This is a genomic window from Hungatella hominis, assembly GCF_014288005.1.
Taxonomy (GTDB): domain Bacteria; phylum Bacillota; class Clostridia; order Lachnospirales; family Lachnospiraceae; genus Hungatella; species Hungatella effluvii.
In genome coordinates this window covers 115,343-173,013 of the sequence record NZ_JACOPB010000007.1, presented here as the reverse complement: position 1 = coordinate 173,013, position 57,671 = coordinate 115,343, and the positions used below count along the sequence as shown (strand labels likewise).

Sequence of the window (57,671 nt, the reverse complement as noted above, 5' to 3'; positions counted from 1 at the left end):
ATAGAATATAGAGACGGTACGAGCGCGGTGATTGCGGTAGAATCAAAGGAATATGTTCCCTTTGGCAGCTACGATACAGAGCGGGATTATGTGGAATACCTGCTTCGGGAGAAAAAAGCCAGGGAGTATATTGCAGACAGGATCAGCGGGCTGGAAGTGAAAAGAGGGAAAGCCTGGGAGACAATTACCTATGAGGATATTGTAAAGTAAAAAACACAACAGATGAAAATGGAGCAGAATGTTGAAGAGGTTATTACAAAACAGAACAGTAAAATTTAAGATCATGGTATATAACATCTGCATTATTTGCGTCATCGGCATCATATTCAGTGTTACAAATTATATGACGGCGAACAAAAAAACCATCCAGCTGGCACAGAATTCCGTGGGCTACCACGTGGAAAGCATCTCCAGATACTATGAGGAGATCTACGAGCAGATGGTGAACCTGGTACTCAATTGTGCGGAGCGGGAGATGTTTGATTTAAGCTCCCTGGGACAGTTGAATACCGTAGAAGAAAAGCGTAAAGGGCTGGATTATGCAAAGCTGGCCGCCAATTTCTGTGCCGTTACAGGATATGGGGATTACATTACCAGGCTGTCCATATTTGATGACAGTGATGTTCACATTTCAGCCGGAACGGCCCTGAGCAGTGTCGATGACGGGAGAAGAATCCGGAATTCCCCCTGGTTTGACCGGGAACTGAAAAAGGATATGTACAGCTACAGACTGGATCTGGTGGAGTCCCCGTTTTACAAGGAAGTAGGGATGGCGATTCCCATTATCTGCAAGAATTCCGGGTACAAAGACAGTGACTGGTCCGCGCTGTTTTTGTCTCCCCGTCTCTATCTCGACCGTCTGAAGGAAGATGATAACGGAAATACAATGCTTGTGACCACGTATCGCGGAGAGCGGATTGCCACGCTGCGGGAGCCTGTGAACCTGCAGGAGGAGAGCGGCCATTTGATTGATTCGATCATAAGAAGAGAGGAGAGCCGCGGAATCGAGCGATACCGGATGAATGGGGAACCGTGTCTGGTGTCTTTTAACAAAGATTCCCAGAGCGGAGTTGTAGTGATTGAAATCATGGATATGGCGGTCCTGAAAAATGACAGCCTTATGCTTATGCAGACTGTCGGTCTGATCTTCTTTTCCTGTGTGCTTCTGGGAATTTCCATGTCATTTCTGTTTACCAACGCAGTAAGAAAGCCGATTGACCGGCTGGTAAACCATGTGGGCAGGATTGCAAAGGGGGATTTTAGTCAGGAGGAATCTTTAGAAAGCCAGGACGAAATCGGCCTCATCGGAAAGGCCGTGAACTCCATGAGTAGTCAGATCGAACAGCTGATGGACAAACGATTAGAGGATGAAAAAGAGAAGAGCAGTCTGGAAATCCGGATGCTGCAGGCGCAGATTAACCCGCACTTCCTCTACAATACCCTGGATTCGATCAAATGGATTGCCGTGATCCAGAAAAACAGCGGTATCGTAAAGGCGGTAACCGCGCTGTCAAAGCTGCTTAAGAATATGGCAAAGGGAGTGGACGAGCGCGTTACATTGAGAGAGGAACTGGATTTTGTCCGCGACTACGTAACCATCGAGAAATTAAAATATGTGGAAATGTTTGACCTGGAGATTGATATCCGGGAGGAGACGCTATACGATGCGCGAATCGTGAAGCTGACGCTGCAGCCGCTGGTGGAGAATGCGATTTTCAGCGGAATCGAACCGGGAGGAAAGAACGGAACCATTCAGATCTCCGCATATGAGAGGGATAAATATCTCTGCATTAATGTGCGGGACGATGGAATCGGGATCCCGGAAGAAAAGATACCGGAACTGCTGAACCATTCAGAAAAGTTAAAAGGCGACCAGATGAGCAGTATCGGGATGCCGAATGTGGACAGACGGCTGAAACTGATCTATGGGGAAGCGTATGGACTTTCTGTGGAGAGCCGGGAGGGAGAGTATACACAGATTACCGTCACAATTCCTCTGGAATATTAATAGGGAATACCAGTCTGGAAGGCATAAATTTAAGGGGGGAGAGCGCATATGTACCGGATTATGATTGTAGATGATGAACCGTTAATTCTGGCGGGTATAGCTTCACTTCTGAACTGGGAGGAATATCAGTGCCGGATCGTGGGAAAGGCATCAAACGGGCAGCAGGCTCTGGCCCTTCTGGATACGCTCCGGCCGGATATCGTGATTACGGACATCAAAATGCCGGCCATGGACGGAATCACCTTTATGAAGACAGCCATGAAAAACGGCTGTGCGGCAAGTTTCATTCTTCTTACGAATTTAGAAGAGTTTTCCCTGGCAAAAGAGGCGCTTCATCTGGGGGCGATCGACTATCTGGTAAAGCTGGAACTCAGTGAGGACAGCTTGATTCAGGCCCTGGAGTGTGCCATAGAGCGGTGTAACATGAATTACTGCATGACATACCTTGCGGAAGAATCGTTAACCGTAGACGAGCGGATTTTAAACTATTTCCGGCGGGTTCTCATCTATGACACGGACGTGGAGGCGGAGGACGAGCTTTCCGGCCTGATCCGGGAGCGGTATCCCAGGCCGGCGCTGATGCTGATTAATTTTAATTATGGATTCGAGGGATTTTCTGAGGCGTTTACGAGGGCAGACCAGAAAAAGGTCATGGGCTTCGCGGAAGATATTATAAATGGCATGGTAAAGGGATTCTTTGACAACAGCTGCGTTCTGCGGCGGGAGCAGAGCGGATTTGTCCTGGTGCTTTCGACGGAAGGAACCGATGATTTTAAGAAGAAAGCCGGCGTCATGAGCGTAAAATTCCGTCAGGTCATGAAGGATTACTTTGAAGTGCCCATATCCATTGCGGTGAGCCTGCCTGGAAACGGCGTGGATGAGATCCAGGATCTTCTGTATCAGGCGATGAGCGCCATGAATCTGACTTTTTACGACAATTCCGGCGGAGCGGTGTTCTACTCGGCTATGTGTGAGGATAACATAAGCCACAGCAGCAATTTCAACATTAATTTTCTGAAGAAGGACGTTACAGAGTCGATTCGACAGAATGACTGCGAAGCCTTTAAAACCATTATGAATCAGATGATCCAGCTATTTTCCGAGTGCAGGCCTTCCAGACAGCAGGCGGTGAACGCGTGCAATAATCTCTATTATTTTATCACCTCTCTGATTGAAAACTGGGGCGAACAGGACTTTCCTTATGCGGTGGACATTGTAGGCCAGTTAAACCGAATGGCCAACTTAAGTACGGTGCTCACCTGGCTTGAGGGCTTCCGGGACCAGGTGGTCAGGGTGCTGGAAGATCATCAGGAGGCGCGCAGGGATAAGCTGGTGGAACTGGCTCTTGAATACGTAAAGGAGCATTATCAGGAGAAGATTACGCTGAGCCAGGCAGCAGCAGCGCTGAATGTCAGCCAGGGGCATTTGAGCAGTACGTTTAAGAAGCAGATGGGGAAGAATTTCTCCGATTATGTGACGGAAATGAAGATAGAGAAGGCGAAAGAATTGATCGAATCGTACCAGTACATGATGTATGAGATCTCCGATATGCTGGGCTTTGATACACAGTATTACTTCAGCTCGGTTTTCAAGAAGATAACAGGGTATACGCCGAAGGAATACGAGAATCTGGTGGTAAAAAAATCACTTATGTAAGTTTTGGGGAGGAATTTTATGAAAATCAGCAGGATTGCGTCAGCCCTTTTTCTGTTGGCATTCGTGGCCGCAGGCGCCGTGGGATGCAGCCTTGGCAGAAACATGGAGGCTGACAGCGACATCGTTGCAGAGGGAAGAAGCGCGGCGGATGGAGTGAAGGAGGGACGTGTAAAAATAACGGTGTCTGTCTGGGATAACGCCAACTCTCCTCAGTTTCAGGCTATGGCGGATGCATTTATGGAGAAAAATCCGGACATCGATGTAGAACTGGTCGATATCCGGTCGGATGAATACAATAATAAGCTGACTGTACTGCTGGCGGGAAATGAATCTGACCCGGATGTGATTATGATCAAGGATGCGGACACACAGATATCTATGAGAGATAAGGGACAGATTCTCGATCTGACCAGCTATCTTGCCAGAGACGGCGTGGATTTAAGTATTTACAACGGAGCGGCGGAACAGCTTCAGATGGATGGAAAGCAGTATACGCTGCCGTTTCGCCAGGACTGGTATGTTCTGTTCTATAATAAAGACTTATTTGACGCGGCGGGGGTATCGTATCCTGGGGATGATATGACCTGGGAAGAGTATGAGAAACTGGCGGAAAAGATGACATTTATCAAAGATGGAGAGGCAGTCTACGGAACGCACCATCATACGTGGATGGCACTGGTCTCCAACTGGGCGGTGCAGGACGGGAGACATACGCTGATGAGCGGGGATTACTCTTTCTTAAAGCCGTATTATGAGCAGGCGATCAGAATGCAGAACGCTGGCGTCATACAGAACTATGCAAGTCTGAAAGTAAGCAATATCCACTACACCAGTGTATTTGAACAGCAGCAGTGCGCCATGGTTCCCATGGGAACCTGGTTTATCGCAACGCTGGTTCAGGACCGTAAAGCGGGGATCTTTGATTTTAACTGGGGAGTGGCGAGAATTCCGCATCCGGCGGGAACTCCGGCAGGAAGCACTGTTGGCTCGGTCACCCCGATCGCCGTTAATGCGAAATCCGATGTGCCGGACCAGGCATGGGAATTTGTCCGGTTTGCCACCAGCGAGGCGGGGGCCGAGGTTCTGGCCAATAACAGTGTATTCTCCGCCATCACTACCCCGGACGTGGTGAGCCGTCTGGCTTCCATCGAGGGATTTCCGGAAGACGGAAAGGCGGCACTTTCCGTGACGAATTTTGTGTTCGACCGTCCGGTAGATGCGAAGATGGCGGCGGTGCGCAAGGTAATTGAGGATGAGCACGACGCCATCATGATCGGGGAGGAAGACATTGATACCGGCATCGCCAACATGAATGAAAGGGCGGAGGAGGCCAGAAGCAGATAGCCCCGCCGCGGGAGTCCGGCTTGCCGGACTCTCTATTCCTCCCTTAAGGTACATCCCGGATCCAGGTCGGAGAGCCGGTTCACCCATGCGCCTTCCGGCTTCGGCACCCGGTATCCGACACGGAGAAGCGGATCACCGGTCCGTTCCATCCAGTTTTCCAGGCGCAGCCGCAGATCATCATATACGTCTTTGCAGTCATTGCTGTTCACCAGGTTCTTCCGCTCCAGCGGATCCAGGGCCAGGTCGAACAGCATCTCACGTTCATGGGTCTGACGCAGCAGTCCGGCATCTATCATGTCATCCTTGCTGGGCGAGGCGTCTATATTGGCCGGAACGTATCCGTTGTGGTAGTCAAAATACCGGATCAGCTTATAGCGGCTGGTGCGGATACAGCGCATGGGCTCATAGGCCGCGTGATAGGTGACTTCCGCAAATATCTCGCTGTTGATCTCCTGCTCCGGATCCGTAAACAGCCCGGCAAAGGAACGCCCCTGTAGGTAGTCCGGTTTTCTTATCTCAAGCATATCACAGATCGTGGGATAAACATCGATCTGGGAGATCAGAGAATCGCTGATCTTTCCCGCCGCCTGGTTTCCTGCGAATTTCATGATCAGCGTCACGCCGATCCCGGTATCGTAACAGTTGCATTTCATAAATGGAAATGCGATTCCATGGTCAGTCGTGAAGATGATAATGGTATCCTCTTCACGACCGGAGCGCTTCAGTGCATCCAGCACAACACCGACCGAATCATCGGCAATTTTTGCGGAATACATAAAGTCGGCCATGTCCTTCCGATTCTCTTTTGTGTCCGGTATGGTCATCGGAGGCTTCACGTAATCCGGATTCACAAAATCAGCGGGCGCCTCCGGATACCGCCGGTGAGTATTGATAAATCCCACGGACATAAAAAACGGTTTGTCTTCCTGATAATTCAGCAGATAGTCAGCCGCGCGAGTGCTGGCGGCGGTGTCTCTGCGGATAAACTCCGAGTGATGGCAGTCCTCGTCAAACCAGTAGTCATATCCCAGCATGGAAGGATTTGACGCCTCATGCTGAACACCGAACAGGCAGGTATGGTAGCCCTGATTTCGGAGGAAATTTGACAGATGCGTATCGTAGCAATCCATCTGAAATCCTCTCTGTGCCAGCCCCAGCATATTGGTGCTGTGAGGAGACTGTCCTGAGAGCAGTCCAACCCGGCTGGGAGAACAGGTGGGAGCGGCGCAGTAGGCCTGACGGAACAGCGTTCCTTCCTGCGCAAGCTTCATCAGATTCGGCGTTTTTACAGCTGTGCCGAACGGCTCTAAATAGCGGCCGCTGTCATGGGTATGTAAGTATAGAATGTTTTTTTTCACAGAATACTCCTTTCAAGTGCTTTTTCATCCTTTTTTCAGCCTTTGACGGCCCCTGCTGAGACCCCGCCTACAATATACTTCTGGCCAAACACAAAGATGATGAGGACCGGCAGGGCGGTCAGAGTGATGTCTGCACTCACCAGGTTCCAGCTCTGCTCAAACTGGCCGAAGAAATTGTATACAGCCAGTGTCATGGGCCATTTCCCTGAATTGTTCATAAAGTACAGCGGCATGGAGAAGTCATTCCAGATCGCCATGAAATTCAAGATTCCCACAGTGACGATGGTTGGTTTCATCAGCGGAAAGATGACGCTGGAAAACAGCCTCATGGGACCGGCTCCGTCGATGACAGCCGCCTCGTCTATCTCTCGTGGAAGCGTTTCCACGAAGCCGAACATAAGAAACAGCGCCAGCGGAATATTCATGGCCACATAGAGGAAGATAAGCCCGTACCGGGTGTTAATAAGCGCGGTGGCCTTCATGATCTTCATGAGCGCCACATTGTTTACCGGCATGGCGATTCCCAGCACAATGAGATAGTAAATAACCCGATGCAGCCGGCTGCGGTTCCGCGACAGCACATAGGAGGCCGCGGAGACAACAGCCAGAATCAGCAGTACGCTGAAGGCTGCATACAGGGCGCTGTTAAAGAAGGATGAAAGCAGTTTTCCACGTTCGATCACGGTGGTATAGTTCTCAAACATGAATTTTTCCGGCAGAGTCAGCGTCATCACCATGGATTCTTTCTGTGATTTGAAGGAATTTACCAGAACTACCAGCATGGGTACCAGGACAATCAGGCTGGCGGTCCATGCCGCCAGATTGGCCAGTACGGTACAGAGTCTCTTTTTCATTGTTCCACCTCCTTGTTGCCCACTGCTTTTAAGATGAAATAGGAAATCATCATGACAAATATAAAGAGAAGGCTGGAAAGCGTGGTGCCCATGGCGTAATTGCCCTTGGAAAATTCGCTGTATACCGCCGTGTTGATGACGCCTGTAGAATTGCCGGGGCCGCCGTTGGTCAGGCTGTAGATTAAGTCAAATACGCGAAAGCCATAGGTGATGTTTAATACGGTCACGCTGATAATTACATTTTTAAGGAGCGGAAGCGTCACATACCGGAATTTACTCCAGAAACCAGCGCCATCCAGCTCCGCCGCCTCGTAATAAGTAGAGGATATGGAATTCAGCCCGGCGATGACCACCATCATTACGTATCCCGTACCTTTCCAGGCATCAACGGCAAAAATAGATTTAAATGCAAAATTTAAGTCTCCCAGCCAGTTCTGGGCCAGAAAATCGAGCCCAATGGCTTTTAACGTGATATTGATAAAGCCGCGGCTGGGATGGAGTATGTTCTTAAATACCAGGCCGATGATCAGAAAGGACATGACCTGAGGAAGAAACACCAGCATCCGGTGCATGCTTTTCATCTTTACCATCCTGCTGGTGAGCAGGATGGCCAGGGCAATTCCGAGCGTGGTCTTGGTGATGGAGCTTATCGCAGTAAATACAAAGGTATTTTTGATAAACATCCCGTAATTCGTACCTCCCTCAAAAACCTTTAAGTAATTTTTCCAGCCTACGAAGTTTACTTCGCTGCTGTACGCGTTCCAGTCCGTAAAGGAATACCCGATTCCCATAATGCCCGGCAGAAAAAACAGACCGAGATAGAAGACGAGTGCGCCAAGGGTAAACCAGGTTGGATATAGTTTATTTGTCTTCATAGGCCCTCCGATTTATTCCCAGGCCGGGTCTTTCTGCAGTTCTGCCTGCTCTGCCCGTCTTCTGGAGATGCTTTCCATCACCTGATCCGATGTCATGGCTCCTGTATACATGGCTTCGATATCTTTTCCCGTATCCATAAACTGGGGATCAATATATTTTACGCCTACCTGCATGATGGTTCCTCTTTCCAGGGAATCGATATATTTGTTGAATTCATCCGGGTAAGAAGGTGTGATCTCCGGCCAGCAGAGTCCCATTTCCTCTGGATTGTTGTCCTGTCTGTACTGTAAATTCTCCGGTCTGGCGAGGAAACGGAAAAATTCCAGGGCATACTCGACGTTTTCGCTCTTCTTATTGATAAAGTAGGCGGCGCTGGAGGCATTGTTTGCCAGCACGTCATTGTCTCCGAACGGCATCAGGAAGATACCAATCTGATCCTTCATCTCCGGATACGCTTCTTCCACCTGTAAGGCAAAGCCGGGAGCCGCCAGATACATGGCCGCTTTTCCTGTTCCAATCTCGTCCTTTGCCGCGTCTACGGTATTGCTTAAGTAATCTTCACCGTAATATCCCAGGTCTGCAAATTCTTTCATCTGGTCTAAGATGGTTTTCATCATAGTCACGTCTTTGATGTCTTTTTCGTTTTTGTTTAACGCGTCGTATAAGCCGGGTTCCAGCTTTTCAAAGTAAGGTCCGCTGCCGTAGAGCGGTACGCACTGATGCCATGCGCTCTGCGTCGCTTCGTAAATCGGGATGGTTCCGGAATCCTGAATTTTCTGGCAGACTGTTTTAAACGCTTCGTAGGTGGCAGGAATCTCCAGCCCCAGATCGGCGAATATCTTTTTGTTATAATTATAGAAATTCAGCTTTGGCTCTGCAAAACGGATGGCATAGATTTTATCGTCATAGGATACGCACTCTTTCGCGTAATCTGCCATGCGGTCCACCCATTCCTCGCCGCTTAAATCCACGCAGGTCTCGTCCGGGCGGACACGGGAGTAAAGGCTTAGAGGATCGGCATCCACGCAGAAGATATCCGGTGCCTCTCCGGAGTCCAGTTTTACTTTTAAAAGGTCGCGCCACTGGGCGTCCGGAGATACCTGGAAGTCGATTTTGATACCGGTTTCCTCCTCGAACTGGCCCGCAAGATCCTGAAGGACTCCGCAGGATGGGATACCGGACTGATGGGTTCCAAATGATAGCGTCACGTTTTTATTTTTGCCGGAAGCGGCTGCTGTGCCGGCCGCCGATGATGTCTGGTCCGTACTCTTTTCCGCCGTATGACTGCCGCAGCCGGCCAGGCAGGATACCCCAAGGGCCATCGTTAACAGTAGTGCAATTTTTTTCTTCATAGCAATCCTCCATCTAATTTTTAAAAAGTTTTTTAGTAGCTTTTTACTATGTTCTATAGTACAATAACTAGAAATAAAACAACATGCACAAAATAGTTTTGCCCCTTGTACTTTTTTGACACCACAGGAGGAGTTATGAAACGTAAAGCACCGTCCCTGCAAAAATCGCTGCCGCGGTATTATTTCCTGGTAATCTTTGTGACCTTCACCGCAATGCTGACCGCATTTTATATTTATTATACAAAAAATTTAAGAGCCAGCGAATATCTGAATCTCCAGAATGTCTGCGATTCTGCCTGTTCCAATATGGAACAGGAGATCGAGAAGATGTCCACGGTGTCCCTAAACACGATCTATTCCAAAGACATTCTGCCCGGGATCCGGGGAATTCACGTGGATCAGCTGGGGACTCAGCAAACCTATACCCAGGTACAGGCCATCTATAATTCCATATCTGCCATGATCGGCCCGCAGCAGACGGTCGCCCAGATCAATCTCTATCATAAAAATGGTTTTTCCGTAGGTACCGGTTTTTATACGTACAACAAGAAGATCAATCTGGAGGAAAAAAGCTGGTACAGCGATGTATTGGCGGAAAACGGATACAAGATCATGAGCACTCCACAGCCAATCTCCCATTTCATACCGACAGCGGCGATTCCCTATGAACCATATTACATTTCCCTAACCAGACTTTATTTTGACGATGTCCATCAAATGGAGGGAGCGGTGGAGGTCTTGCAGAAATGTGACACCTTTTTCAGCTTTATCGACCGCCTTACCGCGGCAAACCCGTCTCTCAGCCTTCTGATTATGGACAGGAACGGGGAACTCATCTATCCTGTGGACGAGCGTGGAGAAGAGATGGCCCATTTAACCGCAGTACTGGCGGAAAAACAGGATATTCCCGCAGGCCGGACGGTTCATGTCAGAGATGAGAACGGAAGCAAGAATGCGTTGCATCGTCAGACTGTGAAAACTGTAGGATGGCAGATATACGTCTTCGAACCGGACAGCGTCATAACCAGGTCCCTGGCCGCACCGACATTTCTGTTCCTGGCTGTGCTGGTTGCCGGGCTTCTCCTCACCATGGCCGTCTGCTTCTCCATTTCCCGGAGAATCCTGCAGCCTGTGGGAGAACTGACGGAAACCTTTGAGACGCTGGTGCTGGATGATGTCTTTTCCCATACCATCGACACCGTCTCCCTGCCTCAGAGCCATTACGAGGAGATACAGACGCTGATCACTTCCTTCCGGGATATGTACAACAAGATGAACGCCTCCACCATGGAGATGCTGAAATCACAGGAAAATGAGATCCGTGCCAAGGAGATCGCCACCCAGTCCATGATGAAGCCTCATTTTCTCTATAATAATCTGGCCAATATCAGTGTTATGGCGGAGGAAAACATGAACCAGGAGATCATCACGCTGACGGAAAATCTCTGTGACTATCTGCGGTATACATCGACGGGAAGCGAGATCCGTGTGCCGGTCAGCGATGAGTTTTTGTATACACAGAAGTATTTAGCCTGTATGAACGTCCGGTACAGGGGGCGGCTGACCTGTGATTTTACCTTAGATGAGCGGATGGGGGAGATCCAGATTCCCAAGTTAAGTCTTCAGCCCATCATAGAGAATTCTCTGAAATATGCGTTCATGAAAAAGCCGCCATGGCACATAACTGTGCGGGGATATTTGGACGCAGCCGCGGGAAAGTGGCTGATCAGGATCACGGACAACGGTGTGGGCTTTACCGGGGAAGAACTTAGGAAACTGACTCACACCCTGGAATCCATTCGGGATTCCAAGGACATCACCCGCCTGAAAATAGGGGGAATGGGACTTCAAAATGTATATCTGCGGCTTCTGCTCCAGTACGGTCCGTCTGCCATCCTTACGGTAGAGAACGACCCGGAGGGAGGAGCCTGCATCACGATGGGAGGAAGCATTGCAAATGTCAGAAACAGCTAATAGAAAACAGTATGATGTAGTGGTCGCGGAGGACGAACTTCTTATTCTGGAAAATCTGGTGAAGAAAATTAATTCCATGTCCCTGCCGTTTTGTGTCAAAGGCGCTTTCGAGGATGGGGACAGTGCCCTGGAATTTATAAAAACCAACCATGTGGATCTGGTCATCACCGATATTAAGATGCCCTTTATGAACGGTTTGGAATTGTCGCGTGTCCTGCACGCCTCGTATCCGTCTATCAAAATTCTGATTATCAGCGGATACAACGAGTTTACCCTGGCCCAGGAGGCCATCGAATACCAGGTGAAGGGATTTCTTTTGAAGCCCATCAGACAGGAACAGTTAGAGCAGGCACTTACAAAGCTGCTCATTGAGCTGGACAGTGAAAATGATACGTTTCAGGCCAGTGTGCCGGAGCACTTAAAAACCATGGGGAAAGAGGAGATTGCGGGATGTGTGGAGAAGTATCTGAAAGAGAATTTCCAGAAACAGATTTCCATGGGAGATATCTCAGATAAGCTGGGATTTGCCCCGGATTATTTAAGCCATCTGTTTAAGAAATACCACGATGAGTCTCCGGTCCGGTATCTGACTGCCCTTCGCATCAATTATGCGAAACAGCTGCTGATACGCCAGCCGGATCTTGACGTGGCAGTGATCGGAGAGATGTCCGGTTACCCGGACCCGGTCTATTTCAGCAAGGTATTTAAGAAAAATACGGGGATGTGGCCGAGCCAGTACCGGGCAGAAGGGGGCTGCCAGAGATAGTACGCTCTGTCAGCCCCCGAGTTTTCAGGGATGTGGAATATCATTTTCCAGTTCCCATATATGTCGATCTCTTCGAAAGACGAGACAGGTAGCCACGCCCAGAATACCCAGCAGGCAAAACAGCGCCGCCGCTCCGGAGCCTTTTCCGGTTCCGAACATCACCGCCAGAAGGTTTCCTGGCTGCTGCGATGCCATAAGCGGTTCAAACACCTGGTCCACCAGCAGTCCGCCGAGTAAGTATCCCACCGGTATGGTGAAGAACTGCAGCGTATTGCGGGCGGAGTAGACGCGTCCCTGCATGGTCAGCGGGATCCGTGAACGGAACAGCACATCCATGTTCGCATTCATAAACGGAATGCAGATCCAGGCCAGAATAGCGCCTGCGCACCAGACCCAGGGCTGTCTGCCGAAGGCCAGAAAGAAGTTTTCCGTGCACATGGCGATCAGCAGGGAATTGCAGATAACCCGGACCCTGCTTTTGGGTGGATGGCAGAAAGAGACCAGCAGGCTTCCGGCCAGATTGGCCATGCCCGTGCAGGCGTTTACCATACCGAGTGCGATCCTGCTTCCTCCGTTTCTGGAAAGAATCATGGCGGGCAGTGCGGCGTTGTACATGGACGCGGTTAAGTTGATGGCCGCCAGAAACAGGATAAGATTCAGAATACCCTGGTTCCTTTTCAGGTATTTGAGGCCTTCTTTCGCGGAAGCCAGCACAGATTCTTCCCTGTTTCCGTCCGCCTCCGCCTGTGGGATCGTAATAAACCATGCCAGCGTAATGAATGCGGCGGAGAACGTGATCAGGTCGAAGACCAGCACTGCGTCGATTCCTGCAAAGGAAAATACCATGGTGGCCAGTACCGGTGTGAGAACCGTAACCAGTGAATTGGAAAAGGCTCTTAGACCGGATACGCGCTGGTACTGTTCCCGCGGAGTCAGAAGGCTGACCGCCACATCGGATGCGGGCTGCTGAAGCGTGTTCATCAGTCCGTTTAACGCGTTCAGTATGTACAGGTGCCACAGCGCCAGATTCTCCGTCTTCAGCAGGATGAGTATCAGCAGTGTGGTCGCCGCCGCGAAGCTGTCGCAGACCAGCATGGTGTGTTTCTTGTTCCATCGGTCGCTTAAGGCCCCCGCGAAGATGGAGAGAAGCACATAGGGGCATAGGAACAGATGGAGAGCAGCGCAGTGGTCAGCGCAGAACCCTTCTGCTGGTAGGACCAGACGACGAGCGCGTAACTGGTCATGGAACTGCCCAGTGCAGAAAATGACTGGGTCACCCACAGGATCAGGAAGGTGTGAAGCCCTTCGAAGAGAGTATGTAATTTTTTATTCATGACTTTGCTCCTTTCAGCGTATTTTAGGTTCTACGTTAAAATGCAAAGTCTGTCCGGACGAACCGATTGTTCATCTCCATGAAAGTACGTCCGTAATTCAGACTTTGCATGGAGCAGTATCAATACAGAGTTTCATAGCCCGCGCCTCCTTTCGTAACAGGATTATCCATGGCTATGGAGGCCATGTGCTGCTAATTTACCATATTACGAAGCAGGAAGCAAGGAAGATTCGTTAAAATGCTTCTTGACTGAAAATCATGTATGGAGTAGCCTGATAAATAGACGTAGTGGAAGAGGAAGGACCAGGAACAGAGGCAGGCCCGGCAGCAGAGGCACGCCCATCAGAAATGGAGGAAATGAGATGAGGAATACGGAAATCGATCATGGAAAAGTGTTTGACTGGGGCCGGGCACGGGAGTTCTTCCGCGGAACCTGTATCGGTACGGAGCGGATTTTACCGGTATCGACATCTCGGAGAATCAGATCGGGCAGGCGAAGAAACTGGCGGAAGAGAGAGGCATGAATATACAGTTCCAGTGTATTCCGGCTGAGAAAGCCGGATTTCCGGACGGCGCTTTCGATGTGGTGACCGCCTGTCAGTGCTTTTTCTACTTTAATCACGAAGAACTGGTCCTAAAATACAATCCGAAATGGACCGGTTGCAGGGAAAGACGGCATCCGATCGAAATTCCCGAAAATTATGAGGAGTATTTCACCATCGGTGAGCAGACGATGTTCGATGTGTCCGTTCCCTTTACGAGAGAGAGCTGGAATGGGAGAATCAGGGCCTGCCGGGGAATCGGCGCCTCCCTTACCCCTGAGGAGACAGAACGCTTCGATCAGGAACACAGAGAACTGCTGAACCGGATTGTGCCGCCGAAGTTTGAGGTGCTGCATTACGCGGCCATGGCGGTTCTGCATAAAAGATAAGAGATAAGAGAAAGAAGATTACATCAGGAAGACAGGGGAAGAGAGTATGACAGGCCGGGAGAAACAGTACTTATTTACAAACAGCGATTTGAAACGCCTGATAGCACCGCTCATTGTGGAGCAGATTCTGGCGGTAACCGTGGGCATGGTGGACACGATGATGGTGTCCAGCGCAGGCGAGGCGGCCACATCGGGCGTATCCCTGGTGGATATGATCAACAACCTGCTGATCAATGTGTTCGCAGCAGTTTCCACCGGCGGCGCGGTGGTGTCTTCACAGTTTCTGGGACAGAAAAACCGGAAACGGGCGTGTGAGGCGGCGGATCAACTGATGATGATCACGGGGCTTATCTCCATTGTGATCATGGTGGGGGCGATTTTGTTCCGGCACGGTCTTTTGAGGCTTTTGTATGGAGGGATTGCGGATGACGTGATGAACAACGCGCTGATCTATCTGATACTGTCGGCGCTTTCCTATCCGTTTCTGGCGATTTATAATTCCTGCGCGGCGCTGTTTCGCTCTATGGGAAATTCCAGGATTTCCATGCAGGCGTCCATCGTCATGAATATTATCAATGTGGCGGGAGATATTCTGTTTATATTCGGATTCCACTGGGGCGTGGCAGGTGCGGCGCTGGCTTCACTGATCAGCCGTATGACGGCGTGTGTCATTCTGGTTATCCGACTGCATAATACGGGGCTGGAGATTCATGTCAGCTTCGGACGGCTTCGCTGGAACAGCGGAATGATTGGAAAGATCCTTCATATCGGGATTCCGGGCGGAATCGAGAACAGCATCTTCCAGCTGGGACGCGTACTGGTCGTCAGCATCATCGCTCTGTTTGGCACGACACAGATCGCCGCCAACGCGGTCGCCAACAACCTGGATGGAATGGGAGTGCTTCCGGGACAGGCTATGAATCTGGCCATGATCACAGTGATCGGCCGTTGTGTGGGTGCTGGCGATTTTGAGCAGGCGGAATATTACACTAAGAAAATGATGAAGCTCACGTATCTCATCAGCGGACTCTGTTGCCTGGGCGTGATTCTCACCATGCCGCTCACCATGAAGCTGTACGGCCTTTCGGAGGAAACCCTTAAGCTGGCGGCAGCGCTGGTGCTGATCCATGATGGATGTGCCATCATTCTGTGGCCGGCGTCATTTACCCTGACGAATGTTCTGCGGGCGGCAAACGATGTCAAATTCCCCATGTGCATCTCCATCCTGTCCATGGTGATCGTGAGGCTGGGAGCCGGTTATTTGCTGGCCGTCGGCCTCGGGATGGGAGCCGTCGGCGTGTGGTGCGCCATGATCCTGGACTGGGGCGTTCGTGTGATCTGTTTTGTGGGACGGTACCGGAGCGGGAAATGGAAGACATTTTATCGGGCGGCGTAAGGAGAGAAATGGAAAATGAGAGATGGTACAAAGCAGACGGAGGAGATTGCGTTATGAATGCGTTTATTGAGAAAAAGGTCCATGAATTATACTGGGACTGCGATGTCAACTGTGCCAGGACCATGCTGATCTGCCTGGGCGAGCTGTTCGGAGTGACGTATGAGTCCCAGACGCTGAGCGCCGCCGTCGGCCTTCACGGTGCAGGCGGTTATCGGGCGCAGTGCGGCCTGGTGGAAGGCAGTCTCATGTTTGCCGGAGTTTATTTAAATGGGCTTGGCTGGGAGGAGGAGCGGATTGTTTCCGCCTGTTACCGGTTTGCGGAAGCATTTACCGACGCATTCGGATCCCTGACATGCTTCAATCTGCGTCCGGGCGGATTTTCACCAGATGATCCGCCTCACAGATGCGAAGAGCTGACCTGCCGGGCGGTGGAATTTACATATGAGTTTATGAAGGCGCTTTAGAGAGAAAAATGGGATAGTAAGTGAAATAGAAAAAAGGTTTCCGGAGTGACAGGCTCCGGAAACCTTTTTCGATATATGACGAGGCCCTAGTATTCAAACACATAAGAATCCATCGTCTGGCTGTTGTTGATCAGCGCGTCGCTGCTCAGCTTCTTCTGTCTCAGCGCCTTGTCACTCTTTAGGAGGGCGCTGTAGATGATATCCGTTACATAGAGATACATCAGATTATCGGAAAGCGCCGTGGTGTTATTTGCGATCAGCTTGTCCGATACGATGAATTTGTAATCCGCGATATCGCTCAGCTTCGGGGAATCTACACTCGTGATGGTCAGGTTCTTCCCGCCGCGGTCAATGGATGCGCTGGCCGCCTGATAGATATCCTTCATCATAATGCTGCGCGCAATGAAGATGGATAAGTCACCGGGCGAAGTATTGGTGACCTGGAGACTGATGCTTAAGGGATCGGTGTACTCTTTGGCACGAATACCTGCAAGCTCCAGCTTGTAACGAAATTCCCTGGCGGCGAATGTGGTGTTGGCCAGGGCGTATAAGTTTATATTTTTTGCATTTTTGATCATATCCGCGGCTTTAAATACCGTGCTTTCGTCCAGGAGGGCCGCCGTGTTATTTAACATGCTCCGATAGTCGGAGGTGACGGAGGCGATAAAGTTCCCGCCGGAGGAGGGCGTCTCCTGAACCATGTTATTGTAGAAGCTTTCCTGGGCCAATGCGATCTTTAATCCATTGAATCCTTTATATCCCAGCTTTTTGCAGAAACGGTTGATGCTGGCCTCTGAAGTGCCGGTTTCATCCGCCAGAGCGGTGATTGTCGTGGTAAGAATCTGTTCGGCGTGACCTATAACGTACTGGCTGATCACGTTCTCGCTCACAGTGAAGTTGGGCTGCATGGAGATGATTTTAGAAATAACGGTCGATACCATAAAATCCTCCTTTTTTCGTTATTACAGTATACCGTTCCCACTAAACTCGTGAGGGACCTCGTTAAGTGGTCAGGTATGACTCGCACTAAGCTCGAAAGGACCTCGCTAAGTGCTCATAGTATACCATATTTGCAAAATATTTGCAAATAATGATTGAGAATGAAAATATAAATCAAATATATTGACAGCTAATGAAAATGATGATAGTATAAAATCATAAAAATAATGGCGGAATCAATTATAAAATGACATAAATGCACAAAATACACCGGAGGTAAATGAAAAAAGTGATTTGTAATGGAAATCACTTTCAGAACTGCTGTTATGATTACAGGAAAGGAGAAAGTATGAAGGAGTTTGGCTATGACAAACAGTACGATGTGATTGTTGCAGGCGGAGGGGTCTCCGGCACTGTGGCTGCCATCGCGGCCGGCCGTCTGGGAGCGGATGTCCTGATTCTTGAAGAGGGCGCGTATCTGGGCGGGGCGCTGACCGGATGCGGCGTCGGACCCATGATGACGTTTCACGCAGGCGAGAAGCAGGTGATCCGCGGCATTATGGAGGAGATCGTAGAGCGGCTGAAAACCGACGGATATTCCCCAGGCCATATTTACGACACGATGCAGTACATCAGCTACCTGACACCATTCAACTCGGAAGGCCTCAAGGTGGTGCTCGATGAGATGACGGCGGAGGCAGGCTGCACGGTTCTGTTCCATACGTTTATCGGAGCCGCGGTATGCGGGGAGGGGAAGATCGAGTCCCTCACCGTGTGCAATAAGGACGGAATCCACAGCGTATCGGCCAGGGTATACATAGACGGAACCGGCGACGGCGATGTGGCCGCGTTTGCGGGGGCGCCCATGACAAAGGGAAGAGAATCCGACGGCGCTGCCCAGCCCATGACCATGAACATGAAGTATTTGAATGTGGACACGGAAGCGATCAAGCAGCATATCAGAACGCATATCGCCGATTTCTCCCGCCATCAGGGGAATGAGGAGCTTATGGACACCGTAAGCCGTTTTTCATTCTGCGGGTTCCAGGATGAATTCCGGGAGGCCCGGGAGAGAGGGGAACTGGAGATCCGGCGGGAGGATGTTCTCTGTTTCGAGACAGACCGTCCGGGTGAGTACATCGTGAACACCACAAGAATTATCGATCACGACGCCGTGAATGCGGCCAGCTTAAGCGACGCGGAGGTGACGGGAAGACGCCAGTGCAGACAGCTGGACCGGTTCCTTCGCAGACACGTTCCGGGCTTTCAGAATGCGGTTCTGGAATTTACTGGCCCCCGGGTGGGGGTGAGGGGATCCAGACAGCTTTCCGGTAAATATACTCTGACAGCGGAAGATATTCTGGAGAGGAGAACCTTTGACAGCGTCATCGCCCATTCCGCGTATCCCATCGACATTCACAATCCCAAGGGCGTGGGGACGGACAGCCGCTTCCTCTCGGAAAAGGGAACGTACTACAGCATTCCTTATGAGACGCTGTACTGCGAGGAGATTAAGAACTTACTGGCAGCAGGGCGGTGCATTTCCGCTTCCTTTGAGGCGCAGGCGGCTATTCGGACGACGCCGACAGCCGGAGCATTGGGACACGCGGCAGGAGTGGCGGCGGCCCTGGCTGCCAAAGGGGATGGAGACGTCTCCAAAGTCAGCAGAAATGAGCTGCAAAAACGATTGAGGGAACAGGGCGCATATCTGGATCTGTAAGAAAAGTAATGGAAAGTAAAATAACATGTTGAAAAAGTAATGAATGAGGAGGATTTTTCAGATGACAATTCAGGTTATTGGAATACTGGGGTTATTCGTTTTAATGGTAGTCTTGATGATGACAAGAAAGCTGCCGACTATTCTGGCTCTGCCGATCATGGCCGTAGGCATAGCACTGATTGCAGGAATTCCGTTTATGGGCGGGGAGTTCAGCATTGCAAAGGACGTTCTGGAAGCAGGCGCCATGCGTATGAGTACGGCGATTGCCGGACTGTTCTTCGGCGGTTTCTTCGGAAAGGTACTGAGCCGCGTGGGCATTACCAATACCATTATCCGGAAGGCAGCCGAGATGGCGGGAGATAAACCGCTTCCGATCGCATATGCATTTTTAATCGTAACTTCTGTTATTTTCGCGGCTTCCAACGGTCTGGGTATGTTCATCCTGGTTGGAACCATCATTGTTCCGATCATGATCAGCGCTGGCTTAAGCCCGCTGGTTGCAGGAACGATCCTGCTGCTGGGCAACGGCATCGGCGTTACATTTTCCGTTGGAACGCTGGGCGTTTACATTGATACTTTGGGACTTCCGCTGGAGACCGTTACACAGTATTCCTTCCTCTGCGCGGCTCCGCTGATCGTAGTAGCCGTCATCATGGTATACGTGATGGTGAAATCCGGCGGCAAGAAGAGAAAGGCATGGGCAATGCCGGCTTCCGATATAGGCGGTGATAAAAATGTCCGTTCGATCGCACTGATTTCCCCGCTGATCCCTGTTGTTCTCGTATTCGCATTTAAGCTTCCCTTAGTAGCCGCTATTTTAATCGGCATCGTGGCAACTCTGATTCTTGCAACACCGAAAAATGCCGTTCACGTCGTATCCAGCTCCTTCGTAGAAGGAATCCAGGAGACGGCAGGCGCCTGCGGCCTGATGATTGGTATCGGTATGGTTTTAAAAGCAGTTATGGCTCCTGAGGTCGCCGCTGTCTTAGAGCCGGTAATCAAAGCAATTATCCCGTCAAGCGCGATTATGTTTGTACTGGTATTCGGCCTTCTGTCCCCGTTAGCTATCTACCGCGGACCGTTAAACGTATGGGGACTCGGCTCCGGTATCGTGGCTCTGCTGGCTTCCTGCGGCATGAACCCGGTTGCAGCCATGGTTGCACTGAGACTGGACTCCAACGTTCAGGCAGTCTGTGATCCGACCAACTCACACAACGTATGGATCTCTGATTTTACGAAGACGGATGTCAATGATTATTTAAAGAAGACGATTCTTTGGATCGCAGTTTCCACACTTGCGGGCCTGATCGTTGCAAGCTTTATCGTATTATAATGCCCGCACCGTGCAGGCGTGTTCCGGCATACGCCTGCACATCTGCAGCGCTGTACCAGGGCGTGCTTTTGAGGAAGAGGAGAGTTTGACAATTATGAGTAAGAAAGTAAGGATAGGAATTGATGTGGGAGGAACCTTCACGGACGCGGTCGTCATCGACAGCAGTACGTATGAAGTGATTGCGAAGAAGAAGATTCCGACCACCCATGAGGAAGGCGTGGCGGCAGGCGTAGTGGCGCTCATCAGCCAGCTGATGGAGGAGCTTGGAATCGCACCGGAGGATGTGGTTTTTATCGCTCATGGCACGACCCAGGCTACCAACGCGCTGCTGGAGGGAGACGTAGCAAATGTTGGCATCATCGGCATGGGAACCGGCATGGACTCAAGAGGTGCCAGGAATGAGACAAATGTAGGTGACATCGAACTGGCTCCGGGTAAATTCTTAAAGACGAGCCATACGTTTATCGACTCTAAATCAGTGAACGATTCAACCATTCAGACCGCCATCGACGAGGTGCGCGGCGCGGGCGCGGAGGTCATAGTCGCTTCTGAGGCCTACAGCGTGGATAATCCTGAAAATGAACTGCGGATACAGAAAAATGCCGAAAATCAGGGCCTTTACTGCACCGGCGGCCATGAGATATCCCAGCTCTACGGTCTGAAGATGAGGACCAGGACGGCTGTGGTCAACGCATCCCTGATTCCGAAGATGATGGAGACCGCCAACATGACGGAGCGGGCCGTAGTGGATACGAAGATTCAGTCCGGACTGATGATTATGCGCTGCGACGGCGGTGTCATGAGCATCAATGAGGTGCGGAAACGTCCGATTCTCACCATGCTTTCCGGTCTGGCGGCCGGCGTGGCGGGGGCGCTGATGTATGAAAAGATTTCAGACGGAATCTTTTTCGAGGCAGGCGGAACCAGCGTGGATATCTCTGTAATTAAGAACGGAAAAGTCATGATCAAATACGCCCAGGTGGGCGGCCATAAGACGTATCTGCAGTCGCTTGACGTCCGGACACTGGGCGTGGCGGGCGGCTCCATGGTGCGCGTAAACGGCGGAAAAATAGCGGATATCGGCCCGCGTTCGGCTCATATCGCCGGGAAAGAGTACGAATGTTTTCAGAAGGACGGCGAACTGGACGGATCGGAGGTGCTGTTTGTCAGCCCCAGAAAGGACGACCCGAAGGAATATGTGCTGGTGAAGAACCCGGCCGGGAGGGAATATTCCCTGACGCTGGCAGGAGCTGCCAACCTGCTGGGCTACATTCCGGAGGGCGACTACGCGAGCGGCAGTGCACAGACGACGAAAGCCGCCTGGGATGCGCTGGGAACGTATCTGGGATGCACCGGAGAAGAGGCGGCCAGACAGACCATGGATCTTGCCATGGATAAGCTGGCGGCGGTCGTGGAAGAGCTGATCGATGAGTATGAGCTGGATACCCGGTTTGTAACCCTGGTGGGCGGCGGCGGCTCCGGCGCGGTAATCGTCCATTCTCTGGCAGAACGCATGAATGTAAAGTGGAAAATAGCGAAGAACGCACCATATATCTCCACTATCGGCGTGGCGCTGGCCATGGTCCGGGAACAGATGGAGAGAACCATTGCCAATCCCACAGATGATGATATCAAGAAAATGCGCCGCGATATCATCGAGAAGATCGTGAAATCCGGCGCCAACGAGGCAACCGTGGATGTGACCATCGAGGTGGACGCGCAGAAGAATATTCTGCGGGCCATAGCGACAGGCGCCACGGAGCTGCGGCAGAAGGACCTGACGGCCGCGGATCTAAAGCCGGAGCAGCTTAGGGAGATCTCGGCGGAAGCGCTGGGAACGCCGCCGGAAGACACCAACTGTGTGGCCTCATCGGGCCGCTGGAACGTCTATGAGTCTGTATTAAAGAAGAAATTCCTCGGCGTATTCAGCCAGAAGAGCCGCCGCCTTTGTGTCATCGACCGGGAAGGCGTCGTAAGGCTTAAGAAGGAAAAAGCGGCTTACTTAAAATTTGCGAAGGCCAGAAAGGGCGACGTGTTCACGGAGTTTCTGGATGCCAATACCACCTTTTCCGACGCCAACGCCACCATCCCAAAGGTATTCATCTTCTATCGGGAGAAGATGCTGGATTTGACGGGAATGCAGAGCGCGGAACAGTTAAATTCCATCCTGGATGTGGAGATCGAAGGGCTGGAGGATGGCGAAGAGCTGATTGCAGTCGCATATAAATAGTAAAGAAGGGGGGCTCGGAAATGATATCGGATGAAGTCCTGGGCATGTTTGAACTCAGCAACGACCTGCTGTTTGGAAGGATACCAGAAGATAAGTACCGCTATTACGTGGAAGAACCTCTGCGCCTCGGGCGGGAAGCCGCCGAAAAAGTAAAGGGCGCGGGCGGCATCTTCGCGCTGTATGAGGAAGCGGGAATCGAGATCATTTATCAGGAGGCCAGCGGGGAAAACTACGGCGTCTCCTTCCGGGCCCAGAGTGAATATGGGAAAGACGGAAGCGCAAAGGTCCTGATGTATAAGCAGTCCATCGCAGAGCTGGCGAAGCACAGCTGCGATTATGTGATCGGAGAAGAGGAGGCGCTGGCCGTCCATCTGGCCCATGAATACTTCCATTATCTGGAGTATCACAGCGGTGAGATAAAGGATGACAGAACTCAGCCGTATTACAGCCACGGATTTGTCTCCGACTATTTGGAACCGGTGCAGCTTGTAAAGCTCTTCGGGCGCAGGCGGGAGGCTGGAATCCTGCGGTGCAGCGAGATCGCGGCCCACGCGTTTGCCAGGGAAATGATGGGACTGGAGATTCTGCCTAATTACTATGACTATACCTGGCTGATAGCCGGGGGAAAACTGCGCCGGGAAGACTTCCTGGAGAAAGCGCGGCAGTTTGAGGAGATGGTCCGGAGGCGTTGAGAAACGCAGCCGGGCCATCTCCTTTTTTTCTGGAGTGAATTTTCAAACACACTTTGGTGCGGGTTGTGAAATGGCAGCAAATCGGGTATAATTTACTTAAATAAGCAGGAACAGGAAGGAGGGCGTAGTTATGCGGTATTATATATCCGATCTGCATTTTTATCATGAAAACTTAAATTACCAGATGGATCACCGGGGATTTTTAAATGCTGCTGAGATGAACGCCCATATGATTCGTCAGTGGAACAGCAGGATACGGGACAAGGATGAGGTGGTCGTGCTGGGAGATATGTCCCTCGGTACCGGTGAGGAAACCAACGGGATTCTGCGTCAGCTGAGAGGCCGGATCTGCCTGATTGAAGGGAATCACGATTCGTATCTGACGGACAGACAGTTTGACAGAAGCCGCCTGGAGTGGGTGAAGCCTTATGCGGAACTCCGGGATAATAAGAGAAAGGTGATCTTAAGCCATTACCCCATGATCTGTTACAACGGCCAGTACCGGAAGGACGAGGTTGGGCGGCCCAGGACCTATATGCTGTACGGCCACGTGCATGATACCTTTGACGAAGCGCTGGTGAACCGGTATCAGGATGAGACCAGGCGCGCCAAACGGCCGGACTGCCACGGCGGCCCGCCGCTTTCCGTTCCGTGTCAGATGATCAACTGCTTCTGCATGTTTTCGGATTATATACCGCTCACCCTGGATGAGTGGATTGATGTGGATAAAAAACGCCGCAGCGGGAGAACGGATCACATTTCTTTTCGTACTGAGTGAGTGGCAAAGGAGTGAAAACACATTCGACAAAATTCGCAAAGATTCGACAAAATTCTACACACCCCATTGTATTATAGGAAGGATTCCTGTAAATTGAGAATATGGTTACAAACGGAGCCGCTTCGAAGCTGGTAAATATATAATGTAACTGTGAGACATTTCGGAAGGGGACAGTCGGGGCCGTTCCAGGAATCTATCTATTTCACTTTTCCGGTTGTTTGTTCTAAAATAATAATCTGCGGGAGAGTAGATGCGCAGGGCAGTCCGCGGGGAACCCTGCGTTTTTCTCGTTTCCGCCCTTTTCTTTTCCCTAATCGTCCGGCGAATCGTTGAAAATGCGCAGCAAATCCGCCGTATCATAGTGTTTGCTTTCGATATCAAAGCAGCATCCTGCCGGCAGAAGCTTCATTACTTCGCTTTCCAGCGCGATTCTGCGTTTAAAATGGCTGACCATGCCTTCAAAGTCCTGAATCTGATGCGCTGCTCCATAGGGGGAACGGTTTAAATAATCGATCATCATGAGATACCAGACTTCTTCGCCTTCCGGGTTGACCCGCTCTTCTTTGATGGTCTGGATGCACTGCCTGATGTCCGGCGAAACGAGACGAATCAGCTTAAACGCGGATAAATCCAGCAGTGCCGCCAGCTCTACGTAAAAATCTACAATCTGCTGATCGCTGAACATTGCATACAGCATGAGTTCCTCGATGATATTCTGGAAAAACGAACATTCAAATACATTGCCGTTTGAGTGGAAATCCAGGAATCTCCGCAGGATGATTTCCCGGAATTCGGATGGATCCTTTCTCCCGCCGTAGACCTCAAATTTCTCCATGTATTCGTAAAAGTGGTAATTGCCGGTTTTTATTTTCGTATAGGGAACGATGTATTGAACCCCTTCTTTTATGGTGTTCCGTTCTACCTCGCCGCGCATATCCGCCAGATCGAGGAGGGACTGCCGGTATGCATCTTCGCTCATATAAGCGCACCAGGCCAGCTCGACAGGGGAGATGTCGCCCTCACGATATACGCGGTAGTCTGTAAAGTGCCGGGACAGGGTGTCTAACAGAGTCGATTTGCCGCTGCCTGGAATTCCCTCGATAAAAATGTTGTATGGTTTAGTCATAGTATGGTTCCCTCCTGTATGATTGTATCATACCATTAAAACAGCAAAAAAGGGAGGGAAAGTATTTATTTTACTGGAACCAGACCGGAGTTACATAGGCCCAGTGCCCATTGAGCTGCGAAACCTCCATGTGGTAAAAATCACCTGCTGCGCCATTGACATCCGTAAAGGTTTTCTCCACCGTATACTGAGATGCGCTGACCGCGGTATGCACCTTATATGCCTGGCTGTGGTAAGGCTTCATATGACCTGAAAATCCGGCGGTCATCAATTCCCCTATTGTGCGGGAATTTGTGCGGCCGTTGATATCAAAGCGGATTGTGGTTTCGGGTGTGCCCTCAATTTCCAGGATCACAGCAGAGGTCTGTGGATGGAGTGTGGAGAGGTTCTTAAAGGTTTCGCACTGCCATGCGGCCACATTGTCCTGGCAGGAGAGAATCCGGTTGTCCAGCTTGTTGATCTCATCCTGTGAGTCATCTTCTTCTGCTGAGGGGGCCAGTACGCTGCGCCCTCTGAAGCATGGCTCGATGTCTAATATCTTTCCGTCATCCACATGGGCGGTGCAGGTAAAACGGTACGGCTCATCCTTGTTATTTCCCCATCCGGTCTCCACTCTGACTTTAAAGCGGGTATCTGCCTTATCCGGTTTTAAGAAAAGTCCCTCTGTGATATGGATCGGCTCTAAATTTTTATAAATTACAATTTTATCAATAGGATAGCAGGCTTTCACAGAGTAATGAATCTCTCTGGGGGCGGAGGTGGGTTTCACGATTGAGCCCATAACAAAGCCGTTGATATCAAATGTACAGAGAATTCTGTCCCCGGTGACTGCGTAGGTGCGGCGGTTTATCATGGCATCCCAGATGGATTCCCGGTCCTTCTTATCGGTCAATACAGCCATTTTGCCGTCGCCGTAGGAACCGGGGTATCCGGCGTGATGGTCGGTAGAGCCTGTAAAACCAAAATGGTAACCCCTTCGGAGTCCCTCGTAAACGGTATTTCTGCTGTCCCGCGGTCCCATATTGTGATAATAGGGATAAGCGGCCGTTTCATTCATGGCGCAGCCATGCTTGGAGCAGACCTCTACCAGCGGAGTCACGCTTTCATCAAATTCATCCCAGTTGATTCCACGGTATCCCGGTGTATAACCGATGTGGTGGGCGACCGTAACAGATCGGCAGCGGCAGTCATCCTTTAATTCCTGGGGAGAACTGCGGTATATCAGAGGGAGTGTATCATCCGGGCTTACCAGATGATGATCTCCGTAATGCGAAGAGTGCATTTCATAAGCCTGAAATGTGACCAGCTCTTCGGAATTACCATCGGCCACAGCGCTCCTGACCTCCGGCCAGTGATCCTTCAGCTTTTTAAACCCTCTGTTGTGGAAATCAACCACAAATGCCGTTTCCTCAGTTCTTTCATGCATATCCGGCCACATGGCATGTCCAGTAACCGCGCAGAAGTCCAACTGATTTTTTGCTGCAGTCAGTGCGTTGTCAAGTGCTCCGTAGCCGTATGTGATGCCGCAGTGATTGTGAATATCGCCCCAATAAGTGTTCATAAGTTTGTCCTTTCTGAATAAAAAGAGTGGTTGTGGTCTGGATTTGGAAGCGCCTCCGGGTGAGGAACCCACTGTCCCATATCCTGTGTGTATGCCGTAATTCCCATGGCTGCCTTTATGCGTTTTTGAAATTCCTTAGCCCGTTCGTTCACTGCATAAGGATCACAAATGGAGAGCAGGCGGCGATGGCAGTTGCCCGCAGCTTCCTGAACCACGCCGTCGTTCGCCCGGGTCTCCAGTAAGTTTTCATTTTCCCCGGGGTCGGCCTCCAGATCAAAGAGCTGGGGACCGTCAGAACAATAAAATACATATTTGTATTTGTCCCATCGAATCATGAACATGCCATCCGGAATACCGTGAGCATGGTATTCACTGAACGCGAAGTCTGGATGCGCGGAGTCTTCACCGTGTTCTGCCAGTCCCATCAGGCTGTGCCCTGAGATGGAAGATGGCTGGGGAACGTCCAGAAGATCGCAGAAGGTGGGATAGAGATCCACCAGTCCGGCAGGGGAGGAAACCCGTCTTGCCTCGATTCCGGGGATTCGAAAGATCAGCGGAATATGAGAGGACTGCTCAAACATACAGCATTTCCACCACATCCCATGATATCCCATCTGTTCGCCATGGTCGGTGGAATAACAGACCGCCGTATGATCCCGAAGGCCCAGGGCATCAATTTTATCAAGAAGGATTCCCAGGCGTTCATCCAGTTCCTCGATGGCGCAGTGATACCCGACTAAGACTCTCCGGACGGTCTCTTCCGGTACACTCCCGCATTTAAAATAGGTTCGCATCCATTCCAGTGAAGGGTTTAAGGAGGTAAAGGGAGGTTTTAATTCTTCTGGTATCTCTGTAATTGCGGAGTTATAGTAATCCCAGTGTTCCTGCTTCACATAAAATGGAAAATGTGGATCTAAAAATCCTATGTACAGCATAAAATCTTTCTCATCCCGATGCTCTGTCAGCCAGGAAAGGCCTGCCTTCAGCACCCGGTCATCAAAGCTCTCCTCTGTTTTGATGCCGATGCGGTCAAACCGTTTTTCCGCGCCGATTCTTGCCAGCTTTTGATCTCTGAAATAACAGCCGATATCGGGTCTGAACATGTATCCCGCCAGGGCCTCATACGTAAATGCATAACTGCCTTCATGATGAAAATGTGTTTTTCCGATACAGGCAAAGGTATGACCGTTTTCCGTCAGATGGTGAGAGATACCCTTCACTGTCCCATCATATGGGGTTGAATTGTCCCAGGTTCCCAGTTGGTGTACATAGTCCCCGGTGAAGAAGCTGGCGCGGGCCGGTGCACATACAGGGCAGGAGGAATAAAAATTGTCAAAAACGATACCTTCCGCTGCCAGGCGGTCCAGATTCGGTGTCCTCAATATGGAATGATTGATAAAGTGCATCATTTCATAGGAATGTTCGTCGGATAAGATTGTAATGATATTCATGGCCGCCTCCTACCAGTAAGGGTTCCAGTCTTTTGTAAGCCGGGTCAGGGCTTCCACATAGAAATAGTCACCCCACAGGTTGCATTCATCGATACCATGATCGATACAGTCGTTGTAAGGAGTTTTTTTCCCGTAGACGCCATGAAGCAGCTGTCCGTTTGAACTCTCGGGGGAGGTGACGGCGCATAAGTCTGTCAGTGCCTTCATAAGCCTTTTGGCGGCAGCCAGATAAGGAGCCGCCTCCGCTTCCGGCAGGAACCGGCACATCTCCAGGATTCCGCAGACGGCGATAGCGGAAGCCGAGGAATCCCAGGGCTCGCCGCTGCCGTCTTCAAAGATGAAATCCCAGTATGGCACCAGGTTTTCCGGAAGATGAGTGAGGAAATATTCTGTCACATGCTTAAAGTCTTCCAGATATTCAGGGCTTCTCGTATAGCGGTAGCTGAGCGCCAGCCCATAGACGCCCCAGGCCTGGCCTCTGGCCCAGACAGAATCCGCAGAATATCCCTGATGCGTTACTCCGCGCAGCGGTTTCCCGGTTTCCGGATCAAAATAATACGTATGATAGGTGGAATAATCAGGACGGATAATTACGCTTAAGGCGGTGTCTAAGTGAGCTCTGGCCTTTTTGGCATACTCTGGCTGTCTGGTCTCCTCCGTGGCCCAATAGAGAAGCGGAAGATTTAGGAGACAGTCAATGATCAGGCGGTAGTTTTTTAAATTGTCCATAGCCCCCCAGGCCTGAAGAAACTGTCCTTTTTCATGAAATCGGGATTTCAGGCGGTCAGCTGCAAGGAGAGCCGCTTTTTTCGCTGTTTCATTTCCGGTGAGCTTATAGCCGGAGACGCAGGATAAGGAGTAGAGAAAGCCAAGATCATGGGTGTCGGTGTGATTGCCGGTCTCGATCCGTTCCAGGAAACTTTCTGCCTGCTTCAAAGCGGCTTCCCTGTATCGTTCATCTCCGGTATTTTCATAGGCCAGCCACAGTTCGCCCGTCCAGAAGCCGTTGGTCCATTGTTCGTTGGGGACGGGAGTATAGAAGCCGTTTTCAGAATAAACGGATTTAAACTGGCTGGTAAATTCGCTTAAGCAGCTTTCGGTCTGTCTGGAAGCCAGCTCCAGCGCTTTTTTCGTCTCATCCGGAGAAAGCTCCGGTTTTTTCATTAATTCTTCAAATGTCATAATTTCCTCATATTCCGGGGCGGCTGCAGGTGATATTTTTTATTTCCTGCAGCCGCCTCTAATGTATTTACATGCAGCGTGAGATTCTGATCAGAGGGCAGGGAAGCATTCCAGTGATAATTTTTCATCCATGGCAGGAGCCTGCTCCCGGAGTTTGGTCCTTAAGGAATGGAGACCCAGGCCGGAGCTCCACGTTCCATCTGTCACATCCAGGATGAGAAGATCTAACGTGATAGTACCAATATCCACCTTTTTATCTTCCGGTCCCAGAAAGGACACATCAAGAATCGGAGCCAGCATATCTTCGGAGCCATAGATTTCAGGGCATAGAGATGTATTCTTCCACAGTCGGATATCACAGCAGTCTGTCCAGATCCAGAGAAGCGAAACTCCGTTTTTTTCCATCAGAACCGAATAATTATTGAGAATGCGGCAGACAGTTCCAGGTTCTAAGTGCCAGCGCTGGATATGCGGCTTATCCCGGCGGTTTCCCCGTTCCATCTCGTCACGGATGATAAGACCGCGGGTACGGTGGAACAGAATCCGGCGGGTGTGACGGCAATACGTATAGGCATCATGGTGCGCTTTGACATAAATACCTTTGGGATCGGTCCAATACTCAGTCACCGGCGTATCCGGGCGGTAAACGCCCCATTTATTTGCATAGACACAGTCGGGCAGAACAGGCTCCCCATGGGCCAGTACCGTGTTATGGGAGGTCATGTTATACATATATCCGCGCAGTTCGCTGTTCATCCGTATGGAATGATACAGTTTGTCCGTGTACGGCTCCCCGATGAAGGCCTGACCGCGGAAGGTAAGAAACAGGGACAGTAAATCCATATGGTTATGGCCGGAACAGCCGCAGCCGGTCTTGGCGGACATGAGGATATAATTGCCGTCATGCCGGTAGGAGCTTCGACTGCAGAGAAAACCGGCTTTTGTGCTGCAGAAATCACGGGGAAGAATCTCCGGATCTGCGTCTTTCTGAAGCATTCTGGCGCGTTCCAGCTCTGTGCACATGGGGTGTGAAAGCATTTTTATGCCCAGCTGAAGGATTGGGTCTGCTAAGGGGCCGCCGTTGTCCCCCAGGGAAGGGTAGAGGGGGCCGGGCGGGGTAAGCATGGACAGAAGGGAGAAGGAAGCGTATATCTTCTGTTGGGATTCTTCATCCAGAAGAGGCACTTCATTTAAGTTAGCCAGATAAATGCCGCGAAACAGCATTTCTCCAATAGCAGCACCTGACCAATAGGCAATAGAATGCTCACTGTAACCACCGTCTTCATTGAAATCTTCTTTTATATGGCGGCAGACGATGCCGGCCCCTCTCTCTCTGTAAGCACGAAAATCAGGAATCTCAGGGAGCAGGATGCTGAGCAGGAAAGGAACCAGCCCTCTTTCCCACATGTGATGATTGTAAGGGCGGTAGCCATCCTCTTCAAAGCGCTTGAACTGAATTCCCAAAAACCAGATATGCTTCAGGAGATCAAAGGCTGTGTCGATGTCGGTCTCATAGGGAAGTCTGGTATAAAACAAGCTGATGAGAACGATGGTCAGCCAGCCCACGCTCATGGCATCCCGGTCCTCCGTATACTGGAAACGGTTGGCTCCGGCAGACGGATCCTCTACAATAAGAGGATAGGTCTCAAAAAATTTATGTACAAGCTCCGTGAAGGTAGCAATCACCTGTGTGTCGCCTTCCTCGTGATAAAGGACGGACAGAGCCTCGAAAAACTGTCCTCTTACAAACATATCAAGACTGTGACGGTGGCGCTTTCCCTGATCCTTCAGAAAGTTAAAATGTATCATATTTTCATAGGAAGGGCCTAAGTCCTCTGATCTTCTGGCACCCGGCAGAAGATAGCGGTGTTCCATCATACTGCGCCCGGATTGTAAGCAGAAGTCCTTCAAGCTGCCGCGCAGGCCCAGGGAAGACTGATAGGCGTATGGCAGTTCATCCGGCTCCATCCTCTTAAGCGGAAGGCTGCGGCAGTCATAAAAATAGGTCACCTGCGTTCTTTGCTCGAAGTACTTGACCAGCGCTTTTTTAGCCAGTGCTGCATTACCCCTGGCCCAGTTGTATTTTACCTCAGAGAGGCCGGGGAGATTAAGGTCTAAAGCTTCAAACAGCTGGTTGTCTGTGAGAAGTGTTTCATCGCCGGGGATATTATTCATGGCGTATTTCCTCCTTCTTCAGTTTATTGCCGCTCAGTATAAAGCGGAGAGTGTATTCCTTAAACTCACATACTACGGTAAAGCTGTCCCCGTTAAGAGCCTGGCGGACAGATACGGTCCGCTTATTCTGGGTAACCGGGTAGGGAACTGCTAATACGGCAAAGTAACATGTGCCGCTGCTGTCTGGATTTAAGCGGAAGCAGACTTGCCTGGAATCGTGGCAGATGTTGTTGGCAGTGGAGATTTTTCCGTCTGTTATGATGGTTTCGCAGTCGGCGCCTGCCGCAAGCTCGATGGAGGGGCCGTCATCACAGGAATAAAGGGAGCGGTCATCACCACACACCAGATGCGTTCTGTTTAAATGGTAGTGTACCTGTACTGTGTCATCCGGGGACAGACCGGTTACGTGGTCGATGATCAGGAGAAGACGGTTACCAATGAGGGCCAGATGGCGGACCGTCTGTGCCGGAGCATAATTTTCATGGCAGGAGGTAATGCAGGTAAGACCGGCTGCCTCCTGTACTTCACAGATGAAGCCCTCTCTCTGAGGGCCGTATTTCCAGGAACCCCTGTATTCCCACGGGTCCCTGTCATTTACCGTCAGACAGTTGTGGGAAGCTGCTCTTTTGAAACGGTATCGGTTTTCATCATCCTTATACGTATAAATGCCTGGATCGGAGATCAGAGGAAGGCCGTACGCGGTGAAATCAAAGCCTCCCGGGTCCATGTGAGCGTGGAGATTCTGCACGGGCGTGCGGCAGCCTGTCATGAGGCTTAGGGCCTGTTTATCCCAGGAGGAACGCAGATAGACCTGATTTAAGTCCTTCTGCCAGGCCAGAAGGGGAAGGTCAGGTTTTTTTGGATGCGCTTCCGCCCAGATTAAATCGTCCTTTAAATGCGTGATATCAGGAATTCTCCACAGATTATCCCTGATGACCTCATATATGGAAGAAACAGGATAGAAATGAGCGGCAGCGGCCAGATAATCCCGATTGCCTGATGCCATATAGCAGGAGACTGCGGAAAGGCACAAGGATTCCTTGTCGGCCGTATGGCTGTCTCCCCATGGGAAGTTGCCTCCGCAGGCGCGGGTAGCGTGGACTGAGTGGAGAAACATCTTGTGAAGCTTTTTGGTATATGCCTCCGATTCCGGCAGATGAAATTTTCTGGAGAATACATTGCGCATGGCAAACCAGAACACACATCCATTATGGTAGGACGGACATCCCTCGATCTGTCCCCCGCAGGGCGTACACTGGGCTTCCATACACCGGTCCAGCTCCTTTAAGGCATGATTTTGGTAAAGACTGCTGTTTCTAAGCTCCGGAAAGAGACAGGAGAAGGACAGCAGGCCCAGGTTTTCCATCAAATAGTGGTTGTGATCTGCCTTCGGCCACAGAAGCGGGGAAATATGATACAATACCAGACAGTGAACATAGATGCATGGAACCAGCTTTTCTAAAAAGGATTCATTCATATAGGGCGTTTCTGCCAAAAGTTCAATTACATAAGGCCATGTGCGGTAACCTCTGATTCCGGCCTCTAAGGCTCTCCAGGGGGTGAGTCCGTCGAAACGTCCCGGCACATAGTCTCCCTTCTCGTCAGTTAAGGCGGGGCAGCGTACAGAATCAATCCAGTCATTCACTTCTTCTATAACTTTTTTTGCATATGTCAAATCCCCGGTCAGGCTGTAGGCTTCGCACATGGTTTTCCAATGGTGCATACGGTTTAAATGAAACGTGTATTCATTATCGTTCACGGGATTTTCTGTCCATTCCGGCGGATTGCCGATGAAGTGGAGCGTTGGGCCTGTGCCGGGAAGTACCAGCCGGCCAGCCAGAGCTTCATCGGCCAGGCGCAGCGTGTCCACAGCCAGGTCAGGAAACTGCTCCCTGATGCAGCGGCCTCTTTCCAGGGCGCTTATCTGCCCGTTTGTTTGAAGAACTCTTTGCTTCAAGCCGGGTAACAGCGAGGCAGCAGTGGCGCCTTCTGTTAAAATGTCCTGAAACAGCGGGTATGTCTCTGTCATGTGATTTCTCCTTTTACTTTGTGATAATCTCATCCGGGTATTGGTTTTTTGTGGCCGAAGCCCAGTTCCAGGCTGCGCTTTTCAAAGCGGAGAACGGCTTCTTTATATTGGGGGGAATCGATAACGTTTATTGTTTCGGATGGATCAGCGGCAAGGTCAAACAAAACCCGGGGCATGTCCGGTCCGTAATACTGGTATTTTAAGTTTCCTTTTTTAATCATTAAGTATTCTCCAAGATATTGGCTGATACTCTCATCATCCCAGTCTTCTTCTTTGCCGGCCATAAGGCAGGATAAGGAACGGCTGTCGAGGCCGGCAGGAATGGGAATATCACAAAGCTGGCAGAGGGTGGCGTATAAGTCGCAGAGGTTTACATTAGAGGTTATCCGGCGCGGTCTGTACTCTGCGGGCCAGCGAATAAACAGGGGTACTCTTGCGCTGGACTCGTAAAACTTATGCTTGGCCCAGATCCCGTGTTCGCCCAGCATTTCTCCGTGATCGCTGGTAAAAACAATAATCCAGTCATCCAGATTCTGCCCGGCTTCCTCTAATTTATGGAGAATCTGACCAATATATCCATCGACTGTTTCGACCATACCATAGTAAGCGGCTGTAGTGCGCTGCACGTCACGCATGGTTACATCTTTTCCTATTTCCAGGTGCTTTGTATCCAGGTAAGGATGGCCGGACAGCTTCTGCTCGGGGCCGTATAGGGGAACCCGGTTTAAATAGTATTTAAATAAATCCTCGCTGCAAAAGTAAGGATAATGAGGCAGGACAAAACTCACCTTCAGCAGAAGGGGCTGGAGGGGCTGAGGCTTATCGTAATAAGGAGATTCGAAAATTTCCTCTATAATATCTAATGCCCCCTGCAGGGTGTATTCATCCTCCACCGTGTTTCTGGCGTGTCCGACGCCGGAACGTCTGACTTCCTTTGCATTGGTCCAGCGATGCTCTTCCTTTGATATCTTTACACGGGCCAGCTCTCTGGTATCTAATTCAGGCACAAAGGATTCCGTGATGCGGCAGTCCCGGCCGATTCGTCTCATCCAGCCCTGCATCTGGTCAGGGCCGTTGTGATGCAGCTTTCCGCAGCAAACCGTATTGTAAGCATGTTCTGAAAAGGTACGGGCAAACGTGGGGTAGAAGGGCGGCAAGTCTTCCCCGAATATCTGGCAGCCGCAGGTTCGCGGCAGCTGGCCGCTCATCAGGCACTGGCGCGCCGGAATACATACCGGAGAAGGCGTATAGGCGTGATCAAATACGACGCTGTCTTTTGCCAGACGGTCCAGGTTCGGGGTCCTGATCACTGTGTTTCCTGCGAAACCCGTTAAGTCCGGCCGGTGTTCGTCAGTCATGAGAAACAGAATATTGGGTCGCCGTGAGTTCATGGTTTATTTTTTCCTTTACAAAATTTTTTTTAAACTGAGTTTATTATAAGGATAGGGAAAATTAGGTTCAACGGCACTTTTTTGTAAAATACCAAATTTTTGTGAATCGTGCGTAAGAAAATTTAAAAAATGGGTTCTTAAGGACTTAAAAATAGAGGATAAAATGGCAGATAAAGCAGAAATGATAATAAACTGACAGCAGGAATGCTGTAAACATGTGGATTTTTGCAGATCACAAGTTAAATACAGAAGCCACAAAAAAGTGGTATTTTTCAAATTTTTACAGATTGTCAATCGGAAATGTCTGTGGTAGCATGTACCCAGAATCAAGCGCGTTTGGAACTCAAGCACTTTACATTTAAAAGGAGAGTATGATTATGAAGAGATCAAAACGGCTCATAGCCGGATTCATGGTATCTGTAATGGCAGCGTCAGCACTGGCCGGCTGTTCTTCCTCAAAGAATACGGCGAAGGAAACGGAGCAGACACAGTCACAGACTGCAGAAGATCAAAAGGGAGAGACCCGGAAGGAGGAAACTACAGCGGCAGAAAAAGGCGAGCCGGTAGAGATGGAATGGCTGGTAGGGCAGACCTCCTCTGAAGTAGATGATGACGCGGAAGTAGTGAAAGCGATTGAAGAGCGTTTCAATATTGATTTAAAGGCATGGTACGTGGATTCCAATAAATTCTGGGAGAACTTAAATGTAAGGTTCGCAGGAGGGGAAATGCCTGACGTACTGGTTATCGATAACTTAAGTCAGCTTCCGGCATTTGTTGATGGTGGGATCATCGGAGAGATTCCCATCGAAGAGATCCGGGAAAAGGCTCCTAATTACACAAAGACAGCGGATGCCAATGATGACGGTTCCCTCTGGAGTACCATGATCTATAACGGAAAGAATTACGGTATCGTAAATCCCATGGACGCGGTTCCCATGGCTATGTTCTGGAGAAAAGACTGGCTGGACAAGCTGGGCCTTGAAGTCCCGGAGACATTGGAGGATTACGAGAAAGTATTGACCGCATTTGTGGAGCAGGATCCTGACGGAAATGGAAAGAAGGACACGGCTGGTATGGCAGAAAGGGCATTCGGCGCAGTATTCGGCGCTTATGGAATGCGCTGTGTGACCGGAGGCGGAACCGGATTTAAAGTAGAGGAAATGCAGCTGGGCGAAGATAATGTACCGTTTTTCCCATATATACGCCCGGAAGCGAAAGAAGCGCTTACCACGCTTCATGACTGGTATACCAAGGGTCTGATCGACAAGGAATTCATTACAGGCGAGAACCATGGCGGATATGCATGGCTGTCTCATTCTTTTATGAATGGAAAGATCGGTCTGACCTCTGCCCAGCCGTATCACTACTTAAATGCCAGTACAGATACGACGGATGAGAACAACTGGGGCGTCTGCATGAAGGAGTTAAAGGGCTTAAATCCCGACGCGGATATCGTGATTGGGCCGGCTCCTGTCGGGCCGGAGGGAAAGTCCGGAACAGAAGGCTGGAACTTAACAGGCCGTCTGACCTGTTTAACCACAAAGGGAGTCAGTGATCCCCGCAAGGTAGATGCATTCCTGGCTATGTTAGATGCATATTATTCCGATATGGATTATGCAAAGATGGTAAACTACGGGCTGGAAGGCAAGCATTTCAAGACCACACCGCAGGGACCTGTCAGAATAATGGAGGGTACAGAGCTGCGTAAAGAAGGCGTGCTTCAGGTAGATTTCGGCAGTACTGTAAACTTCGCACAGGAAGTAACACCACAGAAGACGAAATTCGGGCATGAAGTGACCGGTAACGGCTATTACCGTTTTAATGCGCCTCCGGTTGAGGAATTCTCTGAGGTTATCGCGACGCTGGATACCCTTACGGAGCAGGCATATTTCGATATGATCACAGGCACAAAGCCGATCGACTATTTCGATACATTTGTGGAAGAGTTTAAGAAAGCAGGCGGCGAAGCGGCAGAAAAGGCCGTACAGAAGGCATATGCCGAGAAGCTTGCCGCGGCAAAATAATGAATTGAAGCAGACATGGGGGCGCTCAGATAAATTTTTCATTTGCGCTCCCTTCTTTTTTCATGGAGGTACTTAAATGACATCAGAAGCACGAAAGGGCAAGACGGAGAAAAAAGGCTTTCTCTACAATATGACCCACTATAAAGAGTATTATATTATGCTGATTCCAGGAATCCTGTTTTTTCTGGTATTCTGCTATGGCCCCATGTATGGACTGGTCATCGCATTTCAGAACTATTATCCCTTAAAAGGTATCAGCGGCAGCCCGTTTGTGGGACTAAAGCATTTTAGAGCGCTGTTCACCGATCCATTTTTTCTTTCCGTACTGAAGAATACGCTGGTCATCAGCTTTTATAAGCTTTTAATCTGTTTCCCGGCCCCGATCGTACTCTGCCTGATATTAAATGAGATTAAGGCTCCGCGGTTCAAAAAGTTCGCTCAATCGGTCTCTTATCTCCCTCATTTCGTTTCATGGGTCGTGGTATCGGGCATTATCATTGAGTTTTTATCTCCGTCTAGAGGGCCAATTAATATACTGCTTCAGAACCTGGGCATTGATCCCATCTTCTTTGTAGCTGAGCCAAGATGTTTCCGCGGCGTTCTGGTTATGTCTGATTTGTGGAAATCCATAGGCTGGGGCTCCATTGTCTATCTAGCCGCCGTTACAGCGGTAGATCCCACGCTCTATGAAGCGGCGGAAATGGACGGAGCGGGCAGAATTAAAAAGATTATCCATGTGACACTGCCGGCGCTGGCGCCTATTATCACCGTTATGCTCATCATGGAATCCGGTAAGATATTAAATGACAGCTTTGAGCAGGTATACAACTTCCTGACACCCAGTACCTATTCCGTTGGCGACGTAATTTCTACCTTTGTATACCGGATGGGTATTCAGAAGATGCAGTACAGCTTTACCACTGCGGTAGATCTGTTTAAAAATACCATCTCATTTATTCTTGTCATACTGACCAATTATGTGGCCGGAAAAACAAATGATTATGCGTTATGGTAAAGGGGGAGAACGATGAAAAAAGATAATAACAGCGGCGAAGACAGAGGCATAAACGTCAGAAAACACAAAAGGAGTATGGAAGACTGGGCAGTAGACTGTTTTGCCTACGGCATGGCGGCATTTTTAATGATATCCATTATCCTTCCCTTCATGCAGGTGGTGACAATCTCCATGAGTCCTGCTTCCGTCGTAAACGCGACGGGCTTCCATTTGTTTCCGACGAAATTTGACTTCTCGGGCTACCGCAAGATTGCAACTGACAGCAATTTCTGGCACAGCTATTTTATCACGATTATGAGAACTGTTATAGGAACCGGCTGTGGTGTACTGATCACGGTCATGACGGCCTATCCGCTGTCGAAACTAAACCTTCCCTACCGGAGGGGCCTCATGCTTTTTGTGGTGTTTACCATGTACTTTTCAGGCGGAATGATTCCTAAATATCTGTTGATTAAGAATCTCCACCTGACCAACAATTTTCTGGTTTATATTCTTCCCTGTATGATGACAGGCTTTGCCCTCATCATCACCAGAAACTTTTTTATGAGTATACCGGGAGAACTGGAGGAATCGGCAAAGATAGACGGAGCCACGCCCTTTATGGTCCTATTTCGCATTTATCTGCCTTTATCCAAGCCGGTTATGGCTACAATTTCGTTATGGTATTGTGTTCAGCACTGGAATTCCTGGATGGACAACATGCTCTATGTGACGAAAACCGGTCTTTATGTCCTTCAGTATGTCCTTCAGACGATACTGACCAATGGACAGACGGCCGATATGGAGGCAATGGTAGATGTGGTGGTGCATACGGAGACCATGAAGATGGCGGCACTGGTGTTGTCTCTGCTTCCCATTGTGTGCACCTATCCATTCCTGCAGAAGTATTTTGTAAAAGGAATGATGGTGGGGTCCGTCAAAGGTTAACAAAGATATTGGAGGACTTACCATGGGGGCTAAAAGATATTCGATTTTTTACATACTTTTGTGCATTAATCTTTGCAGTATCACAATTCTCTCTGCGTTCAATTACTTTGTTTTTCATGATATGAACAGCAAAGTATATCTGGAAAGCTTTATCGATTACAATAAGCGTGTTACCAATCTGGCCTTTCGAAATATAGACAAGCAGATTATGGAATCTCTGGTGGATATTCCACAGCTTTATTTTTCAGATGCGAGGTTAAATGAGCCTGTCCTGCTTCCTCAGAAACGTTCTATCATCGATTCGCCGAAGGCGATTACCGATTTGGTAGGAAAACTGGAGGAGATCAGAAAGGTGTATCCGTATGTGGTGAGTATGGACATCTATTATGAAGGAACCGGAACCATCGTGACAGGATTTAATAAAATACACTTTCCATTGGACGAAAAGGAGGTAAACCAGTATCTTCCATGGTATTTTGAATTTGAGAAGATGGGCGCAGACCAGTACTTTTTTGAACTGTCTGACGGAGTATATCCCTCCAGAGAACCGGTTCTTACCTATGTGAAAAAAATCTTTGGTCTGAAAGGCAGGGGGCAGACCATTGTGGCCGCTTTTCATATCTCTCCAGGCAGTTTTCAGGAATATATTGACGAAAGCAAGGGATGCTTTGTACTGGCGGCTGAGGATGGAAGAATTCTTTATCAGTCCGGTTCTGACAAGGGGAGAAGTCAGGAAGTTCTGGATAATCTAAAGGGAACCAGTACCTGGGAGGAGCCGGGGAGCGGCGCCAGGTCCGTGAAGATGAAGGTATCCGGTGAACCGGTGACTGTCTTTTCCAACGCCTTCACTTTAACTGGGCTGAGTTATATTTATTATATGCCGGATTATGCCTTTCTGGCGGATTATAATGTTAAGAGCCGGATTTTTCTAATGAATTTCGGTATTTCTATACTGTTCAATATTCTGGTGTTGGCAGGAATCTCTTATCTCAACTGTTCCGTGTACCATAAGCGCGTCCTGGTAGTATCCAAACAGGCCGGAATTACCATAGGAGAGGACAGACGAAGCTTCGACAGCTCCCTTACGGTGCTGACGGATACCATATCGGGGCTTAATGAGACTGTGAAGTCATCGGAGGAGGTGCTTCAGCAGAATTCTCTGCGTTCCCTGATCTTAAACCGTAAATCGGATCAGGCTTATGGAACGCTCTTTTCCGGCTGTCCATTCAGCAGAGTCTGCTGCTTTATTGTCTATCTGAAGGAAAGGGACTGGGAGAGTCTTCCTTTAACGGGAGTGCAGAGTGGGTACGACAGCCGCAGCGGCTGCGGAAGCTTGTTTCTGACGACCATGGATAAAAAAGAAGTGGTGGCGGTCATTGTATATGACGGAGATGAGGAGGAGAAGGAGGAGCAGATCCGTGCCGCGCTTTCAGAGAATTTTCGGCAGTTTGTAGAAATGAAGGGCTTTGTTTCAGGCGTTCCCTATGAATTGAATCAGGAAAATTTGAGAAAAAGCTATTTAAGCGCCAAAGAGGCCGCACGTTACCGCTTTATCTATTACGATGAGCCATTCTTATCCTGGGAGAAGTTAAAGATACCGGGAAGAAAAAGCAATGGCAGCCATTTAAAGATGTTTGCAGCTATTGAAAAGGATATTAACAACGAGAATATTCTGGATTTTAAATACCACATGGAAGCCCTGAAGGTATCCTTCCAGACCGGTAACTATGGAATCGACTACTGCCAGTCAACTCTGCGGGATTTAGTGACGCTGCTGTATCAGACCATACAGAGGCATCAGCTGGATATGTGGGTGGTCTATGGATACGATATCAGGGAATACTATAAGCAGTTGGCAGATATCGAAGCCTTCTGCGACTGGATGAACCGTCTGTGTGAAGTTCTCTTAACCAATATCCGGCAGAAGAAAAAGCCGGAAAGTGAGGATTTAAAGGCCAGACTGGAACAGATAATAGAGGAGCAGCTGGAAAAGGATATCTCTCTGGACTACCTCTCCGACTGTTTTTCACTGAGGCCAGATGTGCTGAGCCGTACCTTTAGGCAGCTGATGGGGAAAGGCTATACAGAATACATAAAAGAAAAAAAGTTAAACCGGGCGCTGGAACTGATCAGCCAGGATTACAGTATGAAGGACATCGCTTACAGGCTTGGTTACAGCTCGCCGCAGTATTTTATTAAAATATTTAAAGAAACTTATGGAATCACTCCTTATCAATATAAGAAGAGGCAGGATAAAAAGAAAGAGGGAGAATCAATCCTATGAGCATAGAGGGGGAGAAGAGAAATAATCTGATTATGATTGCTGCTGACCAGCTGCGCAGCGATGTGCTGGGGATGGGGGTGACGCCTAATCTGGAGCAGCTTATGGGAGAGAGCGTAATCTTTGAACGGGCCTACTGCGCCTGCCCTCTGTGCGTCCCGGCCAGGGGCGCCCTTTTTACAGGCACTTATCCGGGCAGAAATGGGAGCCTGATTAATGGCTGGTTTGGACCGGAAAAGGGATACTCCCGGGTGGGGGCGGCATTTGATAATCTCTACGATATGATGGAACGCCTGGATATGGAGTGTATCCACAGCGGTAAACAGCACTATTTTACAGAGGGAGAGCCGCTGGAGTGCCGGGCGGCGTCTAAGACGAAGTGGCTGACCACAGAAAAGACGTATAAGGAGTTTTTAAGAGAGGAGGGGAAACGTCAGCCGGGAGGGAAACGGTTCCGCACACCGGTACCGGAAATGCATGCCGGGAAATATACACGCATAAGCAATTATTCGAATGCGTCTACAGGGATCTATGAAGAGGGGAACGCTTACTATTTTGACGGTTATTTTACGGACAGGGCAGTGGAAGCTCTGCGGGAAGTGAAGGGGGACCGGCCTCTGTTTCTCAGCATGATGCATTTAGCGCCTCATCCGCCTTTCGATATCCCGGAGCCATGGTATTCCAAAGTCAGCCAGTCGGATTTTGAACTGCCGGAGAACACGGGAGTCTGGTATCCCCACCAGTCTCCCTTGCAGAAATACAATTTGACGGGAGTGATTGGAAACCAGTATTCTGTGGAAGAGTGGAAGGAAAGCTTCCGTGTCTACCTGGGGCTGGTGGCTTTATTAGATGACTGTGTGGGCCGCATCATCGGAGTGCTTAAAGAGAAAGGGCTTTACGATTCCTCTATGATTATTTTCACCTCGGATCACGGAGAGATGATGGGAGCACACTGTCTGTTTCAGAAGATGTGCATGTATGAGGAATCCGCAAGGGTACCGTTTCTTGTGAAACTGCCGGAGAGCAGGAATGGAGGGAGGCATATTGAGCAGCCGGTGAGTCACATTGACGTGCTGCCGACTATCTGTGACTATAATTCCATTTCTCCTAGGCATCTAATGGACGGCTGTTCCCTGCGCCAGCTGCTGGAGGACGGGACTGATACAGGAGACAGGGCTGTATATATCCAATATGACGGGAACGCCTCCCTGGGGAATTACAGTCGCTGCGTGATTGACGGAAACTATAAGCTGATTGTGGACTTTTTTAAGGATGAGATATTCCTGGAGGTGTATGATCTGGATCAGGACAGGCTGGAAACGGATAATCTGGTGTTTTATGAGGAATATGATGAGGTGGCAGAGAGGCTCATAGGTATTTTGGCAGAGCATATGAGAAAAATCAACGACAGCATGGTGCTTCCGGCTATGGATTTAAAGGAATTCCGAGAGAGATACCAGTAGGAAAGAACGTCAGTTACAACTGAAGTAAGGAAAGAAGCCGTGCTATACATATTTGCAAATCCCCCCGCATAAGATTGTAAAAACGTCCTAAGCAGGGGGATTTTCTTGAAGGAATATATTGAAGAGCGTGCAGTTGCCATAGCCAACTACATCATAGACTATCATGCTACGGTAAGGCAGACGGCGAAGAAATTTGGTATCTCCAAATCTACGGTACATAAGGATGTAACAGACCGTTTAGAGCACATCAATCCTTCCCTGGCAGCCCGGGCTAGAGTGATTCTCGACATCAACAAATCCGAGCGTCACATCCGGGGAGGCCTGGCTACGAAAGAGAAATACCAGCACAGGCTGGCCATGTGCAGCAAAGATTCAGACCAATAAGCTATGATGACTGCATGGAATACATGCGGGAGGGGACCGTTGTCCGGACCGTCACAGGAGTACGGTCCCGGACAGCGGTCTCTCTTTTTAGCCCGAAGCTGGTGAGAAGGGCGGTGTCCGCCAGTTCCATCTGTCCGGGTGAGAGCTGTCCTATGTACTCTTTTAAGCGGCAGCGGTCGATGGTTCTTACCTGTTCGAGAAGGATGGTGGAATCGCATTTTAAACCGCTTTCCTCTCTGGTTACCGGCACGTGAGTGGGAAGCTTGGCTTTGGTTGTCCTGCTGGTAATGGCCGCGACGATCACGGTGGGGCTGTGACGGTTTCCTGTGTTATTCTGTACGATCAGTACGGGGCGCAGTCCGCCCTGCTCCGAACCAATTACCGGTGATAAGTCGGCATAGTATAAGTCGCCGCGCAGCACAGGTTTTTCTTTATATTTATCTGATAAATGATTCATCATGGTCTCCTCCTGTTAATACATCTATGTCAATAATTTGCGGAAACGGTCCTGGCCCTTGGCGGTTGTCCGTCTCCTGTCGTTCTGTTTATGAGTATTTCCATTGGTCCGGAAGATAAACAGGTATTTCGATGAAAATTTTAGAAAAGACGGAAGGGATTACCTTTTGCAGACGGATTTTGGAAAATCTGCATATTCCCCGGCATGGACGAATAAGATAGTAATAATCAACATAAACGGGGAGAGTGCTATGAAGAGTTTATTGAACAGAAAATGGATGCTGTTCATGTGCCTTTGCATGTGGGTTCTGGTTGTACGGACACTGAGCGGGTGCAGCATGAGCAAGGATGACGGAAACAAAGTACGGGACCTGGAATTTTCCGTGACAGCGGAAGCAGATATTCCACAGGAGCTAAAGCAGATTATTGCCGAAAAGCAGAAGACGCCGTTCAAGCTGACCTACAGCGACGACCAGAACTTATACATAGTGGTTGGATATGGAAAACAGGACACCGGCGGCTACAGCATCACTGTGAATGAGCTGTATCTGACGGAGAACTCCATCGTACTGGATACGGATCTGCTGGGACCGGAAAAAGGTGAAAGCGGGGGGACGGAACCCTCATTCCCCTTCATTGTTATCAAGACGGAGCTTTCCGAGCTGCCGGTGGTGTTCCAGTAGCCAGGCAGGAGGAAATGCGGCATGTCTGAGAAGAGAGGCGCCAAACAGTCAAATGACTGTTTGACGCCTTTTTACTATCTTTAAAAGTATAGAATTGCAGGAGAAAATGTTTGCAATACTTGATGTTGACTGGGAAGAGGAACTTTAAATTTCTGGAAATTGTCCTTTTTTCTTTCCACATCATATGATATACTATGGTATACTGTTTCACTAGGAATTAAATGGAAGGTAAATGGAAAGAAAAGGGGACGGATCGTATGATATTAAAGGATATATGGCTTGATGTAAAAGCTGTTCAGGAACGTGACCCGGCGGCGAGGAACGCCTTAGAGGTGCTTCTTCTTTATCAGGGCGTTCATGCGCTGATCTGGCACCGGTTTGCACACTGGTTTTATAAGCATAAGATGTTTTTTGCCGCCAGGCTGATTTCACAGATCGCCCGGTTTTTCACACTGATAGAGATTCATCCCGGGGCGCAGCTGGGCCACGGGATATTAATTGACCATGGCTGCGGCGTGGTGATCGGCGAGACAACGGTAGTCGGAGATAATTGTACGATATACCAGGGCGTTACGTTAGGCGGCGTCGGCTTAAACAAGGGGAAACGCCACCCGACCCTGGGAAGCAACGTGACTGTAGGGGCAGGAGCCAAGATATTAGGGTCCTTCGAGGTGGGGGATAACTGTACCATTGCGGCAAACGCCGTATTGTTAAAGCCGCTTCAGGATAATGTGACGGCAGTTGGCGTCCCGGCCCGGGCTGTCAAGATCGACGGCGTGCCGATTCCCAAAAAGGAAAAGAATCTTGTGACCATGGATCACTACTGCAAGATGGAAGAGCGGATCCGGCAGATGGAGGAGACAATCGCGTCCCTTCAGGAAGAACTGGCGAGTGTCAGGGAAAAAGAGAACGCAGAATAGAGAAAAGCGAAAAAGCAGAAAAGTGAAAAAGCAGAAAAGCAGAAATGCAGAAATGCAGAAAATCAGAAAAGCAGACAGGAGCAGGCCGATCAGATGAAGGAACCAAAGACACGCTGCCAGCAGATCGAACGCAGCATTATCAAGAATTACCGCAAGGAAATATGGCGCCCCTTTGTGGATGCGCTGAATGAATATAAGATGATCGAGGAGGGAGACAACATTGCTGTCTGTATTTCCGGCGGCAAGGACTCCATGCTGCTGGCAAAGTGCATGCAGGAGATTCTCCGCCATGGAAAGATGAAATTCGGGCTTCATTTTCTGGTGATGGATCCGGGATACCATCCGGCGAACCGGCAGCTGATCGAGGAAAATGCAGCCCTGATGGAGATTCCCATCGAGATATTCGATTCCGACATCTTCGACGTGGTGATAGATGTGGATGAATCCCCCTGCTACCTCTGTGCGCGTATGCGGCGCGGATTCCTCTACGCCCATGCGAAGGAGCTGGGATGCAATAAGATCGCGCTGGGGCATCATTTTGACGATGTGATCGAGACGGTGCTTATGAGCATGCTGTACGGCGGGCAGGTCAACACCATGATGCCGAAGCTCCACAGCACGAATTTTGAAGGGATGGAGCTTCTGAGACCGCTGTATTTTGTGAAGGAGCGGGCAATTATCGACTGGAAGGAAGAGAACGGCCTGCATTTTCTGCAGTGTGCCTGCCGGTTCACGGAGGCCATCGCAAAGGAACGGGCCATGAGAGCCGAAAGTGCCGTGTCAGACGGGATGGCCGGCGGCGATATCGTTCACTCCTCGAAGCGTCAGGAGATGAAGGAACTGATTGAGGAATTTAGAAAGATCAATCCCAACATCGAAAACAACATTTTCAAGAGCGTAACCAACGTCAACTTAGACGCCTGCATCGGATATGTGAAGAATGGGGAGCGCCATCATTTTCTGGATGAATATTAACGTAATATTGGAACATGCACCTGCATAAACTTTCTTAAAGGAATATAGAAGGTAAGGCAGGTGCTTTTTTATGTTGGAGCTGGTGAAGAAAAACATACATATGAACCGTTGGAAAGGAAACGCCACGTCACAGATAACCCTCGACGATGATTTTATCGTTCCGGATACTATGGACGATGTGGATCAGGTCATTCTCGATTCCGGTGAAATCGTCATCGAATCCGTGAAAAACCAGGGAGAACGGGTCCTGGTGCGCGGGAAAATGGATTTTAATGTCCTATACAGGAAGTCAGAGGGAGGACTGCAGGCTCTGGGCGGTTCCATTTCCTTTGAGGAACCCATCAATGTGCCGGGGTTGGAAGAGAAGGACTATGTCCAGCTGGGATGGGATCTGGAAGATTTAAATGCCGGCATGATCAATTCCAGAAAGCTGAGCATTAAGGCTATCGTCACGCTGGAAGTAAAGGTGGAGACTCTCTATGACGTGGAGGCTGCCGTAGAATTGGACACCGGTATGTCTGGCGCAGGGGCGCCGGCCATGATGGGAGGCGTCAGCGATTTAAATGGAACGCCTCAGGTAGAGGTTCTGCGCCGCAATGTGGATGTGGCTGCGATCGCGGTGCGCCGCAAGGATACATACCGGATCAAGGAGAATTTACAGCTGTCCGGAAATAAACCGAACATCGATCACATTCTGTGGAGTGAGATGAAGCTCCGCGGTATTACCACCAGGCCGTTAGACGGCAAAATGGTGCTGGATGGGGAGCTGATGGTCTTCGTCATTTACCAGGGAGAAGGGGAAGACGCGCCGGTTCAGTGGCTGGAAGAGAGTATTCCATTTACCGGAGAGCTGGATCTATCCGAGGCTTCCGAGGAGATGGTGCCCTCTGTGTCGGTTCATCTGATTCACCGGGAAATTGAAGCGAAGCCCGATTATGACGGGGAAATGCGGGAGCTCGACGTGGATGCCGTCCTGGAGCTGGATATGAAGCTCTATCGGGAAGAGAGCATGGAACTGTTAAGCGATCTCTACTCCACGAACCGGGAGCTGTCTCTTGAGACGGGAGACGCATGCTTTGACAAGGTGCTCACCAAGAATATGAGCAAATGTAAGATTGCTGAGAAGCTAAACATGGATCACGCGGACCGTATCCTTCAGATCTGCCACAGCGAGGGCGTGGTGAAGATTGACGAGACGGAGGTCAAGGAGGATGGACTTCACGTGGAGGGCGTGCTGGAGGTAAGTCTGCTCTATCTGACTGCGGACGACAGCCAGCCGATTCAGTCCTCTGTGGAGGTGATTCCGTTCCATTATCTAATCGAGGCGCCGGGGATCAATGAGAAGACCATCTGCCAGCTGGTTCCGGGACTGGAGCAGATGAGCGCTGTGATGATGGGCGGCGGCACGGTGGAGGTGAAGGCCACGATCGCGCTGGATTTGCTGGCCCTTCAGCCGGTATGCGAGCAGGTGATCAAAAATGTATCGGAAGCCCCGATGGACTTAAAAAAACTGCAGCAGATGCCGGGAATTGTGGGCTATATCGTCCAGCCCGGAGATTCTCTGTGGAAAATTGCAAAAAAATTCCATACAACGGTGGAAACTATCATGACGACCAATGGGCTGACCGACAGTCTGATCAAGCCGGGAGACCGTCTGCTGCTGGTGAAGGAAATGTCATAGAACAATGGAACGTTTATGAGCGTGGGGCACAGCTTACGGGCTTGAATTTTCAAACACGCTAAAGCCCTGTGCTGCTGTGGGAAAGATCAAAAAGGAGATGGTGCGGCGTATGCGGCAGAATCTCCTTTTTGCTGGTATGAGGCGCTGCTAGTACTGCATTGCGTAATGCAGTACTGGTATAACGTGTCATAAGTCCTTTTTGGAGGACTTTGCAGCGCCTTTTTTCCTGCGCGGATTTTTCTCGCAGAAGGGCGGGAACTTCTTCTCTTTTTCGTGATGCTCTCTGCAGGCGCCGCAGTCGCCGTGGCGGGAGCATTTTACCCATTTACAGGGACAGGAGGCGCCTCTTTCATCATTTTTATTGTCCATGGCAGAAAAACGGCCGCTTTGTCGAAAGCATGCCAAAACGAAGCTTCGTGACTGGTTACAGGATTAATATGCGCAGGCTGGGCGGAGACATTCACGATGTAAACAGATAATTTACTGCAGTGGACGACAGGGCTGTGAACTGCGACGATAATTCCAGTGGATTTGGAAATTTAGTGTTCACACATCCGCCCCTTCTGTTATATAATATATTATAGCTATGCAGTACCCCAGACGGCGCCATAACGCATCCAGCTGGTGCTTGAAATAGATGACAGGGGAACATTCCTGGGCGGTAGTGACGTGATTGCAAGACGTGATTACCGTTTACATAACATGGATCAGGGCGGCAGGTGCAGGACGTCGTCCGAGCGGTTAGATGCGGCAAAGGTTTGAGTGATCGGGAATGTGAAATTTCAGAAACAGGAGCAACGGAAGATGAATTATACATATTTGTTGAAATGTGCAGACGATACACTGTACTGCGGCTGGACAAACCAGCTGGACAAGCGCTTAAAGGCGCATAACGAGGGGAAGGGCGCCAAGTACACCAAGGCGCGCAGACCGGTGTCACTGGCGTATTATGAGATTTTTGAGACGAAAGAGGAGGCCATGAAGCGTGAGGCCGCCATCAAGAAGCTATCCAGGAAGGACAAGCTGAAGCTGGTGGCTGACAGTCCGCTGTAATACTGGTACTGCACTGTGTGATGAAGGGTAAACCGGCAGAGGTATCTGGACAAATAAAAACCGCAGTTCTTCGCATTATTGGAAAAGAACTGCGGTTTTTATGTAATAGGAAGGTGCCCCTATTACATAAAAAGCCTTCCGGGCAGGAGGCGCACTTCGCGCCAAGGGAATATGGCTGCTGAAGCAACCGCGCTCCGGCGCGAGAGTACAGCGAGCCGGACTCATTGCTCTCTTATGCTACAAACTGATACATCATAATGTAGTGGCAGAGACTGCCGCCCATGACGAATAAGTGGAAAATCTCATGAGAGCCGAAATACTTATGCCTCGAGTTGAAGATCGGCAGTTTCAGCGCATAGATGATACCGCCCACCGTGTAGATGATACCGCCGGCCAGAAGCCAGCCAAATGCAGCCCGCGGAAGAGCATTGATGATCTTTGTAAATGCCAGGACGCATATCCAGCCCATGGCGATGTAGAGTACAGAGGAGAACCATTTGGGACAATAGATCCAGCAGGCCTTAATGACAATACCGGCTATCGCGATTCCCCATACCAGTGCCAGAAGTCCCCAGCCTGTTTGGTCACCCAGAACGATTAAGCAGATCGGAGTATATGTTCCGGCTATCAGTATAAAAATCATCATATGGTCAATTTTCTTCAGAATTCTGTTCACGTTTGGAGAAATATCCAGTGTGTGATAGATGGTGCTCGCCGCGTAAAGCAGGATCATACTGATGATAAATATGGACAGGGCAGCGAGGTGGAGCCTGTCGTCGGCAGACGCTTTTAAGAGAAGCGGTGCGGCGGCAAACAGTGCCATGAGCATGCCGATAAAATGTGTGATTGCGCTTCCGGGGTCCTTGATTTTAAATTTCATAATGTCTCCTCCTTGCCAATTAATGAAAATTATATGACATAGTTTTAAAAACTACTTGTTATCTTTTTATATACTATACAACTTGTGAGAGAAAAATGCAATGGATTTGCAAAAATTTTTAAGAAAATAAAGTACAAGAAAAAATAAGATTATACTGAAATAATTTAAAAAACAGTGTAATATACTTATATACTTTATGCAGGGAGGAAATTACAATATGAATCAGACTATACAGGAATTATATGAGCGAAAATCCGTTCGTGCCTACGAGGAACGGCCCATCGAACCGGAGAAGAAGGAGATGGTAATTCAGGCGGCGATCCAGGCTCCAAGCGCAGGCAATATGACACTTTACTCTATTATAGATGTGACGGACCAGAAGCTCAAAGACACGCTGGCGGTTACCTGTGACAACCAGCCATTTATTGCCAAAGCACCGATGGTGCTGGTATTCTGTGCCGATTACCGGAAATGGTACGACCTGTTTTTGCAGCATGAGGAGGAAGTCAGAAAGCCAGGCATGGGAGACTTTATGCTGGCCTCCTGCGACGCGCTGATCGCCGCCCAGAACGCGGTGGTGGCGGCATCTGCCCTGGGAATTGGATCCTGTTATATTGGAGATATTTTGGAGCGGTACGAGACGCACAGGGAGCTGCTTCATCTGCCGAAGTATGTGGTGCCTGCCGCCATGGTAGTGTTCGGCTACCCTACAAAGCAGCAGCAGGAACGCGAGAAACCGGTTCGTCTGCCGGAAGCGGCGGTGGTATCTGAGAATACATACCGCCAGATGAACGCAGCGGAGTATGCATCGGTTTTGTCTGACCGCCAGGGAAAGACAGAAGAAGAATTTGACCGCTGGCTGCGTGCATTCTGCAAGCGGAAATGGAATTCGGATTTCAGCGCGGAGATGAGCCGGTCCGTGGAAGTGATGATGAAGGCGTGGGCTGAGTAGGGAAGGAAAACATGAATATACTATATGAGGATGACCAGATCATTGTTGTGGAAAAGCCGGTGGGAATTGAGTCGCAGTCCAACCGGACCTTTGAGCCGGACATGGTCAGTGAAGTGAAGAAACATATCAACAGTTTGTCCCCAAAAAAGGGGGAACCATATGTGGGAGTTATCCACAGGCTGGATAAGCCGGTTGGTGGTATACTTGTTTTTGGAAAAACAAAAGAAGCTGCGGGGGCTTTAAGTAAGCAGGTTTCTGGGCATCAGATGGAGAAAAAGTATCTGGCTGTTATTTGTGGAAAACCTGTGGATAACTTTGGGACGTACGTGGATTATTTGTGGAAAGACGGGAAAAATAATATTTCTAAAATTGTGGATAAGGGGATAACCGATGCGAAGAGGGCGGAATTAAGCTACCTTGTCCTGGAGGAGCTGGAGGGAGAGGATGGCCCGCTCTGTCTCGTGGAAATCGATTTGAAGACAGGACGCCACCATCAGATCCGCGTTCAGTTTTCCGGACATGGAACTCCGCTTTTGGGTGATTTGAAATACAATCCGGCCGGACCGAAGGTGGCCGGCCAGAGAAACGTGGCTCTCTGCGCCTGGAAGCTTGCTTTTACTCATCCGGGGAATAAAAAGAAGATGGAGTTTACGGTAAAGCCGCAGGGGACGATATTTAATAAGTTTAAAACAATCACAAAAAAGTAAAGTAAAACGCATACATAACTATACCTCATTCTGGTAAAAATAGAAAAGACCGAGGAGGTGCTTATTCTATATGAAACAGAATGAAGGGAAAAAGGAAAGAAAATCACTGGTTTTCCGTTTCCTCAATACCGTAGAGCAAGTGGGCAACCGGCTGCCTCATCCGATTACTATGTTCGCAGCGCTTGCCCTTTTTATCGTCTTATTATCGGGAATCCTGGCTGCGGCGGGGATTTCGGCGGAAGGCGACGTGATAGACAGTACGACAATGGAAGTGACGACGCAGACTGTGTCGGTGGTCAGCCTGATGGACCGCGACGGTCTCGTATATATGCTGACTCATATGGTAACCAATTTTACGGAGTTTGCTCCGCTGGGCGTGGTTCTGGTGACTATGCTGGGCGTGGGCTGCGCAGAGGGCAGCGGATACTTGTCGGCGCTGCTGAAGAAGACGGTGTCGGTGACGCCTGCGAAGCTGGTTACGCCCATGTTAGTATTTCTCGGTGTCATGTCTAATGTGGCTTCGGACGTAGGGTATGTGGTGCTGATTCCATTGGGCGCAATGGTGTTTCTGGCATGCGGCCGCCATCCGATCGCCGGAATCGCCGCGGCGTTTGCCGGTGTGTCCGGCGGCTTCTCTGCCAATTTGCTGATCGGAACGCTGGATCCCATGCTGGCAGGTATCAGCTCCGAGGCGGCGCAGCTGGTCTCCCCCGGCTACGTTGTGGAGCCGTCCGCAAACTGGTATTTTATGATCGTGTCCACCTTTTTGATCGTGGCGCTGGGCAGTTGGGTGACGGACCGGATCGTGGAACCGCGTCTGGCTGGAAGCATAAAACAGACTTACGGGGAAGGAAGCGAAGGCGGCGCGGCCGTGTCTCTGACCAGTCGGGAGAGAAAGGCGCTCCGCCTCGCCAATATAAGCTTTCTTGTACTGGCCGCGGCGATCGCTCTGCTGGCATGGCCGCAGAATTCTTTTTTCAGGAACCCGGAGACGAAAAGTCTGATTTCCTCTTCTCCGTTTATGACGGGCCTGATCGTGCTGATCGCCCTGCTGTTCTTCGTGCCTTCCGTGGTTTACGGCCGTGTTTCCGGCGCGTACAAAAGCGAGAAGGATGTCTGCGCCCAGCTGGGAAGCAATATGGAGGCCATGGGCGGTTATATTGCGCTGTCATTTGCGGCGGCTCAGTTTATCAGTTACTTTAATTATACGAAGCTGGGGACGATCCTGGCGCTGAAGGGGGCAGATGTTCTGGGACATATCGGGGCGGGAGGGCCGGTTCTGATGGTGCTTTTTATTCTGCTGGCAGCGGTCATCAATCTGTTCATGGGGTCCGCCTCCGCCAAATGGACGATTCTGGCGCCGGTTTTCGTACCCATGTTTATGCTGCTGGGCTACTCGCCGGAGCTGGTCCAGGTGGCGTACCGCATTGGGGATTCTGCTACCAACCTGATTACGCCGCTGATGGCCTACTTTGCCATGGTGGTGGTCTTTGCTAAGAAGTATGATGACAATTCCGGGATCGGGACGCTGGTATCCACCATGCTTCCATACTGCATCTGTTTCCTGATCGGCTGGTCGCTGCTGCTCATCCTGTGGATGGGGGCCGGACTGCCTCTGGGACCGGGAGCAGGCCTGATGATTTCATAGGAAAATAAGAGAGAGCCGGACCTCGGCGCGCTGAAAGAAAAGCGCCGGGGTCCGGTTTCTTTTTCAAAGACCGCCGCCCCTTTGTGCATCTGCACAATCGCTGAATGAGAATTCAAATAAATGCATAAAGAACGCCTCAGCAAATTGACAAAGAAAATGGTTTGTTTTAAAATGACAACGTAGGACAAAATGAAACAGAACATAGGACAAAATAAAACGGAGAGAGGGTGGTTGAGATTCAAAAAGCAAATATGATGCAGATAGCCGAGCACTGCGGCGTGTCTTTGAAGACGGTATCCAGGGTATTAAATCATCCCGAGCAGGTGAGTCCGAAGACAAGAGATGCGGTGCGGAAATCAATGGAGCAGTGCGGCTTCCAGGTAAACCTTCTGGCCAAAGGTTTAAAACAGAACAGAACCAATATTATCATTGTTTTTCTGGACAAGCACAACGGCGATTATATGAACTTATGGAGAAGCGAGATGCTTAAGTATCTGTTCCGCTATGCCAGCGGTATCGGTTTAAAGATCATTGTGTCTCCATCCGACAGCCACGGTTTTCTGGAAGATGAGACGGATGGATTTTACCTGCTTTCCAGTGGTATCGCTGATGGCGCCATACTGCTGGAACATATGGCAAAAGATCAGAGAATCGAGTATTTGAAACGGACCGGAACTCCGTACGTAGTCCTCGGACAGCCGGAGGAACAGGATATACCGGCGGTCAGCCTTGACAACTTCGATGTGGGGTTAAAGGGAGGCGGATATTTAAAAGAGAAAGGCTTTAAAAAGATTTGTTACCTGACCAATGACGCGAATTTCTATTCTACGAAGCTGCGTGTCGGCGGCTTTTTAAAGGCAGTCCCGGAAGGCCGCGTCGTCTACGGCGTAAAAGACGCAAAGACCGCGTATGAAAGAACCAGGGAGCTGCTGCAGGAAGGGGCAGCAGACAGCATTTTCACAAATGGAGACAACCGGTTCCTGGGAATCTACAGGGCCGCAGCCGAGTGCGGATACAGAATCCCCCAGGATTTGGGAGTGTTGTCGGCAGACGATCTGGCCGTCAACGAGGAAGCATATCCGTCCCTGTCGTCTCTGGGTCAGGACTTTGAAGGTTTGGCGGAGAACTGCATCACCCTGCTCCAGTCCCTTCTTCAAAAGAAGCAGTGTCATGAGGCACTGATCCGCGAACAGATTTTTCTGCCCTCCACTATTAAGGAACGGGAATCGACCAGAATTACCGGCAGGGTCAGACCGGACAGCGCAGGGCAGACGGAGCCATGAATAGTAACAAGAAAATCAAAAAAGTATATATATAGAAGAGTTGGAGGAAGCATCATGAAGAAGCTTGTAGCTACGGCGCCGAGAGCAGCCGAATTAAAGGATTATGAGGACAGACCGATTCAGAGCAACGAAGTAAGAGTGAAGGTAGAGTTTGCCGCACCGAAGCATGGAACGGAGTTAGCCGATTTCAGAGGCACAACACCATTTATCGATGGAAAATTCGATAATGACTGGAAGGTATTTGTGGAGAGAGACGCAGATGAGCCGCGCGGAATTGAGTTCGGCGATCTTTCCATCGGCAATATGTTTGTCGGAACCATCATTGAGGCAGGCGCTGATGTTACGGAATATGCGGTAGGCGACAGAGTGTGTTCCTACGGACCGATCAGGGAGACAGAGATTGTCAATGCCGTGGACAACTATAAGCTGAGAAAGATGAGCAGGGAAGCTTCCGCGAAAAATGCCGTCTGCTACGATCCGGCACAGTTCGCATTGGGCGGAATCCGTGACGCCAATGTCCGCTCCGGTGACAATGTGGTCGTGATCGGACTGGGAGCCATCGGACAGCTGGCGGTACAGATGGCAAAGAAGTCAGGCGCCTCCATCGTGATTGCGGTGGACCCCATTGAAAAGAGAAGAGAGATTGCAGGAAAGTACGGCGCCGATTACTGCTTCGACCCGACTGCCTGTGACGTGGGATTAGAAATCAAACGCATTACCGGAAAGATGGGCGCGGATGCAATTCTGGAGACAAGCGGCAGCGTGCAGGCTCTTCAGTCCGCGTTAAAGGGGCTGGCATACGGCGGAACTATCGCCTATCTGGCATTTGCAAAGCCATTTCCGGCGGGGCTTTGGCTGGGACAGGAAGCTCATTACAATTACGGCAAGATCGTTTTCTCGAGAGCGTGCAGCGAACCGAATCCGGATTATCCGAGGTGGAACAGAAAGAGAATCGAGGATGTGGTCTGGGATATGCTGATGAGCGGATATTTAGACTGTTCTGAGATTATTGATCCGGTCGTGAAATTTGAGGATTCGGCAGAGGGAATCTGCACTTACATGGATAAGGAACAGGAAAAGAGTATAAAGATGGGCGTTACATTTGGAGGTGAAGAATGATGCTGCTTGGTACACAGGACAGGGATTTTTTTCCGCAGGACTTAACAGAAAAATTTAAATTTGTAAAATCAATCGGCTTTGAATGCTTCGAGATCGATGGAAAGGTGCTGATGGAAAAGCCGGACGAGATCAAACGGGCTGTCTGCGCTTCCGGCCTTCCGGTCTCCAGCGCCTGCGGCGGATACCGCGGTTGGATCGGCGATTTTATCGAGGAGAAGAGACTGAACGGCATTGCTGATTTGAAGGTGATCATCCGGAATTTAAAGGAAGTGGGAGGAACCGGCGTGGTGGTTCCTGCGGCCTGGGGCATGTTTACATACCGCCTTCCTCCGATGGTATCTCCGAGAAGCCGGGAAGGAGACAGAAAGGCAATTCTGGATTCTTTGAGCCAGCTTGAGGAGACGGCGAAGGAGTGCGGAATCTACATCTACTTAGAGCCGTTAAACCGGTATCAGGACCATATGTTAAATACGACGGAAGACGCAGTTTCCATCATCGACGAAGGAAAATTTGAGATGGTGAAGATTACGGGCGATTTCTATCATATGTCCATTGAGGAGGATGATATCTCCGAGACGCTGGAAAAATATAAGGATTATATTGGCCATATCCACATCGCGGAGAATCACAGATACCAGCCGGGTACGGGAAGCATTGATTTCAGACGCCATATGGAGACGTTAAAGAGGATTGGATACGACGGAGCGGTTGTGAATGAGGGAAGAATCCGCGGCGAAGATCCGCTGTCTGTCTATGTGGATTCCATTGCTTATATGAAGCAGTTTATGTAAATTATCTCATACATAATCAGCAATTGTCATACAGGGAGAAGGCCATGAGCAAACTTAAGGTAGCAGTTATCGGGTCCGGGCAAGTAGCCCGGACCTCCCATATCAATCATTATAAGAGCCTCCCGGACGTGGAGGTAAGCGCGGTCTGCGATGTGAATCCGGACGCGGCGAAAATGGCGGCCGATGAGTTTCAGATTCAATCCTGGTACACGGACGCCGGGACTATGCTTGAGGAGGTCCGTCCGGACGCGGTCAGCGTCTGTGTGCCGAACAAGTTTCACTGTGATATGACGTGTCTCTGTCTGGAACACGGCTGTCACGTCCTGTGTGAGAAGCCGCCGGCGATCACGGAGGAAGAAGCGGAGAAAATGCGGGATACCGCAAGGCGGTGCGGAAAGATCTTAACGTTTGGGTTTCATTTCCGCCATGCGGAAAAGATCGCCTTTCTGAAGCGAAAGATCGAAGCCGGTGAGATGGGAACTCTGTACGCTGGTGATGTGACCTGGCTCCGCCGAAGAGGGATTCCGGGATGGGGCAATTTCACAAACCCGGAGTTGCAGGGAGGCGGTCCGCTGATCGATATCGGCGCTCACATGCTGGATCTGGCCGCCTGTCTGCTGGACTACCCGGAAGTATCCTATGTCTGCGCCTCCTCCTCGGACCTGATCGGAAAACAGGGCGGAACGGGCTTCATGGGAAGCTGGGATGGCGCCAGATTCGGCGTGGAGGACGGCCTGTTCGGATTCATTCGATTTTCCAATGGCGGTTCCTTACATATAAGAACCTCATTTGCGGTCAATATCGCCGATAAGGAAGAGAGAAATGTCCGCCTGTACGGCAGCAAACGGGGAATCAGTGTGTTTCCCTTAGAAATCTACGGCGATGAGGACGGGCAGTCTGTGAACGCGGTCTATCCCTTTGATGAGACGAAGGACTGGCATTACGACTGCATCAGAAACTTTGTGGAGAGCTGCATGGGCCGGGCGGATATTCTTGTTACGCCGGATCAGGCCGTCTATGTGCAGAAGCTGATTACCGGTTTATACCGATCCGCAGGAACGGGAAGACCGGTCATATATGGGAATGGATATCTATGATCTATTACAAAATAGAGGAGAAGGAAAAGGGATTCCGTTTTTATGAGCCGGAACGGAATCCGGATTATAACAGAAAGACAGAAGCCGTTTTCGCACAGTGCAACGGCTTTCTGGGTATCCGGGCGTCTTTCGAGACGAAGCAGCTCGATGAGTCGAGGGGAACCTTTATCGGCGGTCTGTACCATAAGGCCGGTGTTCATGAGGTGACGGAGCTGGTAAACTGCCCCGATGTTACCGAATTCAGAATCCGTATTAATGGGGAGAACCTGCGGCTGGATTCCTGCTGTCTGACGGATTACGACCGCTCTCTGTATACAAGATACGGAGAGCTGGAGAGCCGGATCGAATGCGAAATGAAGGCGTCCGGTGGTGTCACGCTTACCTCCAGGAGATTCGCATCTGTGGACAATCGA

The 57,671-nt window shown here is 50.0% G+C and carries 50 protein-coding genes (2 of these 50 running past the window's edge); 33 read left to right on the top strand and 17 right to left on the bottom strand.

What is annotated here, in order from left to right:
• The 4 genes in view from H8S75_RS16820 to H8S75_RS16805 are tightly spaced (at most 48 nt apart) and all read left to right on the top strand, a layout consistent with a single transcriptional unit that may run on beyond the window.
• On the top strand, positions 1-210 hold the end of the coding sequence (locus tag H8S75_RS16820; protein ID WP_187022629.1) for a hypothetical protein. The gene continues 825 nt to the left of window position 1, outside the view; 210 of the gene's 1,035 nt are visible here — the last part of the coding sequence; its start codon lies beyond the left edge, outside the window; its stop codon occupies positions 208-210.
• 28 nt (positions 211-238) lie between these two features.
• Complete coding sequence (locus tag H8S75_RS16815; protein ID WP_243270298.1) at positions 239-2,008, top strand: sensor histidine kinase; 1,770 nt, start codon at positions 239-241, stop codon at positions 2,006-2,008.
• Between the two features lie 48 nt (positions 2,009-2,056).
• A complete protein-coding gene (locus tag H8S75_RS16810) occupies positions 2,057-3,664 on the top strand; it encodes a response regulator transcription factor (RefSeq protein WP_187022628.1) in 1,608 nt (535 codons plus the stop codon).
• Between the two features lie 18 nt (positions 3,665-3,682).
• Positions 3,683-5,008: an ABC transporter substrate-binding protein gene (locus H8S75_RS16805; RefSeq protein WP_187022627.1), complete on the top strand. Its 1,326-nt coding sequence runs from the start codon at positions 3,683-3,685 to the stop codon at positions 5,006-5,008.
• 32 nt (positions 5,009-5,040) lie between these two features.
• Here H8S75_RS16805 and H8S75_RS16800 read toward each other — a convergent pair whose 3' ends face one another.
• The 4 genes from H8S75_RS16800 to H8S75_RS16785 are packed head-to-tail and all read right to left on the bottom strand — an operon-like array spanning position 5,041 to position 9,448.
• Positions 5,041-6,366 carry a sulfatase family protein gene (locus H8S75_RS16800; RefSeq protein ID WP_187022626.1) on the bottom strand — a complete coding sequence of 442 codons (1,326 nt, stop codon included), beginning with the start codon at positions 6,364-6,366 and terminating at the stop codon, positions 5,041-5,043.
• A gap of 35 nt (positions 6,367-6,401) precedes the next feature.
• A complete protein-coding gene (locus H8S75_RS16795; protein WP_187022625.1) occupies positions 6,402-7,220 on the bottom strand; it encodes a carbohydrate ABC transporter permease in 819 nt (272 codons plus the stop codon).
• Complete coding sequence (locus H8S75_RS16790) at positions 7,217-8,095, bottom strand: carbohydrate ABC transporter permease (RefSeq protein WP_187022624.1); 879 nt, start codon at positions 8,093-8,095, stop codon at positions 7,217-7,219. Before H8S75_RS16790 ends, H8S75_RS16795 begins: the two co-directional genes overlap by 4 nt.
• 12 nt (positions 8,096-8,107) lie before the next feature.
• Positions 8,108-9,448 (bottom strand): ABC transporter substrate-binding protein, encoded by a 1,341-nt coding sequence (locus H8S75_RS16785; RefSeq protein WP_243270297.1) that lies wholly within the window; start codon positions 9,446-9,448, stop codon positions 8,108-8,110.
• A 135-nt stretch (positions 9,449-9,583) separates the two neighbouring features.
• Between H8S75_RS16785 and H8S75_RS16780 the strand changes: the two genes are divergently transcribed.
• Together H8S75_RS16780 and H8S75_RS16775 are read left to right on the top strand one after the other, a co-directional pair.
• Positions 9,584-11,422, top strand: coding sequence for a sensor histidine kinase (locus H8S75_RS16780; protein WP_187022622.1), 1,839 nt, complete (start codon positions 9,584-9,586; stop codon positions 11,420-11,422).
• Positions 11,406-12,188 (top strand): response regulator transcription factor, encoded by a 783-nt coding sequence (locus tag H8S75_RS16775; protein WP_187022621.1) that lies wholly within the window; start codon positions 11,406-11,408, stop codon positions 12,186-12,188. The genes H8S75_RS16780 and H8S75_RS16775 overlap by 17 nt, the downstream gene beginning before the upstream one ends.
• A 24-nt stretch (positions 12,189-12,212) precedes the next feature.
• Here H8S75_RS16775 and H8S75_RS16770 read toward each other — a convergent pair whose 3' ends face one another.
• Complete coding sequence (locus H8S75_RS16770; RefSeq protein WP_432764191.1) at positions 12,213-13,340, bottom strand: MFS transporter; 1,128 nt, start codon at positions 13,338-13,340, stop codon at positions 12,213-12,215.
• Entirely contained in the window at positions 13,310-13,522 is a 213-nt protein-coding gene (locus H8S75_RS33605; RefSeq protein ID WP_432764190.1) for a hypothetical protein, read from the bottom strand. The genes H8S75_RS16770 and H8S75_RS33605 overlap by 31 nt, the downstream gene beginning before the upstream one ends.
• A gap of 399 nt (positions 13,523-13,921) precedes the next feature.
• Between H8S75_RS33605 and H8S75_RS16765 the strand changes: the two genes are divergently transcribed.
• The 3 genes from H8S75_RS16765 to H8S75_RS16755 are packed head-to-tail and all read left to right on the top strand — an operon-like array spanning position 13,922 to position 16,312.
• Entirely contained in the window at positions 13,922-14,452 is a 531-nt protein-coding gene (locus tag H8S75_RS16765; RefSeq protein WP_187022721.1) for a class I SAM-dependent methyltransferase, read from the top strand.
• A 46-nt stretch (positions 14,453-14,498) separates the two neighbouring features.
• Entirely contained in the window at positions 14,499-15,848 is a 1,350-nt protein-coding gene (locus tag H8S75_RS16760; RefSeq protein WP_187022620.1) for an MATE family efflux transporter, read from the top strand.
• 53 nt (positions 15,849-15,901) lie between these two features.
• Entirely contained in the window at positions 15,902-16,312 is a 411-nt protein-coding gene (locus tag H8S75_RS16755) for a C-GCAxxG-C-C family protein (RefSeq protein ID WP_187022619.1), read from the top strand.
• 86 nt (positions 16,313-16,398) lie between these two features.
• Here the strand turns inward: H8S75_RS16755 and H8S75_RS16750 are convergent, their stop codons facing one another.
• On the bottom strand, positions 16,399-17,253 hold the full coding sequence (locus H8S75_RS16750) for a MurR/RpiR family transcriptional regulator (RefSeq protein ID WP_187022618.1): 855 nt from the start codon (positions 17,251-17,253) through the stop codon (positions 16,399-16,401).
• Between the two features lie 347 nt (positions 17,254-17,600).
• On the opposite strand from H8S75_RS16750, the gene H8S75_RS16745 reads away from it, so the two are divergent.
• The 5 genes from H8S75_RS16745 (at position 17,601) to H8S75_RS16725 (ending at position 24,004) form a co-directional block, all read left to right on the top strand.
• Positions 17,601-18,971: an FAD-dependent oxidoreductase gene (locus H8S75_RS16745; RefSeq protein WP_187022617.1), complete on the top strand. Its 1,371-nt coding sequence runs from the start codon at positions 17,601-17,603 to the stop codon at positions 18,969-18,971.
• Between the two features lie 61 nt (positions 18,972-19,032).
• Positions 19,033-20,304 (top strand): citrate transporter, encoded by a 1,272-nt coding sequence (locus H8S75_RS16740; protein WP_187022616.1) that lies wholly within the window; start codon positions 19,033-19,035, stop codon positions 20,302-20,304.
• Positions 20,305-20,398: 94 nt separating this feature from the next.
• The gene (locus H8S75_RS16735) at positions 20,399-22,534 is read left to right on the top strand and encodes a hydantoinase/oxoprolinase family protein (RefSeq protein ID WP_187022615.1); all 2,136 of its coding nucleotides are present in this window, start codon (positions 20,399-20,401) and stop codon (positions 22,532-22,534) included.
• A gap of 20 nt (positions 22,535-22,554) precedes the next feature.
• Positions 22,555-23,226, top strand: a complete 672-nt coding sequence (locus H8S75_RS16730; protein ID WP_187022614.1) for a hypothetical protein — start codon at positions 22,555-22,557, stop codon at positions 23,224-23,226.
• Positions 23,227-23,356: 130 nt separating this feature from the next.
• Entirely contained in the window at positions 23,357-24,004 is a 648-nt protein-coding gene (locus tag H8S75_RS16725) for a metallophosphoesterase family protein (protein WP_187022613.1), read from the top strand.
• A gap of 310 nt (positions 24,005-24,314) precedes the next feature.
• Here H8S75_RS16725 and H8S75_RS16720 read toward each other — a convergent pair whose 3' ends face one another.
• The 7 genes from H8S75_RS16720 to H8S75_RS16690 all read right to left on the bottom strand — a co-directional run bounded on the left by H8S75_RS16720 (position 24,315) and on the right by H8S75_RS16690 (position 34,919).
• Positions 24,315-25,130, bottom strand: a complete 816-nt coding sequence (locus tag H8S75_RS16720; RefSeq protein WP_187022612.1) for a P-loop NTPase family protein — start codon at positions 25,128-25,130, stop codon at positions 24,315-24,317.
• Between the two features lie 70 nt (positions 25,131-25,200).
• Positions 25,201-26,691: a PHP domain-containing protein gene (locus tag H8S75_RS16715; protein WP_187022611.1), complete on the bottom strand. Its 1,491-nt coding sequence runs from the start codon at positions 26,689-26,691 to the stop codon at positions 25,201-25,203.
• On the bottom strand, positions 26,688-28,142 hold the full coding sequence (locus H8S75_RS16710; protein ID WP_187022610.1) for a sulfatase family protein: 1,455 nt from the start codon (positions 28,140-28,142) through the stop codon (positions 26,688-26,690). Before H8S75_RS16710 ends, H8S75_RS16715 begins: the two co-directional genes overlap by 4 nt.
• 9 nt (positions 28,143-28,151) lie before the next feature.
• Positions 28,152-29,324, bottom strand: a complete 1,173-nt coding sequence (locus tag H8S75_RS16705; protein ID WP_187022609.1) for a glycoside hydrolase family 88 protein — start codon at positions 29,322-29,324, stop codon at positions 28,152-28,154.
• A 90-nt stretch (positions 29,325-29,414) separates the two neighbouring features.
• A complete protein-coding gene (locus tag H8S75_RS16700; protein WP_187022608.1) occupies positions 29,415-31,499 on the bottom strand; it encodes a heparinase II/III family protein in 2,085 nt (694 codons plus the stop codon).
• The gene (locus H8S75_RS16695) at positions 31,492-33,528 is read right to left on the bottom strand and encodes an alginate lyase family protein (RefSeq protein ID WP_187022607.1); all 2,037 of its coding nucleotides are present in this window, start codon (positions 33,526-33,528) and stop codon (positions 31,492-31,494) included. Before H8S75_RS16695 ends, H8S75_RS16700 begins: the two co-directional genes overlap by 8 nt.
• Before the next feature lie 29 nt (positions 33,529-33,557).
• Positions 33,558-34,919, bottom strand: a complete 1,362-nt coding sequence (locus H8S75_RS16690) for a sulfatase-like hydrolase/transferase (RefSeq protein WP_187022606.1) — start codon at positions 34,917-34,919, stop codon at positions 33,558-33,560.
• Between the two features lie 377 nt (positions 34,920-35,296).
• On the opposite strand from H8S75_RS16690, the gene H8S75_RS16685 reads away from it, so the two are divergent.
• From H8S75_RS16685 to spoIIID, 6 genes are all read left to right on the top strand, one after another.
• Positions 35,297-36,943: an extracellular solute-binding protein gene (locus tag H8S75_RS16685; protein ID WP_055654546.1), complete on the top strand. Its 1,647-nt coding sequence runs from the start codon at positions 35,297-35,299 to the stop codon at positions 36,941-36,943.
• A gap of 76 nt (positions 36,944-37,019) precedes the next feature.
• Positions 37,020-37,958 carry an ABC transporter permease gene (locus H8S75_RS16680; protein WP_207729164.1) on the top strand — a complete coding sequence of 313 codons (939 nt, stop codon included), beginning with the start codon at positions 37,020-37,022 and terminating at the stop codon, positions 37,956-37,958.
• A 12-nt stretch (positions 37,959-37,970) separates the two neighbouring features.
• Positions 37,971-38,885: a carbohydrate ABC transporter permease gene (locus H8S75_RS16675; protein WP_055654548.1), complete on the top strand. Its 915-nt coding sequence runs from the start codon at positions 37,971-37,973 to the stop codon at positions 38,883-38,885.
• A 22-nt stretch (positions 38,886-38,907) separates the two neighbouring features.
• A complete protein-coding gene (locus H8S75_RS16670) occupies positions 38,908-41,169 on the top strand; it encodes a helix-turn-helix domain-containing protein (protein WP_187022605.1) in 2,262 nt (753 codons plus the stop codon).
• Positions 41,166-42,629, top strand: a complete 1,464-nt coding sequence (locus H8S75_RS16665; protein WP_187022604.1) for a sulfatase family protein — start codon at positions 41,166-41,168, stop codon at positions 42,627-42,629. The genes H8S75_RS16670 and H8S75_RS16665 overlap by 4 nt, the downstream gene beginning before the upstream one ends.
• Positions 42,630-42,734: 105 nt before the next feature.
• Positions 42,735-43,013, top strand: a complete 279-nt coding sequence (spoIIID, locus tag H8S75_RS16660) for a sporulation transcriptional regulator SpoIIID (protein ID WP_187022603.1) — start codon at positions 42,735-42,737, stop codon at positions 43,011-43,013.
• Position 43,014: 1 nt separating this feature from the next.
• Here spoIIID and H8S75_RS16655 read toward each other — a convergent pair whose 3' ends face one another.
• Positions 43,015-43,473, bottom strand: coding sequence for a type II toxin-antitoxin system PemK/MazF family toxin (locus tag H8S75_RS16655; RefSeq protein WP_187022602.1), 459 nt, complete (start codon positions 43,471-43,473; stop codon positions 43,015-43,017).
• Between the two features lie 274 nt (positions 43,474-43,747).
• On the opposite strand from H8S75_RS16655, the gene H8S75_RS16650 reads away from it, so the two are divergent.
• From H8S75_RS16650 to H8S75_RS16635, 4 genes are all read left to right on the top strand, one after another.
• Positions 43,748-44,152: a protease complex subunit PrcB family protein gene (locus H8S75_RS16650; RefSeq protein ID WP_086022245.1), complete on the top strand. Its 405-nt coding sequence runs from the start codon at positions 43,748-43,750 to the stop codon at positions 44,150-44,152.
• Positions 44,153-44,409: 257 nt separating this feature from the next.
• Entirely contained in the window at positions 44,410-45,072 is a 663-nt protein-coding gene (gene cysE / locus H8S75_RS16645; protein ID WP_029467499.1) for a serine O-acetyltransferase, read from the top strand.
• Between the two features lie 93 nt (positions 45,073-45,165).
• Positions 45,166-46,047, top strand: a complete 882-nt coding sequence (locus tag H8S75_RS16640) for a tRNA 2-thiocytidine biosynthesis TtcA family protein (protein ID WP_187022601.1) — start codon at positions 45,166-45,168, stop codon at positions 46,045-46,047.
• Between the two features lie 70 nt (positions 46,048-46,117).
• The gene (locus H8S75_RS16635) at positions 46,118-47,728 is read left to right on the top strand and encodes a DUF3794 and LysM peptidoglycan-binding domain-containing protein (RefSeq protein ID WP_187022600.1); all 1,611 of its coding nucleotides are present in this window, start codon (positions 46,118-46,120) and stop codon (positions 47,726-47,728) included.
• 186 nt (positions 47,729-47,914) lie between these two features.
• On the opposite strand, the gene H8S75_RS16630 is transcribed toward H8S75_RS16635, so the two are convergent.
• Positions 47,915-48,097, bottom strand: coding sequence for a hypothetical protein (locus H8S75_RS16630; RefSeq protein ID WP_187022599.1), 183 nt, complete (start codon positions 48,095-48,097; stop codon positions 47,915-47,917).
• Between the two features lie 435 nt (positions 48,098-48,532).
• On the opposite strand from H8S75_RS16630, the gene H8S75_RS16625 reads away from it, so the two are divergent.
• Positions 48,533-48,781, top strand: a complete 249-nt coding sequence (locus H8S75_RS16625) for a GIY-YIG nuclease family protein (protein ID WP_187022598.1) — start codon at positions 48,533-48,535, stop codon at positions 48,779-48,781.
• A gap of 232 nt (positions 48,782-49,013) precedes the next feature.
• Here H8S75_RS16625 and trhA read toward each other — a convergent pair whose 3' ends face one another.
• On the bottom strand, positions 49,014-49,661 hold the full coding sequence (trhA, locus tag H8S75_RS16620) for a PAQR family membrane homeostasis protein TrhA (RefSeq protein ID WP_187022597.1): 648 nt from the start codon (positions 49,659-49,661) through the stop codon (positions 49,014-49,016).
• Positions 49,662-49,878: 217 nt separating this feature from the next.
• On the opposite strand from trhA, the gene H8S75_RS16615 reads away from it, so the two are divergent.
• The 8 genes from H8S75_RS16615 to H8S75_RS16580 all read left to right on the top strand — a co-directional run.
• Complete coding sequence (locus H8S75_RS16615; protein ID WP_187022596.1) at positions 49,879-50,613, top strand: nitroreductase family protein; 735 nt, start codon at positions 49,879-49,881, stop codon at positions 50,611-50,613.
• An 11-nt stretch (positions 50,614-50,624) separates the two neighbouring features.
• A complete protein-coding gene (locus H8S75_RS16610; RefSeq protein WP_187022595.1) occupies positions 50,625-51,320 on the top strand; it encodes an RluA family pseudouridine synthase in 696 nt (231 codons plus the stop codon).
• A 70-nt stretch (positions 51,321-51,390) separates the two neighbouring features.
• Positions 51,391-52,968 (top strand): AbgT family transporter, encoded by a 1,578-nt coding sequence (locus H8S75_RS16605; protein WP_187022594.1) that lies wholly within the window; start codon positions 51,391-51,393, stop codon positions 52,966-52,968.
• 227 nt (positions 52,969-53,195) lie between these two features.
• Positions 53,196-54,251 carry a LacI family DNA-binding transcriptional regulator gene (locus H8S75_RS16600; RefSeq protein WP_187022593.1) on the top strand — a complete coding sequence of 352 codons (1,056 nt, stop codon included), beginning with the start codon at positions 53,196-53,198 and terminating at the stop codon, positions 54,249-54,251.
• A gap of 54 nt (positions 54,252-54,305) precedes the next feature.
• On the top strand, positions 54,306-55,370 hold the full coding sequence (locus H8S75_RS16595; protein ID WP_187022592.1) for a zinc-dependent alcohol dehydrogenase: 1,065 nt from the start codon (positions 54,306-54,308) through the stop codon (positions 55,368-55,370).
• A complete protein-coding gene (locus H8S75_RS16590) occupies positions 55,367-56,161 on the top strand; it encodes a sugar phosphate isomerase/epimerase family protein (RefSeq protein ID WP_243270296.1) in 795 nt (264 codons plus the stop codon). Before H8S75_RS16595 ends, H8S75_RS16590 begins: the two co-directional genes overlap by 4 nt.
• 44 nt (positions 56,162-56,205) lie before the next feature.
• Positions 56,206-57,258 carry a Gfo/Idh/MocA family protein gene (locus H8S75_RS16585; protein ID WP_187022591.1) on the top strand — a complete coding sequence of 351 codons (1,053 nt, stop codon included), beginning with the start codon at positions 56,206-56,208 and terminating at the stop codon, positions 57,256-57,258.
• On the top strand, positions 57,255-57,671 hold the 5' portion of the coding sequence (locus tag H8S75_RS16580) for a glycosyl hydrolase family 65 domain-containing protein (RefSeq protein WP_187022590.1). It continues 1,806 nt past the right edge of the window; only the first 417 of its 2,223 coding nucleotides appear in the window; its start codon is at positions 57,255-57,257; its stop codon lies off the right edge, out of view. The genes H8S75_RS16585 and H8S75_RS16580 overlap by 4 nt, the downstream gene beginning before the upstream one ends.

Excerpts from the sequence above, each read along its gene's own strand:
- H8S75_RS16815 (WP_243270298.1), top strand. The coding sequence starts at position 239 with ATGTTGAAGAGGTTATTACAAAACAGAACAGTAAAATTTAAGATCATG.
- H8S75_RS16810 (WP_187022628.1), top strand. The coding sequence starts at position 2,057 with ATGTACCGGATTATGATTGTAGATGATGAACCGTTAATTCTGGCGGGT.
- H8S75_RS16805 (WP_187022627.1), top strand. The coding sequence starts at position 3,683 with ATGAAAATCAGCAGGATTGCGTCAGCCCTTTTTCTGTTGGCATTCGTG.
- H8S75_RS16795 (WP_187022625.1), bottom strand. The coding sequence starts at position 7,220 with ATGAAAAAGAGACTCTGTACCGTACTGGCCAATCTGGCGGCATGGACC.
- H8S75_RS16790 (WP_187022624.1), bottom strand. The coding sequence starts at position 8,095 with ATGAAGACAAATAAACTATATCCAACCTGGTTTACCCTTGGCGCACTC.
- H8S75_RS16785 (WP_243270297.1), bottom strand. The coding sequence starts at position 9,448 with ATGAAGAAAAAAATTGCACTACTGTTAACGATGGCCCTTGGGGTATCC.
- H8S75_RS16780 (WP_187022622.1), top strand. The coding sequence starts at position 9,584 with ATGAAACGTAAAGCACCGTCCCTGCAAAAATCGCTGCCGCGGTATTAT.
- H8S75_RS16775 (WP_187022621.1), top strand. The coding sequence starts at position 11,406 with ATGTCAGAAACAGCTAATAGAAAACAGTATGATGTAGTGGTCGCGGAG.
- H8S75_RS33605 (WP_432764190.1), bottom strand. The coding sequence starts at position 13,522 with ATGAATAAAAAATTACATACTCTCTTCGAAGGGCTTCACACCTTCCTG.
- H8S75_RS16760 (WP_187022620.1), top strand. The coding sequence starts at position 14,499 with ATGACAGGCCGGGAGAAACAGTACTTATTTACAAACAGCGATTTGAAA.
- H8S75_RS16755 (WP_187022619.1), top strand. The coding sequence starts at position 15,902 with ATGAATGCGTTTATTGAGAAAAAGGTCCATGAATTATACTGGGACTGC.
- H8S75_RS16750 (WP_187022618.1), bottom strand. The coding sequence starts at position 17,253 with ATGGTATCGACCGTTATTTCTAAAATCATCTCCATGCAGCCCAACTTC.
- H8S75_RS16745 (WP_187022617.1), top strand. The coding sequence starts at position 17,601 with ATGAAGGAGTTTGGCTATGACAAACAGTACGATGTGATTGTTGCAGGC.
- H8S75_RS16740 (WP_187022616.1), top strand. The coding sequence starts at position 19,033 with ATGACAATTCAGGTTATTGGAATACTGGGGTTATTCGTTTTAATGGTA.
- H8S75_RS16735 (WP_187022615.1), top strand. The coding sequence starts at position 20,399 with ATGAGTAAGAAAGTAAGGATAGGAATTGATGTGGGAGGAACCTTCACG.
- H8S75_RS16730 (WP_187022614.1), top strand. The coding sequence starts at position 22,555 with ATGATATCGGATGAAGTCCTGGGCATGTTTGAACTCAGCAACGACCTG.
- H8S75_RS16725 (WP_187022613.1), top strand. The coding sequence starts at position 23,357 with ATGCGGTATTATATATCCGATCTGCATTTTTATCATGAAAACTTAAAT.
- H8S75_RS16720 (WP_187022612.1), bottom strand. The coding sequence starts at position 25,130 with ATGACTAAACCATACAACATTTTTATCGAGGGAATTCCAGGCAGCGGC.
- H8S75_RS16715 (WP_187022611.1), bottom strand. The coding sequence starts at position 26,691 with ATGAACACTTATTGGGGCGATATTCACAATCACTGCGGCATCACATAC.
- H8S75_RS16710 (WP_187022610.1), bottom strand. The coding sequence starts at position 28,142 with ATGAATATCATTACAATCTTATCCGACGAACATTCCTATGAAATGATG.
- H8S75_RS16705 (WP_187022609.1), bottom strand. The coding sequence starts at position 29,324 with ATGACATTTGAAGAATTAATGAAAAAACCGGAGCTTTCTCCGGATGAG.
- H8S75_RS16700 (WP_187022608.1), bottom strand. The coding sequence starts at position 31,499 with ATGAATAATATCCCCGGCGATGAAACACTTCTCACAGACAACCAGCTG.
- H8S75_RS16695 (WP_187022607.1), bottom strand. The coding sequence starts at position 33,528 with ATGACAGAGACATACCCGCTGTTTCAGGACATTTTAACAGAAGGCGCC.
- H8S75_RS16690 (WP_187022606.1), bottom strand. The coding sequence starts at position 34,919 with ATGAACTCACGGCGACCCAATATTCTGTTTCTCATGACTGACGAACAC.
- H8S75_RS16685 (WP_055654546.1), top strand. The coding sequence starts at position 35,297 with ATGAAGAGATCAAAACGGCTCATAGCCGGATTCATGGTATCTGTAATG.
- H8S75_RS16680 (WP_207729164.1), top strand. The coding sequence starts at position 37,020 with ATGACATCAGAAGCACGAAAGGGCAAGACGGAGAAAAAAGGCTTTCTC.
- H8S75_RS16675 (WP_055654548.1), top strand. The coding sequence starts at position 37,971 with ATGAAAAAAGATAATAACAGCGGCGAAGACAGAGGCATAAACGTCAGA.
- H8S75_RS16670 (WP_187022605.1), top strand. The coding sequence starts at position 38,908 with ATGGGGGCTAAAAGATATTCGATTTTTTACATACTTTTGTGCATTAAT.
- H8S75_RS16665 (WP_187022604.1), top strand. The coding sequence starts at position 41,166 with ATGAGCATAGAGGGGGAGAAGAGAAATAATCTGATTATGATTGCTGCT.
- H8S75_RS16655 (WP_187022602.1), bottom strand. The coding sequence starts at position 43,473 with ATGATGAATCATTTATCAGATAAATATAAAGAAAAACCTGTGCTGCGC.
- H8S75_RS16650 (WP_086022245.1), top strand. The coding sequence starts at position 43,748 with ATGCTGTTCATGTGCCTTTGCATGTGGGTTCTGGTTGTACGGACACTG.
- cysE (WP_029467499.1), top strand. The coding sequence starts at position 44,410 with ATGATATTAAAGGATATATGGCTTGATGTAAAAGCTGTTCAGGAACGT.
- H8S75_RS16640 (WP_187022601.1), top strand. The coding sequence starts at position 45,166 with ATGAAGGAACCAAAGACACGCTGCCAGCAGATCGAACGCAGCATTATC.
- H8S75_RS16635 (WP_187022600.1), top strand. The coding sequence starts at position 46,118 with ATGTTGGAGCTGGTGAAGAAAAACATACATATGAACCGTTGGAAAGGA.
- H8S75_RS16630 (WP_187022599.1), bottom strand. The coding sequence starts at position 48,097 with ATGGACAATAAAAATGATGAAAGAGGCGCCTCCTGTCCCTGTAAATGG.
- H8S75_RS16625 (WP_187022598.1), top strand. The coding sequence starts at position 48,533 with ATGAATTATACATATTTGTTGAAATGTGCAGACGATACACTGTACTGC.
- trhA (WP_187022597.1), bottom strand. The coding sequence starts at position 49,661 with ATGAAATTTAAAATCAAGGACCCCGGAAGCGCAATCACACATTTTATC.
- H8S75_RS16615 (WP_187022596.1), top strand. The coding sequence starts at position 49,879 with ATGAATCAGACTATACAGGAATTATATGAGCGAAAATCCGTTCGTGCC.
- H8S75_RS16610 (WP_187022595.1), top strand. The coding sequence starts at position 50,625 with ATGAATATACTATATGAGGATGACCAGATCATTGTTGTGGAAAAGCCG.
- H8S75_RS16605 (WP_187022594.1), top strand. The coding sequence starts at position 51,391 with ATGAAACAGAATGAAGGGAAAAAGGAAAGAAAATCACTGGTTTTCCGT.
- H8S75_RS16595 (WP_187022592.1), top strand. The coding sequence starts at position 54,306 with ATGAAGAAGCTTGTAGCTACGGCGCCGAGAGCAGCCGAATTAAAGGAT.
- H8S75_RS16590 (WP_243270296.1), top strand. The coding sequence starts at position 55,367 with ATGATGCTGCTTGGTACACAGGACAGGGATTTTTTTCCGCAGGACTTA.
- H8S75_RS16585 (WP_187022591.1), top strand. The coding sequence starts at position 56,206 with ATGAGCAAACTTAAGGTAGCAGTTATCGGGTCCGGGCAAGTAGCCCGG.